Source organism: Desulfurellaceae bacterium (genome assembly GCA_021296095.1).
Lineage (GTDB): Bacteria > Desulfobacterota > Binatia > Bin18 > Bin18 > JAAXHF01.
The window spans coordinates 4,238-50,179 of the sequence record JAGWBB010000035.1 but is presented as its reverse complement, the minus strand read 5'-3'; the positions used below and the strand labels follow the sequence as shown (position 1 = coordinate 50,179).

Genomic DNA, 45,942 nt, shown 5'->3' with positions numbered 1-45,942 from the left:
TACCGGGTGGCCGACACCCCCCAGACCGCCCTCGAGCTGATCGAAACAGCCTGAGCAGTGGGTCCGTCTGCTGCGGAGGACGCTACGCGACTGTTCTGCCAGTTGATTCTTGCTCCGGCGATGTGCCTGCTGCTCACCCGCCCGGCCTTGGCCCAGACTCCGCCCGGGGAGTCCGCGCCGACCCGGGCGCATTTTGACCGCGGCCTGTTGTGGAAGATCGGCACCGGCAGTCCCCGGCCGAGCTATGTGTTTGGCACAATCCATTCCGCCGACCCGCGCGTTGTCCGGCTCCCGTCCGAAGTGCAGGCCGCCTTTGACGAGAGCGAGCATTTTTGTATGGAACTCGTGCTCGATGCGCGGGCGTCGTCCGTCCTGGCCCAGCGCATGGTCTTAGCCCAGGGACAAAGCCTGCGAGCCGTGCTTGGCGAGACGCTGTTCGACGCCACCGTGCCGGTGATGGCGGAACGCGGCGTGCCCGAACCGGCTCTGCTGCGCCTCAAACCCTGGGCGGTGGTCATGCTGTTGAGCGGTCCACGGCAAACGACGGGCCAGGTCCTGGACCTCCGCCTGCACGAACGCGCACGGCAACAGGGAAAGTCCACCTGTGGTCTGGAAACGGTCGAGGAGCAGGTGGCGGTTTTTGATACCGCGCCTGTTGCCGAGCAGGTGATCCTGCTGCGCGATAGCGTCACCCGCTATACTCAGCAGTCCGCCCTACTGCCCCGCCTGATTGAGCGCTACCTGGCCCGCGATCTGGCCGGGCTGGTCAGCCTCAGCCAGCAGAGCGGTCCGACCGATGCGGCGGTCAAGCGTGTCGTGGACGGGTTCATGCAGCGGCTGCTGGCCCAGCGCAATCCGCGCCTGCTGGAGCGCATGGACGCCCTCATCCGTGGCGGCGGGGCGTTCATCGCCGTTGGCGCCCTGCACCTGCCGGGCGAGCAGGGCGTGTTGCGGCTCCTGCACCAACACGGCTATACGCTCGAAGCCATATACTGAGGGGATACGGTCTAGCGGCCCTGGAACTGCGGCTTGCGCTTCTCCACAAACGCGCGGGTGGCCTCTTTGTGATCTTCGGTCGTCATGGTGATCATCTCATAGGCGAGCGAGGCATCGAGGATGAGGTTGACCTGATCTTTGAGCCACTTGTTCACCGAGAGTTTGCTCCAGCGGATAGCCCAGGTCGGCCCGTCGGCCAGTTCTTGGGCCAGGGCTCGCGCCTTTGGCATGACCTCCTCGGCCGGCACGGCATAGTTCACCAGGCCCATCTTGGCCGCCTCGCTGCCGTTGACCAGATGCCCGCGCATGAGGAACTCCTTGGCCCGCGCCGGACCGATCAGCAGCGGCCAGATCACCGCCCCGCCGTCACCGGCCACAATACCGACCCGGGCGTGCGGATCGCCAAAGCGGGCTTTCTCCGAGGCGACAATAACGTCACAGAACAGGGCGATGGTCGCCCCCAGTCCGACCGCATCGCCGTTGATGGCGCCAATAATCGGTTGTTCGACCTCCAGCAGGTTCTGGATCAGCCGTTTCCCGCCGGCCGGATTCAGGCGAAAGCGTTTCGCCTGCCCGCTCTGTCCGTCCGATCTGGAGGCCATGCCCTTGACATCGCCGCCGGCACAAAAGGCTCTGCCGGCACCGGTCAGCAGAATGGCGTTGACCTCCGGGTCGTCGGCCACATCGAGCCAGATGCGCTCAAGCTCGTTGTGGAGCTGGGGATTCACGGCGTTAAGCGAGTCCGGGCGGTTGAGGGTCAGGATGGCCAGCTTATCGGCCTTTTCGATCGTGATGCACTCATAGCGGCTGTAGTCTGTCATCGGGGTTCCCTCCTTATGTTCCTCGGCGTTCATTGTCGCCGGCATAGCAGGAGGACGTGTCCGAAACAAGGAAAAGCGAGGGCTGCGGGCGACACCTGGAGCCTCTTGAGATGCCATCAGCACAAGTGATACACCCCTGGCAATCTGACAGGAGCGGACTCTACGCCAATGGCGCAATCTCCACGCCCGACCACGCGTTCACTCCGATTCCTGGCCAGCCCAAAAGCGGGCCGGGTGTCTGCCGTGCTGGTTCGTCCGCCGGCCGCGCGGTGTCTGCTCGTATTCGCCCACGGGGCTGGAGCCGGGATGCACCACGCCTTCATGCAGGCCAGCGCCGCCCAACTCGCCCAGTGTGGCATTGCCAGCTTCCGCTATCAGTTTCCGTATATGGAGCAGGGCGGCAAGCGTCCGAACCCCGGTCCGGTTCGCTCGAAACGGTCCGCTCGGCCATCGCTGCGGCAAACAAGGCGGCCGGCGACCTGCCGCTGTTCGCCGGCGGAAAGTCGATGGGCGGCCGCATGACCTCGCTGGCCATGGCCCAGGAAGCGCTGCCCGGTGTCCGGGGACTGATCTTTTTCGGCTTTCCGCTCCACGCCGCCGGCCGGCCGGCGGCCGAGCGTGGCGAGCATCTGACCGACATCCATACCCCGATGCTCTTCCTGCAGGGCACGCGCGATACGCTGGCCGACCTGGCCCTGCTGCGCCCCCTGCTGCGTCGCCTGGGAAGACGGGCCAGCCTGCACGTCGTCGAGGGCGGCGACCACTCTTTCCACGTGCTCAAGCGCTCGGGCCGCACCGATGCGCAGGTGCTGGAAGAGCTGGGACACACAGTGCGGAGCTGGACAGCGCGGCGGCGCTGAGCTTTGAGCCCGACTACCCAAAAGCCGGGAACTGCTCTATGATTTTCGGTATGCCAAGCCCAATTCCTTCTTTTGCCTCACGGGCGTGTCAGACGGGTGGCCAGCTGCGCCGGACACGTATTGAGAGCGTGCAGATCAATGTGGGCAAGCTGTGCAATCAGGCCTGCCTGCACTGTCACGTTGACGCCGGTCCCAAGCGAACCGAGATCATGGATCGTTCAACAATCGACCTGGCGCTGGAGCTGGTTCGCGCGGCCGGTGCGCACACGGTCGATATTACGGGCGGCGCACCCGAGCTGAACCCGTCGTTTCGGTATGCGGTCAAAACCCTGCGCGACGTCGGACGCCGGGTCATTGACCGCTGTAACCTGACGGTCCTGTTCGAGCCCGGCCAGGAAGACCTGGCCGAGTTTCTGGCCCGGATGGGCGTCGAAATCATCGCCAGCCTGCCGTGCTACTCCGAAGAGAACGTGACCAAACAGCGCGGTCAGGGGGTGTACGACAAGTCGATTCAGGCCCTGCGGACGCTGAACGCCCTGGGCTACGGCCGGGACGACTCGGAGCTGAGGCTGACCCTCGTCTACAACCCGGTCGGACCCCATCTGCCTCCTCCGCAACACCAGCTGCAAGCAGACTACACGCGCGAGTTGGGCACGCGTTTCGGTCTGGTCTTCAACCAGCTGTACACCATCACCAATATGCCGATTGCCCGCTTTGCCCACAGTCTGGAGCGCGACGGCCAGCTCGAGGCCTATATGCAGCTGCTGGTCGAGGCGTTCAACCCGGCCACCCTGGACGACCTGATGTGCCGCTCTCAGGTCAGCGTGTCGTGGGACGGCTTTGTGTACGACTGCGACTTCAACCAGATGCTCGACCTGCGCCTCGGCCACGACACACCCCTGCGCCTGGGGGAGCAGTCGGCCGACGATCTCGTTCGGGCGCTGGAACACCGGGCCATTGTGGTCGGCTCGCATTGCTACGGCTGCACGGCCGGGGCGGGCAGTTCGTGCGGGGGAGCCTTATCCTAGAGACTATAGACGAAGGAGCCAACAATGGATTTCGGAGTGATTTTTCTCTCCCATGTTGAGAGCTACAAACATGTGGCGCTGGCCGAGAGCCAGGGCTTCAGCCACGCCTGGTTCGGTGATTCGCAGATGGTCTGGGCCGATGTCTACCAGTGCATGGCCTTGTGCGCGGCCAACACGACGACGATCAAGCTGGGCACCAACGTCACCAATCCCAGCTCGCGTATCGCCCCGGTCACGGCCGGCAACTTTGCGACCCTGAATGTGCTCGCCCCAGGCCGGCTCATTCTGGGCATCGGCACCGGCAACACCTCGCGACGGACGCTGGGCATGCCGGCGGCCAGGCTGGCCGAGATGCGGACCCATATCGACGTGTGCCGCGGCCTGCTGCGCGGGGAGACCGTCCCGTATCAGGAGGGTGAGCGGCAGCGCATGATCCGCTTCCTCAATCCCGACGAGGGCTTCATCAATCTGGTCGATCCCATCCCGGTGTATGTGGCCGGCAGCGGACCCAAGACGCTGGAGCTGGCCGGGGAAATCGGCGACGGGGTGATCCTGTTCGGGACGGTCGGCGACAGTCTGCTCAAGTACACCCTGAGCCATATCCGGCGCGGCGCCGAACGGGCCGGCAAACGCCTGGAGGACTTGTACATCCTGGTCCTCACCGCCCTGCACTTTACCAAGCCCGGCGAGAGCCTGGCCGACCTCCAGCGTGCGGTCGGGCCGCTGGTCGTCTCGGAGTGCAACATCTTTGCCCTGTCGGTGACCGACCCCTACCAGTTGCCGGGCGACATCCGGGATGAGCTGATGGGTTTTAAGGCCGCCTACCGGACGCCGACCGCTCCGGTCGAGACCCGCCATCTGGACCTGTACACCGGCTATTGCGCCGAGTTCAAACCCGAGCACGAGTCGCTGGTCACCGAACGGATGATCAAGGAGACGACCCTGACCGGCACGCCGGAGGAGATTCAGGAGCGCATCCGCAGCATGGAGGCGCTGGGGGTGAAGCAGGTGGCGATTGCGGCCAACGTCTCCGAAATGACCGATTTTGCTACCCAGGTCGTCCAGCATTCCGCCTGACCTGAGCCGGCTAATGCACAAAGACCGTTCTGGGGCGTGCCCACACTATCGGAGCGCCGCCCTGGAATTCAGACGCCAAGGAGGCCGGCCGCCTATGCAGACAACAAAATTTGTGTACTGGGAAGAAGATGGGGCGTGGCTTGGCTACCTGCAAGACTACCCCGATTATTGGACCCAGGGCGAAACCTTGGACGATCTCAAGGACCACCTGCGGGACTTGTATGCCGACCTGACAAGTAGAGAGCTGACCGGCATTCGTAAGGTAGACGAATTGGTGCTGGCGTGAAGCGCACCGCGCTGATTAGAACGCTCCAAGGATTCGGCTGCATCCTCGTGCGGCACGGTGGGAAGCACGACTGGTACCGCAACCCGAACACGGGGGTCTCTCAGCCCATTCCTCGCCATTGAGAAATCAAGGAAAGTCTTGCCAAGCATATTATGAAACAGCTGAGCAATCCCTCATGAATCCATTATTACGTCTTTGGGCTCTTCCTCATCATTCTGAGGGCCGCGCCCGCCGATAAAAGAACGCCAGCGTAAACACCACCGCCCCGAAGGTCAGGAGCGTCATCAGTCCGTCCGGCAGCCCGAGCGATAGGCGGGGAATGCCGATGCTGGCCAGCAGGGCCAGCCCGACTCCCATCAGGGCCTCACCGGCGATGGCCCCGGACGCCAGCAGGACGCCGGGCTGAACGGGTCGGGTCCGCTCGGTCGTCCCGGTGGTGAGCAGGAAGGCCACAATCCCGCCGACCAGAATCGGCACCGACAGCCCGAACGGCAGATACATGCCGACGGCGATCGGCATCAGGTGAGCCCGAAAGGTCGTACCCCGCAGCTGCAAAGCCCGGTCCACGATCAGAATACCGACGCCCAGGCCGGCTCCCAGGCCGACCAGCGGCCACGGCAGCTGGCCGTCACCGAAAAAGCCGCGGGCCAGGCTGGCAAACAGCTGGGCCTGGGGAGCGGCCAGCTCTTTGCCGCCGATACCGCCCGGGGTGTAGTCGTGCAACAGCTGCAAGACGGGAGCCATGACCAGCGCCGCGACCGCCACACCGGCAATCTGCATGAGCTGTTGGCGCCGCGGGCTGGCTCCCACCAGCTGACCCGTCTTGAGGTCATTACACACATCACCGGCTGTGCAGGCCGTACAACACACGATCGCCGCCACCCCCAGGGTCGCCAGCATGCCGGTCGTGCCGCTGAAGCCGAACACGAACAGCAGCCCGCCGGTAAACAGCACGGCGGTAATCGTCATGCCCGAAACCGGACTGTTGGAGTTGCCGACCAGCCCCACAATGTAGCTCGCCACTGCGGTGAAGAAGAAGGCCATGACCAGCATGATCAGTGTGGTCAGCAGGCTGACGCCGAGCTGGCCGGTAAGGACGGTGTACAGCCCGCCGATCAGCGCGACGCACACCAGGCCGAGCGCGAGGATAGCGCCGAAGGAGAGATCACGTTCGCTTGCCGCCTCCGGCTGATCGGTCTGCGACCGAGCGAGCCCGCCGGTCCCGAACAGCACCCGCAGAGCCTCGACCAGGCCGTGGCGCACCTGGGCGATGGCCGCGATGCCGCCGACCACCATGGCGCCAACCCCGACATACCGGACCTGACTCGACCAGACCGCATACGCGCCCTCAATCGGACTGTCGAGCAGCTGCGGAGAAGCGCCCAGAATTGGCAGGATGACCAGCCAGCCCAGGGCGCCGCCGATGAAGACGAGCAGGGCGATATTGAGCTGAACAATCATGCCCACTCCCAGCAGGGCGACCGAAATGTCCCCACCCACATAGAAGATGCGCTGGCCCAGCACGACCGCCCCCTCCAGGCTGCCCTTGAGTAGACCGACAAAGCTGATCAGCAGCTTGCCGACCAAGCCGAACACGGCGCCGTGGATGACCGCCCGGGCGTCGTCCGCGCCGCGCTGCCCGGCGCGCAGCACGGCCGCACAGGCCACGCCTTCGGGAAACTTCAGGGTTGGATTCTGGGGCACGACAAAGACACGCCGGAGCGGAATCATCAGCAGGACGCCCAGCAGTCCGCCGCTCAGGGCGATGAGCGTGGTGAGGACGACGTCGAAGCGTTGCCACACCCCGATCAGAACCAGGGCCGGCATGGTAAAGATAATCCCGGCGGCCAGCGACTCCCCGGCCGAGGCGGCCGTCTGGGCCTGGTTGGCTTCGAGAATCGTCCCGCCACGCAGCACGACCCGCAGGATCAGCATGGCCAGCACCGCAGCCGGGATAGAAGCCGAGACGGTCATGCCGACTCTCAGCCCCAGGTAGACGTTGGCCGCGCCCATGACGACCGACAAGACCAGACCGAGGAGGACGGTTCGCAGGGTCAGTTCAGATACGTCGGATGTTTGCATGCTCTCTCCGATCACAGGCGCGCGGCCCGTTTTTGCAGCACAAAGCGGGTCGTTTGAATGCGCACCTCGGCGTTTGCCCGCGCCCGCGCAGTCCGCAACACCACAGCCCGCCGGGACTCGGACAAGCCGGCCAGAAAATCCGGTGCCATAGCCGTAAAGTCCAGAAAAAAGCCGAGCGGCAGGCGGTCTGTGTCGGTCTGGGTGTGCAGCATGTCCAGGCCTGCCCGTTGGCCGGCCCGGCTGAAGCCGTGGCGGGTCCGTATGCGCGGTTGGCTTGGGGCGGGCAGGGCGGCCGCTTCCCCCAGCTCAGCCATGGCCTGTTCGAGCAGGGCGCGCCAGCGCGGGCCGGGGTCGATATGCGCCGTAGGCTCCCACGAGTGCCACCACAGGTTGAAAATAAACAGCCCGCCGGGTTTGAGCACCCGGGCAACGCTGGGAAAGACTTCCGTCTCGTCAACAAGATGGACGGCCGCGCTGCATAACACCGCCTCGGCTCGGATCGGCACCCGATCCAGTTCGGCGGCCGACACCCGGGCGTGACCGATGCTGCGGCGGCCGATGCGCCGGACGGCCAGCTCCAGCATGGCCTCGGCCGGCTCGACCAGATAGACCTGGGCCTGCGGGTGACGGTGCAGCAGACGGGCGCTCAGCAGCCCGGCTCCTGCGGCCAGGTCAATAAGCGGACCCTCAACCGGCGACGGCAACAGGTCGATCAGACGCTCGGCCAGCCGGCCAAAGATTGACCAGCGTTCGGTCAGCTCCTGGTAGGCGCGGGCGCGTTCCTGCCAGGAGTCAATAATCTGCTGCTCTCGGCTGTCCATCACGGCATGAAAACACAATCTATGCCGTCGAGGAGCATATGGATCAAGAGGCCGACTCCCACGATCCGTGAGGCCGGGATGAGCGCCAGGATGCAGTAGACGCCAATCGCCACGTCGGAGTGGAGCGGATGAAAGCCGATGCCACACCGGTCCGGGTCGTAGATCGGCGTGGCCAGCAGATGGTCGAGGTCAATGACCATGGTCAGCAGCATGATCAGCCAGGCCCGCAGCCAGCGGTCGGCAAAAGCCAGCCGGGCGACCGCGCCGGGAACGAGGACGTGGAGGATGAGGTGGAGGATGGGGCGGCTCATGCAAAGGTCCGCTCCAGGTAGTAGTTCATCACATGGTGTACGGCAATCTCATACTTGGACATAGGGCCCGGCTGGTAGGCGCGAGACTTGAAGCCTTTCTGGAGAGATTGCACCATGCTCCGGTCTTCTTCCAACACCAGAGTGACAAAATCCTCATAGACTTTCACCCGCTGTCTAAAGTCGGGCAGGCTGAAGTGCTGTTTTGGCAGCAGCATATGGAATGTGATCATGCTGCGTTCGACCCCCAGCGGCCATGTTGTCGTAAAATTTATATTGTCCTGTCGCAAACCGAAATTCATATTCGGACGCTGATGGCTCGTATAGCCGTATTCGAGGGCCTGCCCCGACAGCCACGGCATGTTGCCAAAGCGCGACTTGCCGTCGGGCGTCAGAGGGCTGTTTCCCTTGAAAAGACCGTTATAGCCCCCCGTTGTCAGTCGAAACTCGTACGCCTCAACCGGCTGGTGGGGACCCAGGGAAGAGCCGTGCAGCGCGGCAAGATGATAGATATCGACCAGATTTTCGGCGGTGGCTTTCCAGTTACACTCGTATTCCAGGACAAACTTGGTCGCCAGTCGCAATTCTTCGGGTCGGTAGGGGGCGAGTGTCTCGGTGAAGTCGCCTAAAAATTCCATCAAGTCGCAGCTGTCAGGGTCAAAGTTTATGAAAATGAACCCACCCCAGGTGTCCGCTTTCAGGGGAACTAAGCCGTAGTCGGACAGCTTGAAATTCTCGATTTCTTGCGTAAAAGGCGCACCTTTCAACCGGCCTTTAAGGTCGTAGGTCCACGCGTGATAGGGGCATTGGAAGCTTTTTGTGTTCCCCTGCCCGATGGCAACCTCCGTCCCCCGGTGACGGCAGACGTTGTAGAAGGCATTGATTGATCTCTCCTCATCCCGGCACACTATAATTGGTTCATCTCCTACTCGCAGCGTGAGATAGTCCCCGGACTGCGCTAACTCCTCAACCCTGCCAACACACAGCCAGTCGGCCTGAAAGATTCGCTCCTGTTCCAATTTATAGGTGTGAGGCGAAGTGTAAAAATCCCCAGGCAGATGATGCGCTTGCAGTAGGGGAGCCCTCGTCTTCGCAACGGCAGTGGCGAACAGGGCCTCGTTGTTGTGTGGGGGGTGTGATGCTGCCATGTTCACTTCCTTGGTGTCGGGTTTCAGCGGACACCTGCTGGGCGACCAGGGGGAGAGGTTCAGGAGTTCCTTTTCTTTGATCCAGTGCGGCCGTTTTATGTCCGTCATGCGATACGGTCAACTCCGCTTTGACAATCCACTCAAACCGGAGAGCTGTCTCTTCTCCTGCATCGTACGCTCACGATCTCTGGCGTGTGATATGCTCGGCCCATGACGTTGGCCCGCTCTCCGTTTGCCGATCCCAGGCGCTGGACAGGCTGTGGTGTGGCCTGGGCGCTGAGCTGTGGCCTGCTGCTCGCCCTGCCCGCACCGGACCCGGAAGCCGGCGTCGGCCAGTGGTACTCTGTCCTGCCGCCCCTGCTGGCCATCCTGCTGGCGATCTTTTTCCAGCACCTGTTTGTCTCGCTCGGCGCGGCCGTTGTGTTGGGCGCCTTTTTGGCCTACGGCCCGCTGCCGTGGATTGCCCTGCCGCGAGGCTTTGAGACGTTTATCTGGGCCAACCTGAGCAGCGGGTTCAATCTCTCCATCCTGGCCTTTACCCTGACCCTGATCGGCATGGTGCAGATCGTGAGCCGCAGCGGAGCAGCCCAGGCGCTGGTCCAGGCCCTGTTTGGAGCGGCCAGGAGTGGCCGGACGACCCGGCTCGGCACTGCCCTGGCGGGGGTGGTCTTTTTCTTCGATGACTATGCCAACTCGGTGGTGCTCGGCACGACCATGCGGCCGATGACCGACCGCTGGCGGATTTCGCGCGAGAAACTGGCCTATGTGGTTGACTCGACCAGCGCGCCGGTTGCCGGGCTGGCGTTGATCTCGACCTGGATCGCCTACGAGGTCGGGCTGCTCAACGATATTGCGGCCGACCTGAATCTGGGGCTGGACGGCTATGCCATCTTCCTGCTGCTGCTGCCGCTGCGTTTCTACTGCCTGACCACCCTCGTGTTCGTGGTGTGCAACGCGATCGTGGGCCGCGACTTTGGCCCGATGTATCGGGCCGAGGTGCGGGCGCTTCGGGACGGCAAAGTGCTGCGCGACGGCGCCCGGCTGCTCACCAGCCGGACGCTTGAGGACGCCCGGCCCGCCACACACAGGCTGCCGCCGTGGTCCCACGCGGTCTGGCCCGTGGCCGCCCTGGTTGTGGCCGCGGTGGGCGGGATGCTGTGGCTTGGGGCGGGGGCGATTGAGGCCGCCGGTGTGCCGTTTTCCGTTTTTGACCCCACGGTGTGGCGGCTCGCCTTTGGGGCGGTCGGCGGCTCGGCCGCCGGTTCGGGCCAGGTCCTGTTTATGGCCGCCCTGGTCGGGACGAGTCTGGCCCTCGGCCTTGCCGTGTCGCAGCGTTTCCTGACTCTGTCCGAGGGGCTCACGGCCTGGACCCGGGGCATCGCCCTGGTCTGGCCGGCGGTGCTGATTCTGATCCTGGCCTGGGCGATGAAGAGTATTGCCGACGTGTTGCACACCGACGTATTTCTGGCTGCCCTGCTCGGCGGGCGCGTCTCGCCCCTGTCCGTACCCCTGGTCACCTTCGGCCTGGCTGCGGGCATTGCCTTTGCCACCGGCACGAGTTGGGGGACGATGGGGATTGTGCTGCCGCTGGCCGTGCCGCTGGCCTACAGCCTGAGCGATGGACAGACGGCAGGACCGATTGTGTGGCTGACCGCAGCCGCGGTGCTTGACGGCGCGATTTTTGGCGATCACTGCTCGCCGATCAGCGATACCACGATCCTGTCGGCCACCGCCTCGGGCTGCGATCCGCTGGACCACGTCTGGACCCAGGCTCCATACGCGCTGACCTGTATGCTGCTGGCCGGCCTGGCCGGATACTGCGGGGTGGCCTGGGGACTCCCGGTCTGGGCCGCCTACGCGCTGCTGATGGGCGGAACGCTGGCCGTCCTGTTTGTGGCCGGCCGGCCCCTGCCCAGCCCGCCCAGCCACCTCAGTCGTCGCTCAGAGCCATGATGATACGTGGCACGGAAAGGCGCGTCCTGCTAGGCTCTCCTGCATCAGTCAGGAGCATACGATGATACGGTCCCTAACCATCGACTGCGGCGATGAGGTGCTGTTGGCACTCGGCCTGTCGCTGGAACAGTTCCGCGGAGAGACAAAGATTCTCATTGCGGTCAAGCTCTATGAGATGGGCCGACTATCCACCGGCGCAGCAGCACAGCTTGCCGGCGTACCCAAGCCGTTATTTCTGATGAAGCTAGCGGACTATAGTGTCGATACCTTCGACCTGTCGGACGAGGAGCTTCGACGGGGTATGACCAATGCCTGCCGTCATCTGTAATACGTCCGTGCTGCAATACCTGCACCAGATTGACCTGCTGGACCTGCTCCCTGCCCTCTTCGGGAAGGTGCAAATCCCCCATGCTGTCGTAGCGGATTGGTGAAGAACAATGTCCAATTTAGAAGACTACCTACGGATGTTCGATAATCTCAATGTTAAAGCTGGCAGAAAGCCGCACCAGCCCTGCCTACTTTTGACGGTGGTTGACCTTGTGGAGTCCAGCACCATCACGGATGGCATCGTTCAACTCAACCCCGCATTGAGAGAGACCTTTAGTGATTATTTTGTAATCGTAAAAGGGCCAGATGATAAAGACAGACCAGACAACCCCTTCCGCTATCTCGATAGTACGCCCTTCTGGACGCTCCAAGGCGAGGGTTATACGAAAGCTGAGATTGACTCCGAGCTTTTCAGATATATGCAAAGTTCTTCGGATCGCAAAACAATGAGAGAACGACTTATCCGCAAATGGTTCCCCGATCATCAACCGGTACTCAGCAAGAAAATCACCTTCCATCGCGAATCGAATAGCTACGAACGTGGGCTCCGAGAGACGGTTGCCGGCGTGCCTGCCGTCCACGAGGCGCCGCCCGCAGCTAAGGCGCGGGATCGGGCTTTTCGTCGCCTCGTTCTGGAAACCTACGACTATCGGTGTGCGGCTTCGGGCTGGCGCTTGATCATTCCAGAGAGTCATAAGAGTCGCATTCTCGTGGAAGCCGCCCACTTGATTCCGTACGCAGAGTCGCAGGACGACGACCCACGCAATGGTATCGCTCTGACACCGGATTTCCACTGGGCGCTGGACCAAGACGTTATCGCACCTGGACCAGATATGAAGTGGCACGTATCAGAGGTAGTTGATGGACGGATTGCGGACCATAAGCCTTTGCTTGATCTGAGAGGCCAGGATGTTATCACCCCGAATAAACAGAGTATGCGGCCTCGAAAAGATGCACTGGAGTACCGTCTGGAGCGTCTTCTTCGTAGGGCAGAGAACACTCGTTGAGAACGACGAAAGTTTGGAGCGAATTCCCCTTCAGTTTTGGCCGTTTCACGACCGACGAAGAAGTCGAGCGAGCGGCTGCTCTCGTTGTGGAGACGCTTGAATCTCTCGCCGGGGTATCGGCAGCGTGAGGGAGCCGGGCAGACCAAGCCTGTCTGCCCGGGCACGGATAGGCCGGAAGTGACGCTCGCCTCAGTCGTCGCCCAGGGCCATGAAGATCCGCAGGACATACCAGAACAACAGCGCCACCCCGGCAAACAGGGCCAGTGAGGCGGCCACGTGTTGATCCGGCCGGTAGTGGTGGATGATGTTTGAGGTGGTGTACAGGATCGAGCCGGCGGCGTAGGCGACCATGATGGTCGAGAAAAACAGGCCCAGGCTGAAGCCGAACAGGATGCTGACCAGAATGACGCCCAGGGCGATGAACCCCCCGATGGCCAGAATCCCGCGCAGGAAGGAAAAATCCTTGCGGGTGGTAAAGGCGACAAAGGTCAGCCCGCCAAACAGCACCAGCGTCATCAGGCCGGCCTTGGACAGCACCTCGGGCGAGCTGAAATTGACCGCCATATACAGCAGGGGCAGGAACAGCACCGCTTCGGCGACCACAAACAGCCCCAGGCCCAGATATTGCAGCTGTGGCGAGGCGTCCGACTGGGCCCAGCGGTCGGCCAGCCACGACACGCCCATGAAGGCGGCCAGGACGACCAGCCAGCCGTAGCCGCCGACCATCAGACCGACCAGGGCCGGCGCTCCGGACCACGACAGCAGGACGTTCTCGACGGCCAGAAAGCCCAGAACGGCAAACGCCAGATGGGTATAGGTACGGCGAATGAATTCCGAGCGGACCGTGGCCTCGGCGTAGGCGGCCGGGCGGGCGTAAGCGCGGGCAGTACTCATCGGCGGAACCCTCCTGTTACGAAGGTCTGAGCGGTCGGGGTAGGCCCCGACCCCGACCTCCTAGTTGGCAAACGCGGCCTTGAGCGCACCGCCGGCTTCGTCAATTGCCTTGCGGCAGGCATCGAAGGCAAACATGCTGAAAAAGCCGTGAATCATGCCGTCATAGCGCGAGGTGGTCACCTGCCCGCCGGCCTGTTTGAGCTTGTCGGCATACGCCTCGCCCTCGTCCCGCAGCGGATCGAATTCGGCCGTAATCACCAGCGCCGGCGGCGGGCTGTTGACGTATTTGGCCTGGAGCGGAGACGCGTACGGGCTGTTGCCGTCCGCTTCGCTGGCCAGATAGTGGTTCCAGAACCACTCCATGGACTCGACCGTCAGCAGATAGTCCTTGCCGTTCTGTTTGCACGACTCGGTATCAAAGGCATGGTTGGTGACCGGATAGATCAGGAGTTGGAAGGCCAGGGACGGCGCCCCGCGGTCGCCGGACATCAGGGCCACCGCTGCGGCCAGATTGCCGCCGGCGCTGTCCCCCCCAACGGCGACCCGGGTGGGGTCACCGCCATAGGCGGCGATGTTGAGGATCGTCCACTTGGTGGCCTCATAACAGTCGTCCGCGGCGGCCGGAAATTTATGTTCCGGCGCCAGGCGATAATCGACCGATACGGTGATGCAGTTGGCCGCGTTGCTCAGCGCCCGGCAGGTCGGATCGTGCGTCTCCAGGTCGCCGATGACCCAGCCGCCGCCGTGAAAGAAGACCAGGACCGGGAAGGGGCCCTGCCCCTCGGGCACATAGATGCGGATCGGCACGGGTCCGTTCGGAGTCGAGACGGTCCGATCTTCAACCCTGGAGACCGACTCGGGGGTTTCGGTCGCAAACAGCCCTTTGATGGCCTGTCGCGCTTCGGCAACGGGCAGTTCGTTCAGGCCCGGGGCGCCAGCGGCGGCCAGTTGATCGAGAAATGCTTTGGCTTGTGGGTCTAACGGCATAGTGTTCCTCCTTGCTGAGTGGCGTATGTGAACTCGCTCATGATTTTCTAGCCTGCCGATGCCCCTGGAGGCAAGTGGGGCGGGCGCGTCAGCGCTGTCCCGGCGTTTTGCGTAGTTTCGAGACCGGGCTCGGGTCGGCCGTGCCGAGCGGGTTGGTTCGGGTCGGCAGCGTCCCCAACCACGGGTAGAGCTGTTGCTGACACACCTCAAAGATGCGGCGCAGCTCGGGGACCGGCTGGCGGTGCTCGTCCACCCGCAGGCTGTGCGACGGATATGCCTCGGTGTCATACACCAGCAGGGCGGCCGACTGGCGACCGCGGTAGTCCCCGCCGGTGGCATCGCCGGCTTCCAGGGCTCTCAGCAGGCGTTCCGGCAGGGCCTCGTCACGGCTGGCTTCAAACGCCTCGACCATGGCCTCGACGGTGGTCGCATCGACCATCATATTGGCCGCCACCACATAGCCCGGGCCGACATGGTCGCCGTGCCAGGGAATGCAGTCCTGGCCGGTAAAGGCTGCGGCATTGCCGGTCCCGTCCACCACGCTCAGCTGCCGTCGCGCCCGACCCGGGTCGGCGGCGATCAGCTGGTCAAGCGCGCTGTGGGCCGTGTGGCCCTGTTCGAGCAGGGCCAGACCGTCAATTCCCAGATACGGGTTGGCGAAGGACTGCGAAGCAATCGCGCCCAGCCTGGGTTTGACAAAAGGACAGATGGCGCCTACCGCAGGAATGGCCGTGCACACCCCGACGCCCAGCATGCCGGTCCGTGGACAGCGGGCGGTAATGGAGAAGGTCGTCAGCACGAGGCGGTGTGCGGCAAGACCGTGCCTGTCGAAGCGTTGCATGGTGTCTCCTGTGGCAGAACGGTAGCCCTCAGCCTATAATACGTCAAGCTATGGACACCATCGATCCGATCTCTTTAGAGATTCTGTGGAACCGCCTGATCTCGATTGTCAACGAGCAGGCCACGGCTCTCCAGAACGCCTCGTTTACCACCGTGGTCCGTGAGGCCGGCGACCTGTCGGCCGGGGTGTTTGACACCCGGGGCAATATGATCGCCCAGGCTGTCACCGGCACGCCGGGCCATATCAACACCATGGCCCTGGCCGTGCGTCACTTTTTAAGCCACTACCCGTGGCAGCAACTCGAAGACGGCGACAGCCTGATCAGCAACGATCCGTGGCTGACCTCCGGCCACCTCAACGACTTCACCGTGGTGACCCCGATTTTTCGCCGCGGCCAGCCGGTCGCCCTGTTTGCCAACACCTGCCATGCGGTCGATGTGGGTGGCCGGATGCTGGGCGCCGACGCCCGCCAGGTGTTTGAAGAGGGCATTTATGTCCCGATCATGAAGCTCTTCCGCGCCGGGCAACCGAATGACGATCTGTTCCGTCTGGTCAAACAGAATGTGCGGGCGCCCGACCTGGTCGAGGGCGATCTGATGGCCCAGGTCGGCAGCAACGAGGTCGGCGGAGCCAAGCTCCTGGAGTTCATGGACGAGGCCGACCTGAGCGGGTTGGACGCCCTGTCGGACGCCATTCTGAATACCTCGGAAACGGCTATGCGGGAGGCGATTGGCGAGCTGCCGGACGGGACGTATTCACACGAGATTCGGATGGACGGCTTTGACGAGCCGATCGTTGTCAAGATTGCGGTGTGTATCGACGGCGCAGACCTGTCGGTCGATTTCAGCGGCACCTCGGCCCAGTGCGAGCGGGGGATCAACGTCCCGTTTGCCTACTGCGTGGCCTATACGACCTATCCCCTCAAATGCGCCATCTCGCCCGCCGTGCCGAACAACGAGGGCAGCTTTCGGCCGATTCATATCAGCGCCCCGCCGGGCTGCATCCTGAACTGTGAGTTTCCGGCCCCGGTCGGCGGGCGGCATATTATCGGCCACTTTCTTTCCACCGCCGTGTTTGGCGCGCTGTCACAGGCGGTGCCTGATCGCGTCCTGGCCGACGGCGCGGCCAATATCTGGATTACCCAGTTCACCGGCAAGGACGCGGCCGGCAAGAGCTTTACCTACGTCTTCTTCTCGTCCGGCGGCATGGGCGCGCGGCCGGATAAAGACGGCATCTCGGCCACCGCCTTTCCCAGCGGCATCCAGGGCGTACCGGCTGAAATCATCGAAAATGTCTCCCCGCTGCTCATGGAACAGCGCGCTCTGGTGCCGGATTCCGGCGGACCGGGCAGATACCGGGGCGGCCTGGGCCAGGAGATGGTCTTGTCGGTCCGCACGTCCGAGCCGGTCATTCACTCGGCCATGTATGACCGCACCAAATTTCCGGCCCTGGGCTATGGGGGCGGCAAGAACGGCGAGCTGGGCGATTTCCACCTATCGGACGGCAGCCGTCCCCATCCCAAGGCTCAGTACCGTCTGCTGCCCGACCAGAAAGTCACCCTGCGCTTGCCGGGCGGGGGCGGTTTCTACTCGCCCCTGGAACGCGACCCCGAACTGGTCCGCCAGGACGTGCGCGACGGCTATGTGTCCGTAGAGGCCGCCCGAGCAGAGTACGGCGTGGTGCTGGACGCCGAGGACGAGATCGACTGGCCACACACCCGGCGTTTGCGGGCCGAGCGATCGTGAAACAGGAAAACGCCGTGACTCAGGGCTCGGCCGCGACCTCGACCGACATCACCCATAACACCCCCGCCCCCGGCCGCAGCCAGCCCTCAAGCACGATGGCGCGCTCGCGCATGTCCGGCTGCTGCAAGACGCTCAGCAGGCGCTCTTCGGCCACGAAGCGCAGCCCCAGCGGGGACACCCGGCGCAGCTTCTCCTCGGCCCGGTAGGCCGGAATGACGGGTTCCACCCGGCTCACCCGAAACCGCCAGCGTTTGTCCGCGATCCGTACTCTGAGGACCGGAAATCCGGCGCCGCCGGCTTGATCGCCGGCCTCAAGCACCCCGGTCAGACGCACCAGCGGGGCGGGCGAAATGCCGGGGAACAGGGCTGAGCTGACTTGGGCCAGACCGGGTGTGGTCAGGAGGATGAGCCCCAGCACGACGAGACTGGTTTGACGCGGCATGGGTCTCATTCTCTGCCCAGCGTCACGGCCGGTCAATCTCGACAGGCCGGCCCCGCTCTCTTGACCCCCGTGTCCGGCCACGCTAAGCCAGAAGAGGAGGTGGGAGGTGGCGCAGGATATCCAAGATCTCAACCGACTCGTCCTGAGTATGGGGGAAAAATTCCAGGCCGAGATCGTCCGGCCGATCGGACCCAGCCCCAGCCGTCTGCCGGTCAAGCAGTCTTTTTCACTGGCGGTGACGGACGCCTTCTGGCGTTTTCCGCGTCTGGTGGGCGAGCGCAGGCCTAGCCCCGAGGCCATCGCCCGGCGGGGCCAGCGGCTGGGCGACACCGTTTCTCCTCTTTCGATTTGGATGCTGGGCTACTTCTTTCTGGTCGGGCGGGAGGTCGTTCTCGATGTGGCGGCTGAGGCTGCGTTCGCCCGCGAGGACGACAGCGCCGAAATCCTGGCCTTCTGGCGGCGCTTGAGCGCCGCGCACCGGGGCGACGGCCATCTCGACAATAGTGACGCGGGGCTGACTAACCGTTTTCTACCCAAGGCGCTGGTCGAGCAGCTGTATCAGGGCCTGGTACCGGTCGACCTGGAAATGCGTCGGCTGGCAGAGCAGTTTTGCGCGACCCTGGAGGCTTACCTGTTCGGCTTGAACGCGGAGGCGCAGCTGGGCATTGCCGACTCCGGCCCCTACCCGCTGAGCACCGACCGGCTGCTGATTGTACGGGACTTTTTCGACCTCAAGGGCCGTTTCTATCCGTGGCGGGAGACGGTGGCCGAGCTGCCATACGCCAGCTGCTCCCTGGCCTTTACCCTGGACCCCGGCGATTTTCAGAGCATCGGCATCCGTGACCGGGCGGCGCTGCTGACCTCGCCACGCGATTATCTCCAACGGCTGCGCGAGATTGCCCTGGTGACGCATGACAGCGGCCGGCCGCGCTTTTTGCCGTTTACCGAAATGGCGCGGTTGGTCCGCAGCATCAAAAAGCTCCAGCCGCGTCTGGACGGCTGGTTTGCCCGCTTGTCGCGCCACGACGCCATCATACAGGGGGCGAGACCCTGGGCCGTGCGGCCCTTGTCGGTGATTGGCCGGGCTGAAGACTGTTTTGACTGGCAGCCCGAGCCCGCGGCGCTGGGTTTGCTCCCGCTGTACGCCGACGACGATGCGCAGGCGGTGCGCTGGGCCAGCCACCGCTGCCTGGCCCCGGACCGACCGTCCTTCGTGCCGCTCGGCGGACAGATGTTTCAGCCTTCGTATGCGGTGGCCGGCAAGCGTGGATAAAAGTAGAGACGGGCCGGAATCCGGTCCCGTTCTTCGCTGAGCGTGTAGTAGCCCGTTCCGTCGGCCTTCCAGCCCAGGGCCTCGCCCTGGGGTTCGGGCTGGTAGGGGAGCGGAATGGGGCGGGCGGCCAGCGCCTCATGGACCGTCTGTCCGGGAGCCCGCGCCCAGTAGTACACCGCGCGATAGCTCTTGAGCAGGATCTCGGCCCCGGACGGGGCAATATCTCCGCCAACCAGCCAGTCCTCCGTCGAGGGCTGCTCCTCAAGGACTACAGTGGCGACCCGCTCAAGCGTTATTGGTGCACTGGTCGATTGGGGATAGGCGGCGCGGTAGACCCCCACCCCGGCTTCGCGTTTGGAGATGACGTACAGGTCTTTGGTGAGCGGGTCGACCAGCAGGGTCTCGGCGTCGCGCCGGCCGTCCGGGTAGCGGAAGGACAGCGTCTCAATAGTGGACAGGTGGTGGACGGCGGCCGGTCCGGCCTTGAGCTGGGGTTCGGGCAGGCGGTGGATATATTTCAGATCCCGGCGCGCCCGGTTATCGCCAATATCGCCGATGTACAGGTAGGACTGGCCGTCCTGCGGGCCCGGCCCGATGGCGATATCTTCCCAGTCGCGGTTGGTGACGCCGTCCAGCACATAGGTGCCGAGATGGCTGCCCCGGGAGCCGACGGCGAACACCTGGTTTGGCTGCCCGGAGTCATTATGCACCCACAGCACGTCCGGGTTTTTGCGGCTGGCCACAAGGCCCGAGGCTTCGCGGATAGGCGCGTGTTCGACCACGCCTCTGTCCACCCGGTGGCCGAACCGCGGGCTGTCGCCGGCCGCCCCGGCCGCCCACACGGCCAGGCTGAAAACAGATACCCCGATCAAAAAGGCACGTAGCGACGGCTGTCTGGGAGTGTACACGGTTAGCATACGTGTTTTATAGCGACGGTATTGGAATCCGGCTACTCTGGGCGATGCACGACGCCGGCCTAGCCCCGCCCGCTGGGTCTGGTAGGATCGGGACAGCCGTCGATGCGCTGTTTTCGTGCCTGCGAGAAGCTATGTTGCCCGCAGTTTTTACGCCCCAATTTCTGGCTCGACTGGAAACCCTCCAGCTTCGGTCGCGGCGCAAATTTGTCGGCAGTCGTCCGGGCCGGCATGCGTCGCCCCGGCGCGGGGCTGGCCTCGAATTTGCCGACTACCGTCCCTATACCCCGGGTGACGATCTGCGCTCCATTGACTGGAAGCTGTACTGCCGCACCGACCGCCACTACATCAAGCTCTTTCAGGAAGAAGAAGACCTGTACACCTCCCTGTTCCTCGACCTGAGCGCCTCAATGGCCCATCCGGCCGGCGATGCCAAGTATGCTGCGGCGCGTGATCTGACGCTGGCCCTAGCCTATATCGTGCTGGCCGGGGATGACGCGGTCAAACTGCACGCCCTGAGCAGCGCTGAGACCGAGCCGGCCACGCCGTTTTTTCGCGGTCGGCGGCGGTTTGTCCAGCTCCACGATTTTTTAGCCGACCTCCAGCCCCAGGGCCGGCTGCACCCCCCGACCGCCCTGGCGCGGCATTTGCACGCCCTGCACCGACCGGGCAAAGCCGTCTGGGTGTCGGATTTCCTCTTTCCCATGGACGTGTTCCACACCTCGCTCACCCTGCTGCGGGCGGCCAACTTCGACCTGGCGGTCGTCCAGGTGTTGGGCCGCACCGAGATTGACCCGCCACTGCGGCCGACCGGCGCGCGCTTTGTGGACAGCGAGGACGGCGGCTCGGCCCTGATCCGTTTTGATGCTCAGGCCAAACGGGCCTATGTCGAGCGCCTGGCGCGTCACAACCGGGAGCTGCGCAGTTCGTGCCATCAGGCCGGGGTGCGCTATGCGCAGTGTGTGGCCGGAGCGGAGGCGTCAGGCGCGGTGCAGGATTTCGTCCTGCGTGAACTGCCGGCCCTGGGCGTGCTGAGCTGAGGGCCTTCGTCACATGGACTTTGCCCTGCTGTCCGCATCGTCCGCAGCCCCCCTGTTGCTGGCCCTGCCCGCGTTGTTGGTGCCCTACCTCTTTCGTCGGCGGGCCAGACGGGTCGTTGTTCCCAGCCTGTTTCTGTACGAGGGGTTGGCCTCCTCGGCCAGGCAGGGCATGTGGGGCCGGCTCCGGCTCTCGCCCCTGTTTTTCCTCCACCTGCTGATCCTCCTGCTCTTGATTCTGATCGCGGCACGGCCGGTCGTGCGTAGCCCTGGCGGCTCGGTCGCCTTCGTGCTCGACACCTCTGCCAGCATGCAGGCGCGTAGCCCGGACGCCGCACGCGTGTTCGATCTGGCCAAACACGCGCTGGAGTCCAGCCTGGCAACGATCCCTGAGGGAGAACGCATCGGGCTGTTCACCTCGGCTCCCTCTCCCAAAAAGATTGCGGATAGCAGCCTAGCTGGAGATTGGTCGGACCCGTCCCTAGGCCGACTGCTGGCGGGAGTCGAGGTCACCGATACGCCTGCCCCGAGTGACGCGGTCTTGTCTGTTTTTTTCGCCCAACTGCTGGCCGAGGACGGCTTTCAGCGCCTGGTCTTCTTCACCGACAGACCCCTGGCCTCGTCCGTCCCGCCGCAGGTCTCGGTGGTCCGGCTGGGTGAGGCCGGTCCGAACCTTGGGATCAGCGGCTTTCGCCTGCACCGCAGCCCCTTTTTCCCCGGTGCGGTCGAAGCCACGCTGCGGGTCGTGGGCGGCTGGCGGGTCAGCCTTGAAGATGCCGAGACCGGCCAGGAACTCCAATCGCTCCTCCCGGCTGCCGGTCGGGACCAGACCTTTTCTTTGTCTGACCTGCCGGTGGCCCGCACCTACCGGGCTCGGCTGCTGATCGAAGACGGGCTTGAGCTGGATAATGAGGCCTACGCCGTCCTGCCCGGGCGGGGGTCGGTCTCGGGCCTGCTGGTCAGCCCGCTGCCCGAAGGTGCTGCCGGCCTGTCCCGGATTCCGGCTCTCAGGCTTGAGCAGGTCAGTCCCCAGGACTACCGCCCGGACATGGCCGCCCGTTTTCCGTTCGTCATCTTTCACCTGACCGCGCCCGACAGCTTGCCGCCGAGCAATGCCGCCTTCGTGCTGCCGCCCGAGGGCAACGCGGTCTTTCCCCTGGATCGGGCGGCCACTGGACCTGACATCACCCGCTGGACGGTCGGCCACCCGCTGGTGCGGTATGTGCATTTCCCGCTTCTGAAGCCGGCCTTCGGTCAAGCCTTCTCGCCGCCGGCCTGGAGCACGACGGTCGTACACGCCACGCCCGGACCGCTGATATTGGCCGGTGAGCGCCGCGGCTATCGCTACGCCGCTGTCGGCTTTGACCTGTTGCCGTATCTGGGCCGGCGGAATCTGCCGGCTTCGATCCTGACCCTGAACCTGCTGGACTGGCTGGCCGGTCGGGTCGGCCAGGCGTCAAGTCTGAAAACCGGGGTGAGCCTCAGCCTGACTGGCCAGGCACCCCAGGTCTCCGGTCCGGACGGCCAGCCCATTCCCGTCGCCGGCCGGAGTCTGAGCCTGCTCCAGCAGGGGGTTTATCGGGTCACCGAGCACGGACACCAGCGCCGCCTGGCCGTCAATATCAGCAGTGCCGAGGAGTCCCGTCTGGGGCGACCCCTGCGGCTGGACGTTCCCACCCCCACGCAGTCGGAGCACACGGCTCAGCGTCCGATCTGGCCGTGGCTCGTTGTCGGCGTGTTGCTGCTGCTGGGCCTGGAACGCTGGCTTGTCAGCAGGAAGGAAGAAGCATGAAGGGGGCGTGACCGACAGCCGTCGCTCCCTGTTCCTGGGCTTTCTGATGGACACCGTTTTTTCCCTCGCGGCCTGGCTGCCGCCCCTGGCCTTTGAGCGGCCCGTATTCTTGTGGCTGTTTGCCGGCCTGCCCCTGCTGTGGCTGGTGCAGTGGCGTTCGCTGCGGTCCGGGCTGGGGCGCCTCAGCCTGGGCCTGCACTCCCTGCTGGTCGGGGTGTTGATCCTGATTGCCGCCGGCTGTCACAGCCTCCAGCCGGGAACGGTTCGCGGCCCGCTGCTGGCCTTTGACGTGTCGCACAGCCTGACGCCCGACCAGCGCCGCTGGATGCGGGACACCACTGTCCGACGCCTGGCGCCAGGGCCCGACACGCCGAGCCTGCTGTTTGCCGGCACCCGCCAGTGGCTGCCGTGGAGCGAGGCTGAGCCGCTGCTGCTTGACCCGCCTCTGCGCTTGCAGCTTGAGCACAGCAACCTGGCCGGCGCCCTGACCGACATTCTGGCCGCGCAACCGGGTCGGACGACCTATGTGCTGAGCGACGGCTGGGAGACGGTCGGCTCGGCCGCCCCGCTCCTGCCCCTGCTGGCCGAACGCCGCCAGCGCCTGTATCCCTTGGCGCCACCGGGTGCCGAGCGATTGCCGAACCTCGCCGTCCAGCGCATTGGTGCCCCGCAGGTGGTGCAAAAAGGCGACGACCTGACCCTGCGTCTGGTCCTCGACAATACCCACCCCGGTCCTGTTGCGGCCGAGCTGGTGCTCCACCAGCGCAATGAGCCGGTGTGGCAGGGCGTCGTCAGCCTGTCGCCGGGTGTTTCCGTGTTGACCCGTTCGGTCAGCCTGTCCGGCGACGGTCTGATTCCGCTCCGGGCCACGCTGACCCCGGCCTCGGACGTGCAGGACGCTCGCCCGGACGATAACCAGGCGGTGGCCTGGGTCCGGGTCAGCCGGCCCGACACGGTCTTATTGCTCAGCGGCCGGGACCGCGACAGCCGCTATTTGCGCCAGGCGCTTAGCAGCCGCGGATTTGAGGTCCGGGCTCCACGTGTCTCTTCCTCCTCGACGATACCGGCCCCGGAGTCGTTTGGCACGGTCATCCTGAACAACGTGGATAAGCACAGTCTGCCGTCGGCCCTGCCGAGCCGTCTGCGGACCTATGTGCGCGACGGGGGAGGCTTGATTATGGTCGGTGGCGAATCGAGCCTGGGGCTGGGCGGCTACGTTGGCACACCGGTCGAACAAGCCCTGCCGGTGGTGCTGACGCCACCCCAGAAAGAGGAAAAGCGTACGGCCGTGATGCTGGTGATCGACAAATCGGGCAGCATGCGCCGCGAACAGCGGCTGTTGTTCGCCCTGGCCGGCGTGCGTGGCGTGGCCCGCAACCTGAAGGACAGCGACCTGTTTGGCGTTATCGGCTTTGATAGGGAACCCTTTCCCGTCATTCCGCTGAGCTATATGGGCAAGATCCGCCATGAGGTGGAGGCGCGGATCGACAGACTCAGGGCGGCCGGCGGGACGTATCTGTTGCCCGCCCTGGAAGAGGCCAAACGCCAGCTGGAGCGTCAACACGCCACCCGCAAGCATGTGGTGATCCTGACCGATGGCGAGACCGGCGGCAGCGGCAGCGCGTATCTGGATCTGGTATCGGTCATGCGCCAGGAACTTGGCATGACCATCTCGACGATTGCGGTCGGACGCCGGCCCAACCTGCGCCTGCTGTCGCGTCTGGCCGACTATGGCGGCGGGGCGTTCCACCATACCACCGACCCCTCTACCCTGCCCGAGCTGTTCATCGGTGAGCTTGAGGACAACGCCGAAGAAAAGACCATGGTGGAGCAGGAGTTCACCCCCATCCCCAACCCGCGCTCGCCCCTGCTCACGGGGCTGGCCGCGCGTCGGCTGCCGCAGGTCACGGGCTATGTGGAGGCACGCCTCAAGCCCGGCGCCCGTAGCGATGCATCACTCCAAGTGAATGACACAGCGCCGCCGCTGCTCGCCTCGTGGGCCTACGGACAGGGCCGGGCCGTGGCCTTTACCTCGGACGCCAACGGCCGTTGGTCGGCGGCGTGGATCGGCTGGGACGGGTTCAGCAGCTTTTGGGAACAGGTCGTCCGCTGGAGCGGGCACACCAGACGGGAGAAGCAGACCGACTTTGCGGTCGAGTTGGGTCACACCAAGCAGGGGCTGGTCATCGATCTCTTCTCACACGCCAGCCAGGAACACGGTCGGTCGGCCTCTGCCGATCTCCACCTGCCGGGCGGTACGAGCCACTCTCTGTCCTTGGACCGTCTGGCGCCGGGTCACTACCAGGCGGTGTATGCCAACCCCCAGCCGGGCGACTATCGGGTCGAACTGGACCTGCCGTCCGGCGACACGCTGGGTCCGCTGGGCTATACCCTGCCGGCTCCGAACCCGGCGGGAGAAGCGCCACAGCCCGAGCCGAATCTGGCCCTGCTGGAAAGCCTGGCTCACACCACCGGCGGGAGTCTGAACCCCGACCCCGACAGCGTTGTCCACGCCCCCGGTCCGCCGCAGGCTCGGCCGCTTTTGCCGTATCTGCTTCCGCTGGCCGTGGGGCTGTATCTACTGGAACTGGTCATCAGACGGCTGGCCGAGGAGCCGTCCGAGCAAGAGGCTTAGGGCTTGAGCAGACTCGGCTCGTACTCCTCGGGTGGCTGATAGCCGAGCAGCTCCAGCAGGGTCGCGGCGACATTGGCTAGGCCGGCTCCGGGCAGGTCGTCCCGCAGCGAAAAGACCCGCCCGTCGCCCTCGACCACGAAAAAGGGAACCGGGTTCAGCGAGTGCGAGGTCCGGGGCTGCGGCTTGCCGTCCACGCCCAGCAGGGGGTGCTGGGACGGGTCGCGCTGGACCATGTCTTCGGCGTTGCCGTGGTCGGCGGTGACGACCAGACAGCCCTTGCTGGCCAACACCTCGGGCAGGATGCGGCCCAGCGCCCGGTCAACCTCTTCAACCGCAGTAATCGAAGCGTCAATCTTGCCGGTATGGCCGACCATGTCCCCGGCGGCAAAATTGACCCGGATGAAGGGAAAGTCGCCGGTGTGGATGGCCTGAATGACCGTCTGCGCGGTCTCGGCCGACTTCATCCACGGGGCTTCATCAAACGGCACCTGATCGGACGGAATCTCGATATACTCCTCGCTGTCCGCATCGAATTTGCCCGAGCGATTGCCGTTCCAGAAATAGGTCACATGGCCGAATTTCTGGGTTTCCGAGCAGGCCAGCTGCCGCACCCCGGTGTGGGCCAGGTACTCGCTGACCGGCCGCTCGACCTCGGGCGAGGAGACGAGATAGCGCCGGGGGATGTGGAGATCTCCATCGTATAACATCATGCCCGCGTACATGACCTGGGGCACACGGCCGCGGTCGAATTTGTCAAACTCCGGGCCAGCCTCAAACGCCTGGGAGATTTCCAGCCCGCGGTCGCCCCGAAAGTTGAAGAAGATCACCGCGTCCCCGTCCTGAACCGGACCGCGCGGCCTGCCGTCGGAACCGCTCACCACGAACTCGGGCAGAAACTGGTCGGCAATGCCGGGGGTTTCCTGGCGGTAGGTCTCAATCGCGCTGCGGGCGCTGGGAAAGGCCCGGCCGATGCCGTGTACCTGAGCCTTCCAGCCGCGCTCGACCATGGCCCAGTCGGCCTCGTAGCGGTCCATCGTCGTCGTCATCCGCCCGCCGCCGGACGCAATCCAGTAGTCTTTCCCTGTCTCTCTCGCGCCGGCCAGCACGTCTTCCAGCCGGTCGATATACACCAGCGCCGAGGTCTCGGGCACGTCGCGGCCGTCCTGCAGGGCGTGGACATACAGCTGCGGCAGAGCCTCGTCGGCGGCCCGCCGGATCAGGGCGAACAGCTGCTTTTCGTGGGAGTGGACATTGCCGTCCGACACCAGACCGATCAGGTGCAGGGCGCCGCCCGTTTCCCGGAGGTGGCGCACGATGGTCTGCCAGGTGCCGGTCCAGATCGTGCCGTGTTCGATCGCCGCGTCAACCAGCTTGGCGCCCTGATCGAAAATGCGGCCCGCGCCCAGGATATTGTGGCCGACCTCGGAATTGCCCATGTCGGCGTCCGAGGGCAGGCCGACCGCAGTGCCGTGGGCGCGCAGCTGGCGTGCCAGGCCGCCCTCGCCCAGCGCGTCCAGGGTCGGGGTTGCGGCGCAGGCCACGGCGTCGAACTCGTCGGCCTGGCCGATGCCGACGCCGTCGAGGATGAGCAGAACAAGCGGGCCGTGGGGAGCGGGCAGGTTGGGGTGCGGGGTGAGTTTCATCGGCTGCCTTTCGTCGCGGGTTTGGTCTCCTTGAGCTGTCCGGTCACAAACTTGTGCAAGGTACTGGCAATGAGGGTCTGATAGGGCATCCCTTCTGCCACTGCCCGTTTTTGGAGCTGTTCCAGGTCTCGGGCTGAGATGCGGATATTGATGCGCTTTCTCTTCTGGAGAGTCTCTTTTGCCGCAGCCTCCAGCTGTCGCTTCTCGTGTCTGAAGTTTTTGAGGCTTTCAAACTCTCCGCGCTCGAAGTCTTGCAGGAGTTGTCGCTCCTCCTCGTCCAGTTGAAGTCGCTTCTGCTTCATCTTTTATCGTCCTGTCACCCGCGATTCTGCGTTTTTCTCATTGGCTTTTTCCGGATAATTCGCCGTATAAACGATGTATATCGTGCGTATGTTCGCATTCCTTCGCATTCTCCAGTTCCCATACTAATTTTATTCCAATCTCGAACACCAAAGCTCTGTGGAACCGACTTGCGACAATGAATGCCCCGTAATATTCGTTTTCTGCTGCTTCTTCTAGCGTTGCGAGCGGCACGTTATTTCTCGGCTTCATTGGAAGCGGTGGCCGAGAATCCAGATAATCGGCAGTTTTCAAGAAAGATTTTGCCGTACGGGTTCTTTCTCGTACCCGCTTCTTCTCATCACCGTTCATGATCCCTCTTCGTCTTTCTTTGTCTCTCTGTTCTGCCGCAGGTGGCTCAGACAACATTCAACATCTTATTGGCGTAGTCTTTCCCACAAGTCGGAGGGGGAAGCGGCTTGCCATCCTGCCGATAGAGGGCAATCGTTTCTTCAACAATCTCACATAATTCGGCAAAGACGGCCTTTTCATCTTCTCCGTGGCACCCGCCGTAGAACAAGCCCGGGCAGCTTCCGACAAAACACTGGTCTTCGTCTGACCATTCGACAATCTTCACGTATCGGTCGCTCATTCTCATCGTTCAGGTCTCTGATCAATGCTCTGATTTTTCGCGGCATTCGGATTGTAACGATTCATTAGCAAGAATCCGCTTGTCGGCAATAGCCCCGCCAGGACCGAATTCGTACACCACCGGAACTGCGGTGGCCAGTTCAAGCTCCAGCAGTTGGGCTGGCGCCAATTTCTCCAGCTGCATGATGATCGCCCGCAGCGGATGCTCGTGGGCCACGATCAGGACATTCTTGCCCGCGCCGAGCTGAGGCGCAATCTCGGCCTCGAAGTAGGGCAGCAGCCGGGCGGCCACATCCTTGAGACTCTCGCCGCCGGGCGGGCCGTCGGCATAACTCCGCCGCCAGCTATGGACCTGGCTGGCACCGTAGAGGCGGGCTGCCTCGGCCTTGTCCATGCCTTGCAGCCGGCCGTAGTCGCGCTCGTTGAGCAGCGGTGTGCGGTGTGGCTGAAGGTGCTCTTGTCCAAGGACAGACAGGACAATGTCGAGGCTGTCGGCGGCGCGCTGGAGTACGGATGAGAACGCGTGGTCGATACTGAGCCGATGGCGTCGGAGCAGACGGCCGGCGCGTTGCGCCTCGGCCCGCCCGGTGTCGGTCAGGGGAACATCGACGCTCCCGGTGAAGCGATTGTCAAAATTCCACACCGACTCCCCGTGTCGCATCAAGACCAGGAATGACATGGGCGGTCTCCCGCGCTTCCCCCTGCATCAGGGATTGAGGGGGCGGGAGGCTTGCTCCCGCTCGGCGAGCGCTCCAGGCGTGTTTTCAGCCCGGCCAGGAACGACGGGCACGGCGCTTATTCGGCCAGCTGACGATATTTGCCCTTGTAGAACAGCAGGGGTTCGGCATCGGCGGTGGCGATAGTCTGGACCTCGCCGGTGTAAATCGTGTGGTCGCCGCCCTCGTAGCCGGCGGCCACCCTGCATTCGAGGTGGGCCAGGGCGCCGTCAAGCAGCGGTACGCCGAGCCCGCCCAGGGTGTAGGACACCCCTTCAAACTTCTCAATGCCTTTGGTGGCAAAGCGGGTCGAGAGTTCTTCCTGGGCAAGCGACAGGAAGTTGACCGCAAAGACTTTGGAGTCCTCAAAACAGTCGTAGCAGTCGACGGTTTTATCAATGCAGACCAGCAGCAGCGGGGGGTCGAGCGACAGCGAGCTAAACGCGTTAGCGGTCAGGCCGAAGGGTTTGTCGGTTTTATCCTTGGTGGTAATGACGGTGACGCCGGTGGCAAAGTGCCCCATGACGTTGCGCAGCTCGCGTGGATCAATAGCCATGCCGCCCTCCTGGGTGTGTGGTCTTGTCCCCTGACTGCTACCAGAGGCGCTAGGGTGCGTCAATTGTGGCCGGATCGGTCAGAGACGGGCTGAGGATCGTATGAGCGAGGTCTTTATCGCAGCCCGGCGCCTGACCGAAAACCTTCTCCCAGACCGGCGCGGTTTCCATGCACATATACACGGGTACGCTGGGGGCGGCGCGTCTGAGCCAGCGGCTGAGGGTCCGGTACATCTTGACCCGCCGGGGCTGGAAGGTCCGCCATTTGCCGTCGGCGCAGCGCACCTGCTCGCCGGACAGCAGACGGGTGTGTGGGAAGCGGCGGCGCATGGTCGCGCGCAGGGCGGGGGTGAGACGTAGGCTGCCCAGGCTGAGCCAGGCGACGTGGCGCGGATCGATAGCGGAGAAGAGACGCTCGATGGTCCGGCCATAGCCGGCCTGCCAGTCGGGATACTCGATCAGCGGATCGAAATGAAAACCGAGCCGATAGCCGGCCCGCTCGACTTGGCGGGCTGCGTCGAGGCGTTCGGCAAACGAGGCGGTGCCGTGTTCTTCGGCCTCCGTAATCTCGGCCGGCGTGATCGTCCACGACACCACGGTGCGTCCCTGGGGGTCGAGTTCGAGCAGACCCTCGACGCAGTCGGTCTTGGTTTTGAGTTCGAGCAGGACATTGTCGCGCTGAGCAAAAAACGGCACCAGCTCGGCCGAAAAACCGAGGAGCGGGTCGAGGGCCAGGCTGTCGGACAGTTCTCCGGTCCCGATGCGGAACTGCTTCCAGGGCTGACGGTCAACCACAGCCGCCAGCTCGCCCAGCAAGTCGTCCACATTGGTATAGACGGTCAGCAGCGGGTTGTTGGCCAGATAGTCCTGGAGAAAGCAGTAGCTACAGTCCATCGGGCAGTTCGAGATCAGGCTGACGACCAGATAGTTGCAGCACACCAGACCGGGTGTGCCGGCCGGACAGTGTTCGAGGAAGCGGGAGCGGTTGCGGGTGAACAGGAGCGTTTTTTTGCCGGCGCCGAAGGGGTCCACCAGACTTTCCGTAGAAGGCCGGGAGCCCCGGTCTACGAGTCGGACCGGCAGCTGGGGCAGGCGTTGCAGGACGCGTCGGACAACCGGCGCGTTTTCTTCTCCCCGTTCGATCAGAATGTCCTGCGGCTGATAGTGGTGCATGGCGGAGGCGCAGCATAAAACGTCGGACCGGAAACGTCAAACGCCTCAGGCTTCGTCGAGCAGCTCGAACAGACGCTGAAATGTCCCGTCGGTGAGGCGCTGCCGGATGCGAGACACGACGGCGTCGAGGTCTTTCGCGCTCTTGACCCGGACTTCGAGCGTTACCTCGTCACCCTCAAAGGCGGGCGGAAAGGCGACCCGGACCTGAGGGCCGAGGGCGAGCGCTTTGACGCAGGTCTGCAACTCGTGTTCCAGGCGGGCGATCTCCGGGTAGCGCAGCCTGCGCAGCGCGTCCTTGACCGCCTTCAGCTTATCGTTTCGGGAGCGCCCGAGCTTGAGGGCGCGTCGGACGGCCGGCTGCTGCAAGACTGCGGCAATACTCCCCCCGTCACGCAGCACGATCTCTTCCAGCCAGTCCAGAAAGTCTCGCAGATGATTCTCGCCCAGCCGGAGTTCCTGCGCCACCGTCAGCAGGGCCTGTTGATCGGTCGTCGGCCAGGATCGCCAGCGGGCCAGCGTGGCCTGGCTCAGGCGTTTTTGCTCGGCGTAGAGGCCAACAGCGGGAAGCGTGCTTGGCATGCCTAGCGGGACTCCTGTTCGGCGTCTGCTGACGCGCCGTCCGCATAATGTGCGGCCAGCCGCAGGTACGCGGCTCCGGTCCGGCCGCGTTTTCTGGCGCCACGGGCCAGGACCGTACACTTTTTGTGTAACACCGCGACCGTCAGCCGCCGCTGTTCCGGTGACAGGACGCCGGAGTCGAGCAGTTTTTGCAAGGACCGCACCCGGAACCGGTCCATGCCCCAGAAACGTCGGGAGAGCTGGTCCGGGTGCCCGCCGCGCTTGATGACCAGGGCCGTGTCGAGCAGATGGATGGGCTCGGTCGCTCCAATCCGCAGCCACAGGTCGTAGTCCTCACACGCCGGCAGCTGCGGATCGAAGCCGCCGACCCGGTCAAACAGCGCGCGGCGCAGCATCACGGCCGAGGGGCTGACCAGACACCGCTCCAGGCTGCGGGCGAAAATATCGCCGCCCGTCTTGCGGTGCTTGGCGTGTGGATTGACCCGGACGCTGCGGCGCAGCCAGATTTCCTCGGTCTGGCAGATGGACGCCTGGGGATGGGCCTCAAAGAAGGCCAGCTGGCGCGCCAGCTTGGACGGTTGCCACACGTCGTCCGAATCCAGGAAGGCCAGGTAGGGGCCGCTGCTGAGGGTGACGCCGGCGTTGCGCGCGACCGACACGCCCCGGTTGGCCTGATAGACGTAGCGCAGACGCGGACACACCGGCGAGAATTCGTCTACCAGCACCCCGGTCCCGTCATCCGAGCCGTCATCGACCACGATCAACTCAAAGTCCCGGCAGGTTTGGGCCGCGACCGAGGCGATGGCCTCCCGCACCCAGTCCCGCCGGTTATGGGTGGGAATGATGACCGACACGCTGGGCATGGCGATACTTCTCAGCGGCCCGTGGACGCTGGTCTCTTCTTGATGAGGCGGTCATCAGCATCCCCAGTGTCGGCAAACGCCTCCAGGGCGGCCCACAGCTCGTCTTTGCCGGTGCCGTCCTGGGCCGAAAACAGGAGCGGCGGATAGCCCTTGAGCCGTTTGCCCAGGGCCTGACGCTGGCGCTCACGCTGGGAGCGTTTGAGTTTGTCACACTTGGTCGCCACGACTACAAAGGGCCGACCGTGATGGGCCAGGAACTCACACAGGGCGTACTCTTCGTCCTCCGGGCCGCGCCGCACGTCGACGATGATGACCACCCCGCACAGATTGGCGGCATGGGCCAGATAGTCCTCAATCAGCAGCTGCCATGCGCGGCGGTCTTTCTTGGATACCCTGGCATAGCCATAGCCGGGCAGATCGACAAAGGTCAGGGCGCGGTTGACGACAAAGAAGTTCAGCTGCTGGGTCCGGCCCGGGGTACTGCTGGTGCGGGCAATCTTGTGGTTGAGCAGGCGGTTGATCAGCGAGGATTTACCGACGTTGGAGCGACCGGCAAACGCAATCTCGGGGTAGGGCAGCACCGGACTCTGGCCCGGTCTGGCCGCCGCCCCGGCGAATTCAACGCCTGAGACTTTCATGTGGTGTTGGGCTTAGCCGGCTTGACCGGCCCGTGCAAGTCCGGCCGGGTTTCACCAGCGGCGCTGCGCTTCCCCCTTCCTTCCCCTCCGCTTTTGCGCTACTGAGGAGCACAATGCCACAGGATGAGTGTCTGCCATGAATCAATTCTCCGGACTGTTGGTCACCGCCGTGTCCGTTCTCGCCGCCGCGGTTGTTTCGGGGCTGCGCCTCAAACCGTATATCGACGCCGGGGCGGCACGCACGCCGGCCTCGTTCATGCTGTATCCGGTCCTTGTTACGCTGGCCATCACCATACCGGTCGTCTTCCTGCTGCGCAAAGTCCAGGGCAAGAAAGATATCGACATCGGTCCGATCCAGTTTAACGACCGGATGCCGTTTATTGCTCTCGGGTGTCTCGTCTACGCGGTGATTTCGCTGGCTTTTTTCCACGACCCGGCCCCGGTTCCGAGCGGTGTTCCGTCCCCCCAGCAGCAGCGGCAGCTTGAACCGCAGCCCGAGCCGGCGGAGCAGCCGTTCAAGATCACATTTCCGGCGTCCCGTTCACGGTGAGGGGGCCCGGGAATGGAGGCCCCGCAGCTGACCGATCCTTTTGCCATCCTGCTTGGATTGCGGATAGACGAGGTCCGCCCCGACTTTTGTCGCATGTGTCTGCCGTTCCGGCCCGCCGTGCGGACGGCGGGAGAGACGGTCCACGGCGGCGCCCTTGCGACCCTGATCGACAGCGCCGGGGTGGTCGCCGCCTGGTCAAACGTCACCGACGCGCCGAGCCGGGGGGCAACGGCCAATCTGAGCGTCAGCTTCATGGCTGCGGCCCAGGCCGTTGACGTGTTTGCCGAGGCGCGGGTCATCCGTCGAGGCCGCAGCCTGGTGTTTGTCGATATTGATGTCACCGACGCGCGCGGCCAGCCGGTCGCCAAGGGCCTGCTGACGTATAAGCTGGGCTATGGCTAAGCCCCTGAGTCCCGCTCTTTCCAAGCTGCGGGCTTTGGGTTAGATATACGCGATGGCACTACCGCTTCCGGGCAACTGGCGCCCTCAGCCTCCGCTCGCGGAACCGCTGCCGCTTCCAGCCCAGCCCATTCCCCAGCAACGGCTGCCGCTCCTGCCCCTCCTGCTGTTTGTCACAACCCTGGCCACCACGACCTTTGCCGGCGCCTTTCAGCGCGGCATGGACCCGCTTGTTGACCCCTGGGCCATTGTGCTGGGCCTGCCCTTTGCCCTGACCCTGATGTCCATTCTGCTGTGTCACGAGATGGGTCATTACTGCTTTGCCCGTTTCCACGGCGTGTGGGCGAGCCTGCCGTATTTTTTGCCGGCGCCGCCGTATCTGTTTCCAATCGGCACCTTTGGCGCCTTTATTCGCATGAAATCCCCCCCACTTGATCGACGGGCGCTGTTCGATGTGGGGGCGGCCGGTCCGTGGGCCGGGGTGTGTGTGGCGATTCCGGCGGTCGTGATCGGCCTGTCGTTGTCCGAGGTGCGTCCCCTGTCTCCCTTTGAGGGTGGGGTGATTCTGGGCGATTCGCTGCTGTTCTCGGCCCTGACCCACCTCGTCCTCGGCGGCGAGGCCGAGCGGATGAGCGTGATTCTGCATCCGGTGGCCTTGGCCGGCTGGTTTGGTCTGTTCGTCACCTGTCTCAATCTGCTACCGGTTGGTCAGCTGGACGGCGGCCATGTCATGTACTCGCTGTTCGGTCACGGCCATCGCTGGATTGCGCGGGCCTTCCTGGTCGTCATTTTTGTGCTGGGCTACCAGTACTGGTTTGGCTGGTTTGTGTGGCTGGTGTTGCTTTTTTTCCTGGGCATCAACCATCCTCCGACCCGCGATGTGTTGTCGTCACTCGATGTACGCCGCAAAATCTATGCCTGGTGTACGGTCGGTCTGTTCGGGCTGACCTTCATGCCGGTGCCGCTGCGTATTGTCGAACCGGAGCCGCTTCCCAGCGGAGAGGTGACGCCGATTGCCTACCAGGTGGCGCAGCCCGGCACGCTGACCAATCACGACTCCTCCATCACGGCCGCTGTGGCTGAGCCGGACGGTGCCGTCCGGCCCCGACCCGCCGGGCTACGGTTCGTGTACCGACCATGAGCGAACGGCTGTCGTGGGATCATTATTTTCTCAATATCACCCGCCAGGTTGCGGAACGCTCGACGTGTAGCCGGGCCAAGGTCGGGGCGGTGATCGTCCGCGAACGCAGCATTCTGGCCTCCGGCTATAACGGCGCACCGTCGGGTTTGCCCCACTGCACAGAGGTCGGCTGTCTGATCTATGAGTCGCGCACTCCGGACGGACGGGTCGAAGAGAACTGCTACCGGACGATTCATGCCGAGATCAACGCCATCGCCCAGGCGGCCAAGAACGGGGTCAGCATTCGGGACGCGGATATGTATGTCACCCATACCCCGTGCATCCACTGTCTCAAGGTCTTGATCAACACCGGCATCAGGCGGGTGTTCTACGACCGGGCCTACAAATTGGAGACGGTCCGCCAGCTGCTCGCAGGCTCGGACATTCAGCTTCTCCAGATCGGGTCCGTGCCCGCCGAGAAACACTAGCGCGTTTTACGTTAGGCTGTAGCCGGGCCGTTCCGCTCTCGTCATGCCGGATGTAATCCGGCCTCCCTGCTTCGACTCCGCCCTGCCGGGCGACGCTCAGCATGAACGGCCTCCCGTTCGCCCTGAGCGTAGTGAAGCGAAGTCGAAGGGCTTGTCCGGGGCTGCGGGCCTAGCTTCCTGCTTGCGCAGGAATGACAGGCGGCGACACAGGATCGTAATTTGCTCTAAGCCGGTTACTGCTCGGCCGCAGTCGGGTCGGCGGATTGCTCGGAGGCGGCTGGGGCGGCCGCCTGTTCGTAGCGGCCGAACTGGTTGGCGGCGGCTAACAGCACGACGGTCAGGACCAGTACGGCGAGGAGGACGTCCAGGACGCTGATTCCCCGGGCACATGCGCCGAGCGGCGCCAGAGAACGACGGAACACGCGACGGAGTATTGACATGGTGACAATCCTTATCATCAGCCCAGCCCGCCTGGTCAAGAGTAGAGCGACGCTTCGCCCGGCGGTCGGCGTTTCCAGCGCTTATGGATCCACAGCCAGTGGTCGGGGTGCTGTTCGACGATACGTTGAAACACGGCGGTAAATTTTGCCGTGGTGGCCTCCAGGTCGGCCGCCTGGTCGCCGGTACGGATGGGCTCGACCGGCGGCAGGATGACGACCCGATGTCGCCAGGAGCCCTGCTCGCGGATCAGAAAGGCCGGGATGACCGGCACGTTGGTGGCCAGGGCCAGACCGGCCAGGCCGGTCGAGGTCGAAGCCTGATGGCCGAAAAAGGGCACGAAGACGCCCATCCGTCCGGAGGCGTTCTGATCGACGGCCGCCACCACGACCCCTTTGTTACGAATGGCGCGAAAGACTTCCATCCCGGCGGTTGTTTTCCGAATGACGGCATTGCCGCTGAGGCGACGCTGGGCCACGATCAGATCATCCACCAACGGGTTGCGCAGCCGCCGATGGATAATGTGCACCGGGAAGCCGTAACAGGCGTGGGCATGGGCCAGGAGTTCCCAGTTGCCGAAATGCCCGGTCAGGATGAGTGCGCCGGTGTGGCGGTATTTTTCGACCAGACCGTGCCACTGGTCGCGGTCGGCAAAGCGAACGCGCTCGGCGATATTATCCGGGGTGAGGGTGTGGAGGTGGCAGAATTCCGCGATCAAGCGCCCGAGGTTGAGCCAGCTGTCGCGCAGAATCCGGGTCCGCTCAGCCGTCTTCTTGTCGGGGAAGGCCAGGGCCAGGTTGGTCAGCCCGATCCGTCGGTGGGGCTGGTCCAGCCAGTACAGCAGCCGCCCGATGTTCTCGCCTAGGCGGAAGGCGAGGGGGAACGGCAGCTTTTGAAAAAAGAAGAAGACGGCCCGGAACAGGCCGTGCTCGCAGCGCGCCAGCAGCCGGTTCTTTTGACGGGCGGGGCGGATGATCTTTTTCTTGCGTTCAGGGGCGTGGGCGTGGGGCATCGGAGGGGGCATCAATGGGGTTCATCCTACCCGTTTGGATCAGGGGAGAGGATGAGCCACATTGTCGGAGAAAGAAAAGCCGAAGGCTTCGCGCTCTTTGGCCTCGAGGTCGGCAAACACCTCACGGTCGATGGCCCGGTAGCGCTCGAGGGTGGCCAGCGCCTTTTCCGGTCCGCCGTTGGCCGCCGCCAGTTCGTTGAGCTTGCCCTTGATCCAGCCGATATGCCACTTCTCGTCCTTGGTCACTTCGTGGAGGATGTGCAGGGTTTGCGGATCGACATCCGGCCGCTGGGCATGTTTGATATAGCGCTGTTGCGCCCGCTCTTCCACGACAACCGTGAGGGCAAACAGGTCAACCAGGCTCTTGGGAATACCGACCGACCGGCCGATCCGTGTCTGATAGCCGTCGTCAATCGGCACCGGGGTACACCCCAGGTCGGCAATATGCTTGGTCCACAGCCACACGTGGCGCGTTTCGTCGGCCAGGTGCAGGGACAGCTTGGTCTGGGTCTCGGGATCGTCAACGCGCATGATTAGCTTGAGCAGCAGGCTCGCACCGCGCAGCTCGGCGTCACGGTAATAGCTGAACAGATGAATCATTCGCGGATCCACTGGCGTCACTCTTGTATCCTCCGCTACGTGCAGCCTGGCATCTAGAGTCTATGCTCCAGCCAGGGGTGTTCTTCGGTATAGAGCAAGCGTCAGACAAAAGCAATGACCTCGGCTCTTGACTCATGCGTCTAAACATTGGCAAATACTGCTGTTTTTTCTTTGCCATGCAGACACCGCACGATATCAGGCTGTGGTCGGGGGCTGCAAGCTCGGCCGACACCTGGAAAATGGGGCCGTGGACGACGTGAGGCCGAGACGCACGGGCAAGAGTTGGTGGCTGGTGGTCGGGCTGATGGTCGGGCTGCTCGGCTGCGAGCGGCAGGACGCCCGGGTGCTGGTCGGCCAACCCGCCCGCCCCTACCATCTGGAGCTGACGCTTGAGCCGGCTGCGCCGCGCGCCGGTCAGGAGACGCAGCTGCGTTTTCGCCTGTTGGACGCGGCCGGAGGGCAGGCGCTCAGCCCGCTGCAAATCCTGCATGAGCGAGCCCTGCATACGTTTATCGTCAGCCACGATCTGCGCGTGTTCGCCCACACCCACCACGAAGATTTTTTTCCCCTGACCGACCAGGACCTGCGCGCGGCCAGCTTCCACTTCCCGCACGTATTTCCCACAGCCGGGGAGTACATGATCGTGAGCGAATTCACCCATAAGGACAGGAGTTGGCTGAAGCAGTTTCGTGTTCCGGTGAGCGGCGCCGGCGCCCCTGAAGACGCAGCGGGCGACGAGCCGGACCTGAGCCGGGACAAAGCCTTTGGCCCGTATCGGGTCAGCCTGCGCAGCTCGCCCGATCCACCGGTTGCCGGCCACGAGGTGGAGTTGGTGTGTGTCTTCAGCCGCGACGGGACACCGGTGACCGACCTGGGGCTGTATCTGGGAACCGAGGTGCATATGGCCAGCTGGCGGCAGGACGGGGAGCACTTCGGCCATCAACATACCTATACGCCCCGGATGGCAGCCCTGATGAACAGCATGAGAACGATGGCAGACGACCCCGGCCACACCGCCGAGATGGCCGCCCGCATGAATCGGATGATGGTCGAGCTGATGAGCGGACCGGCCAGCCAAGTGTACACCGGGCCCGAACTTCCGGTCCACCACGTCTTTCCGACTGCGGGCTTGTACAAGCTCTTTTTTGAGACCGCGCCCGGCGGAGAACGTCTGGTGGCGGATTTCATCGTCCGGGTGGTGGACTACGCCGAGGGCCGAGATACCCGCATCGAGTCCATTGTTGCGCTGGACGGAGCCGATTCGTGAAGCATAGGGGGGGCGTCAAACGGCGGCCAACCCGCCTGTGGCTGACAGGTGGGCTGTGGCTGATGGCGGCCGCAGCCTGGGCCGGCCACGGCTTCATGAGCAGCTTTGGCAATATCGAATGGCTGCCTGAGCCCGGTGAGACACCCGACAGCGCGTGGTACACGTTTGACAGCTGGGAAGAGGAGAGCCAGCTGTGGCGGGCCGGGGACGCCGCCGGCCAGACCCCGCTGTACCTGAGCTTTGCCCGGGAAAAGCTGGCCGAGGTCGAGGCGATGGTCGAGGCCGAAAATGCGGCTGCAGCAAAAGTCGCGGCCGACCGCTACCAGGACTATATGGACCGCGCCGGCAGGCTGATTGCCGGTCTCGATCCCCAAGCCCCAGACACGCAGGAACTGGCCGCAACAGCGGCGACCGCGCTGCTGGAGCACCAGTATATCCTGGCCATCATCTATGAGGAGTTGCCCGCTGGCTCACGCGGTGTGGTGCCGTTCCTGCTTAAGACGGCGCAAACCCAGTATACAGACCTCAGCCGCGTGTTGTCGCGTAAGACCAAAGGCTCGCTGTTCTTCAAGGAAGAAGAGGTCCGCTGGAATGTCCAAATGGTGCTCCGGGCCGAGGAAGAGGGGCGACAGGACGCGCCGAGCGAGGCCGAACGGTGATCAAAACCCTCCGCCGGGTCTGGCGGGCGCTGCGTAGTCCCGCGCCACGCGCAGAGCCCGCCGCTGCGTCGGCTGAGGACGAGCAAGAGCCGGCCTGGTCTGAGCCGGACGAGCCGCTCGTCGTGCCGCTCGAAGACGTGATTGATCTGCACCCGTTTGCGCCCCAGGAGATACGCAGCGTTGTCGAGGAATACCTGCTGGCCTGTTGTCAGGCCGGGCTCAGCCCGGTGCGGCTCATTCATGGCAAGGGCAAAGGCGTGCAGCGCAACAGTATTCGGGCGCTGTTGGCGCGCCTGCCGTATGTCGAGGAGTTTCACGACGCCCCGCCCCAGGCCGGGGGCTGGGGCGCGACCGTGGTCCGGCTCAAACCCACAGACCAGCATCGGACCTGACGGGTTTCCCCTTGCCTTTGTGACGCCTGCCAGGCTAGATACGGGGAAAAGCGCAAGGAGGGAGCGCCATGGAAACGACCGAAGTTTTTGTCAGCAATCTCCGTTCGTATATTCAACACGAGGACCAGAAGCCGCTGCTGGGTCCCAGCTTTTATCAGGGGCTGATCGACGGGAAGCTGTCCCGACACCAGCTCAAGAGCTGGGCCCTGAATCTGTTCTACGTCACCGGCCAGCACATCCGGGCTTTTGGCGGGATTTTCATGAATACCGGCCTGGGTCCGATGGACCAGCGCATCCGACGCCATATTGTCGAGAACCTGATCGACGAAGAAACGGTCATGGGCCGGGGGGAGGACGCGCACTGGATGCTGTCCATGCGGCTGGCCAAAGCCCTGGGCGCCAGCGATGAGGAGCTGATGCACCCGACCGTGGCCAAAGAAGCGGTCGAGTATGTGGACTGGGTGATTGAGCTGGGCCGCCAGGAGTACGGTCTGGTCACCCTGGCCGCGATGTCGATCGGCGGTGAGACGCGCAGCGACAGCTCAATGAAGGGGCTGGTCAGAGCCCTGCGCGAAAAGTACGGCCTGACAAAGGACGACCTGGGGTTTTTCTACGCCCATATCGGCGAGGCCGAAGCCCACGGCGAGCCGGTCTTTGAGATGGTCAGCGAGTATGCCGACAGCGAGGACAAACAGCGCAAGATCCGGGACAGCATTCGCACCTGGTGTGAGAAGTTCACCGCCGCCCAGGAGGGCGGCTATCGGGTTGCCATGGGACTCGATGCGGGTGTACAAGTTGACCTCGGCCACTGAGCTAATACGACACATCTTTGGGTGGGCAGGTGAGCGCCCGCCAAGAAACAGGAGGCTTCATGTACGATCTCATTATTGACAACGCCCGGATTGTTGACGGAACGGGCCGGCCGAGTTTTCACGGCAGCGTGGCGGTCAAAGACGGCCTGATCGCTGCGGTGGGCAAGAGCACGGGCGAGGCTGCCCACAAGAAAATCAACGCCGACGGCCTGGTGCTGTCGCCCGGTTTTATCGACCCCCATACCCACTACGACGCCCAGGTCGCCTGGGACCCGCTGCTGACCTGCACGTCCTGGCACGGCATTACCAGCGTGGTGATGGGCAACTGCGGGGTGGGCGTGGCCCCGGTGCGCCCCAAGTCGCGCGATATCGTCATGTGGGACTTGGTCAACGTGGAAGCCATCCCGTATGAAGTCATGGAAAAGGGCATTGACTGGCAGTGGGAATCCCACGCCGAGTACCTGGCCGCACTCCAAAAACGCGGCTTGGGCATCAACGTTGCCTCGCTGGCCGCGCTGACGCCGATCCGGCACTACGCGATCGGCGAAGAGTCGTTTGAGCGGGCGGCCACGGCCGACGAAATCGCCGACATGCAGCGGCTGTTCCGAGACGCTATGCAGGCCGGGGCGTTCGGGCTGACGACCACGATTCTGAACAATCATATCGGTTTTGAGGGCCGACCGCTGGCCTGCCGGAACGCCAGCCGCGACGAACTCAGCGCCCTGTGTCAGGTGATGCAGGAAGAGGGTCGGGGGACGATTGAAATTGCCCTGACCGGGACCAACGTCGGCCAGGTGTCTGACGACGAGTACGACCTGCTGAAGTTCCTGGTCGATGAGAGCCAACGGCCGGTGACCTTCCTGGCCCTGTTCAACAAGCCGGGTAAGCCCGAGTCCTACCTGAACGCGGTCGAAAAGGTCAAACCCATCCTGGCCTGGGACAAAGCCGTGCCCCAGGTGACCTGCCGTCCGCTGCGGGTCCAGTTCAACATGAAGAATCCATTTCTGTTCGCCATCTTCTCGTCCTGGCACCAGGTGTTCAACAAGAGCGTCGAGGAGCAGATGCGGATGTACGCCGACCCCGGCTTCCGCGACGCCTTCCGGGATGAGATGAACCGGCGGCGTATTTTTGCCGGCCAGTGGGGCCGGATGACGATTATCGACGCCAAGAGCGAGGCCGTGCAGGCGCATGTAGCCAGCAAAAAGACGGTGGCCGAGATCGCCCGCGATCAGGGCAAGGACCCGGTCGATGCCTTCCTGGATCTGACGGTCGCCGACGAGCTGGAACTCCTGTTTGACTTGCAGGCGTTCAATTTCGAGCCCGAAGGGGTCAAGAATCTGGTCAGCGATGATCGGTTCATGATCGGTCTGTCCGACGGCGGGGCGCACGTTGATATGTTGTGCGATGCCGGCTATGCGACCTATCTGCTCGGGACCTGGGTGCGCAAGCATCAGGTGCTGAGCCTGGAAGAGGGTGTGCGTAAGCTGACCTCGGTCCCGGCCGACCTGTTCGGGATTCCCAAACGGGGCCGGATTGCTCCGGGTATGGCGGCCGATCTGACCGTTTTTGATCTGGGTACGGTTGATGCGGTCGATCCTGAGTATGTGTGGGATCTGCCGGGCGGCGGCAAACGTTTCATCGCCAAGTCCAGAGGCATTAAGAACACGATCGTGGGCGGCCACATCCTGTACCAGGACAACGAGTATCAGGGTGGCATGCCGGGCCAGGTGCTGCGGAGCTACGATCGCTGATCGCCCACCAACCCGGGGGTCCTGCAAGGTGGACGATGATCTCTTCTCGTCGATTGGTCATCTACCTTGTTTAGCTCGGGCCCCCATACCCCCCCCTCTTTTCTGCCCGCCCACTCACCCCTGAAGGAGAAAAACGATGGCGATACGTCTACGTCAAATCTGTTTGGTGGCGGAGAAGCTGGCTCCGGTTGTCGATGACCTGAAGGCTATCTTTGGTCTTGAGGTGTGTTTTGTTGATCCGGCCGTAAAGGTCTTTGGGCTGGAGAACTCGCTGTTTCCGGTTGGCAACAACTTTTTGGAGGTGGTCGCCCCGACTCAGGACAATACCGCCGCCGGCCGCTATCTCAAGCGCCGCAACGGCGATGGGGGCTATATGGTCATTTGTCAGTGCGACAGCCATGAGACGCAGCTGGCCCGCAAGGCCCGAGCGGCTGAGCTGGGGGTACGCATCGCGCTCGAAGAAGAAGAGCCGGGCTTCCATATCATGCAACTCCACCCGGCCGACACGGGCGGGGCGTTTTTTGAAATCGACTGGGACGCCAAGATGGAGCCCGAGGGCCACTGGGCACCGGCCGGCGGCGACTGGCCGGCCCACAGGCGGACCGAGATCATCAGCGGCTATGCTGCGGTTGAACTCCAATCGCCCGACCCGCAGTCTTTGGCCGAACGCTGGAGCAGTATCGCCGAACTCCCCCTGCGCCAGGACGCCCAGGGACGAACCGAGATGTCGCTCGACAATGTCGGTGTCCGCTTTGTTGAGATGGGCGACGACCGTGGCGAGGGCTTGGCCGGACTCGACCTCCGGGTTGCCGACCGTGCCCGGCTGTTGCGGCTTGCCCGAGAGCGCGGCTGCCGCGTGTCCGATGAGCAGGTCGTGGTGTGTGGGGTGCGATTCAATCTGGTCTAGCAGTGAACGATGATGACCACCTGACCAGGAAGAGAGCATCGTTCGCTGTGCCGGCGTATCGGCTCGCAGCTGGGAGGGGGTTATGGGGATCGGCGCTTGGCTGACGGCCGCCGTGCTTGGCGTGTCGTGTACATTCGGGAGCCTGCAGCCCGAAGACGCCCGCTATCGGGTGGCCTTGATTGACGAGTTTTATCCAGGCGATCAGGTCTTTGCCAGCGCCGAGGAGAGAAAGACCGCACGCTGGCTACACGGCCAGATCGATCTGGACCGTGATTGGGTCCGAGAGCCCTACTATCACGGTGATATCGTGGGTATGATCCTGGCCCACCCCCAGGTCGCAATTGTTCCCTACACCATCCGGGATTACGCAAAGCCCAAGCAGGAAATTCTGACCAATCTGGGGCACCTATTCGTTCGCTGACGGGGTGGTTACGGTTGGGGCGGTTAAGGCGGACTTGGAGAGACTGGTGGCAAACAATGTGTTTGTTGACCGACACGACCGGGCCGCCTATCTCATTCGGCTGGTGTCTGACACGAGCGGCCGCCCGATTGGCTATGATGTGAACAACGACCAATGTGCGGATATCCCGATTGCCTGTCTGTCGGCCTATTCGCCGTCGCGCAGCGAGTATCCGGCTACCTCTTTCTGGGCCATTCGGGGCTATTCTTTTGCGGCTCCCACAGCCCTGCGCCGTCAGCTGACCGCTCAGTATCCGGTTGCCGCCTGTTCTGTTGGAGAAAATGGGCTGCCGCCGGCCGGGCTGGCACAGCAGCCCCAGGAATAGTGACGAACAGCCTGTAGGTCGGCTTAGCGGAGCGTAAGCCGACGAACGGGGGGAGGGACCTCTATCTGTACAGGTGGAATGGAGGAGATACTGCCATGGACGCTCTCACGTATACCCACGCTCGAAGTCATCTGGCTCAAACAATGGAGCAAGTTTGTGACGATCATGCCCCGATTATCATCACGCGGAAAAATAAGCGCTCAGTCGTGATGATCTCTCTCGAAGACTACCAGGCTCTTGAAGAAACGGCCTACCTGTTACGCAGCTCGAAGAATGCCCGCCGCCTCCTGGAAGCTGTCGCAGAACTTGAATCCGGCGGAGGCATGGAGCGAGAGCTGAGCGAGTGAAACTCATTTTCCCCTTGCCGGTATTGGCAAACCCGAGCCCTTCAAGCACGGCCTGTCTGGGTACTGGTCACGACGTATCACTGACGAGCATCGGATGGTCTATAAGCTTGAAGAAGACGCCCTGTTCCTTGCCCAACTCCGCTATCGCTATTGACTTTCTTACCCTGAGAAAAACTGCGATCCGCTCCCCTACAGAGTAAACCGAAATCCCTCGACCAAGGCGCCCGGTCCTCGAAAGCTGGCGACTGGTAGCGCCCAGCTGCCCGCCCCCTGGCGGATGGGCTGCCATCGCCCAGGCTCTCGCCTTGTTCACCCCGGCCGCGCGCCATAATGGCTGCGTGGCAGCAGACTCTGACCGTCAATGATCGGACGATGCTCTAAGGCCCCTCTGCGCGCCGGCGCAGCCATTCGACGGTGAGCATGAACAGCAGGGAGAACACGATGAGCAAGCTGGCCACGGCGAGAATCGCCGGGCTGATCTGCTCGCGGATGCCGGTCCACATCTGACGCGGAATCGTGCGCTGGTCCAGGCCGCCCATGAACAGCACCGTCACCACTTCGTCGAACGAGGTAGCGAACGCGAAAACGGCGCCGGAAATCACGCCCGGAGCGATCAGCGGAAGCACGACGCGTCGGAAAGTCCGCAGCGGCCCCGCACCCAGACTGGCCGCCGCGCGATACAGGATGGTGTCGAAACCGGACAGCGTGGCGGTTACCGTGATGACGACAAACGGCGTGCCCAGCGTGGCGTGGGCCAGGATGAGGCCCAGGTAGGTATAGCTGAGACCCAGGTTCGAGTAGAAGAAAAACATGCCCGCCGCCGAGATGATCACCGGGGTGACCATCGGGGAGATCAACACACCGGTGATCACGGCGCGACCCGGCAGGGCGGGACTCGTCAGTCCCAGTGCCGCAAGCGTGCCGAGGACAGTTGCCAGCGCTGTGGCGGACAGGCCGATGAACAAGCTGTTGAGCAGAGCTTGGAGCCACTCATGGTCGCCCACGACGGTCTGGTACCAGCGCAGCGAATAGGCGCCGGCGTCCAGGCGCAGCATCCCCTCGGTAAAGGTGAAATAGGGTTCTGCGTTGAAGCTGAGCGGCACAATCACCACAATCGGTGCGATCAGGAACACGAACACCCCGGTACACAATGTCAGGTAGGCGATCCGGCCGGCGCGCCCCCACGCTCCTCTCGGTGTCATCTCAGCCCAACCTCATTCGATCCAGACCGACGAGACGGTTGTAGAACAGATACAGGACGAACACGAAGGCCAGGAGGAGGCCGCCGATCGCTGCGGCCAGCCCCCAGTTCAGCGAACTCTGCATGTGATAGGCGATCATATTGGCGATGAGCTGGCCGCTGCGGCCGCCGACCAGCGCAGGCGTGATGTAGTAGCCGGTCGCCAGGATGAAGACGAGCAGTGAGCCTGCGCCAACGCCGGGCAGAGTCTGGGGCCAGTAGACACGCCGAAATGCCTGGACCGGGCTTGCGCCCAGCGAGGCGGCGGCGCTCATGTGCAAGCGCGGAATGGTGCGCATGACCGCGTACAGGGGGAGTACCATGAAGGGCAACAGGACGTGGGTCATGGCCACCATCGTGCCGGTCATGTTGTAGACCATGGCGAGGCGGCTGTCGTCAGCGATCAGGCCGAGCGCCACGAGCGTGCTGTTGAGCACCCCCTGGGTCTGGAGTAGCACGATCCAGGCGGTCGTGCGTACCAGCAAGGAGGTCCAGAACGGAACCAGCACCAGCAGCAGCAACAGATTCGCCCGGCGCGGCGGAGCGTGGGCGATCAGATAGGCGACCGGATAGCCGAGGAACAGGCACAGCCCGGTCAGGCTCAGGCTCACGACCAGGGTACGCCACAGGAGGGGCACATAGACGCGATACTCGGCCGGCCGCAGGGCGATGCGGCCGTCGCTTCGGCGTTCCAGGTCGAGAGCGTGCAGATAGTGGCGCGCGGTGAAGCGCTGACCGGCTTGGCGAATCGCGTGCCAGGTTTGCACATCGTCCCACGCGGCGTGGATGCCGATCAGCGTGTCAC

General features: G+C 63.7%; 53 protein-coding genes. 28 read left to right on the top strand and 25 right to left on the bottom strand.

Translation table 11 applies throughout. From position 1 onward, the window contains the following. Nucleotides 1-120: 120 nt before the first annotated feature. Nucleotides 121-996, top strand: coding sequence for a TraB/GumN family protein (locus J4F42_10430; protein ID MCE2485916.1), 876 nt, complete (start codon nt 121-123; stop codon nt 994-996). Between the two features lie 11 nt (nt 997-1,007). On the opposite strand, the gene J4F42_10425 is transcribed toward J4F42_10430, so the two are convergent. Then, entirely contained in the window at nt 1,008-1,817 is an 810-nt protein-coding gene (locus J4F42_10425; protein ID MCE2485915.1) for an enoyl-CoA hydratase/isomerase family protein, read from the bottom strand. Nucleotides 1,818-1,985: 168 nt separating this feature from the next. Here J4F42_10425 and J4F42_10420 point away from each other — a divergent pair, with 168 nt between their 5' ends. The 5 genes from J4F42_10420 to J4F42_10400 all read left to right on the top strand — a co-directional run bounded on the left by J4F42_10420 (nt 1,986) and on the right by J4F42_10400 (nt 5,068). Further along, a complete protein-coding gene (locus J4F42_10420) occupies nt 1,986-2,339 on the top strand; it encodes a hypothetical protein (protein ID MCE2485914.1) in 354 nt (117 codons plus the stop codon). Continuing rightward, nucleotides 2,324-2,677, top strand: a complete 354-nt coding sequence (locus tag J4F42_10415) for a dienelactone hydrolase family protein (GenBank protein ID MCE2485913.1) — start codon at nt 2,324-2,326, stop codon at nt 2,675-2,677. The genes J4F42_10420 and J4F42_10415 overlap by 16 nt, the downstream gene beginning before the upstream one ends. Nucleotides 2,678-2,727: 50 nt before the next feature. After that, on the top strand, nt 2,728-3,705 hold the full coding sequence (gene arsS, locus J4F42_10410; protein MCE2485912.1) for an arsenosugar biosynthesis radical SAM protein ArsS: 978 nt from the start codon (nt 2,728-2,730) through the stop codon (nt 3,703-3,705). Nucleotides 3,706-3,729: 24 nt separating this feature from the next. Further along, on the top strand, nt 3,730-4,782 hold the full coding sequence (locus J4F42_10405) for an LLM class flavin-dependent oxidoreductase (protein MCE2485911.1): 1,053 nt from the start codon (nt 3,730-3,732) through the stop codon (nt 4,780-4,782). Nucleotides 4,783-4,876: 94 nt separating this feature from the next. Continuing rightward, nucleotides 4,877-5,068: a type II toxin-antitoxin system HicB family antitoxin gene (locus J4F42_10400; protein MCE2485910.1), complete on the top strand. Its 192-nt coding sequence runs from the start codon at nt 4,877-4,879 to the stop codon at nt 5,066-5,068. 210 nt (nt 5,069-5,278) lie between these two features. Here the strand turns inward: J4F42_10400 and J4F42_10395 are convergent, their stop codons facing one another. Genes J4F42_10395 through J4F42_10380 form a run of 4 tightly spaced genes read right to left on the bottom strand, consistent with a single transcriptional unit; the run spans nt 5,279 to nt 9,427 of the window. After that, the gene (locus J4F42_10395; protein MCE2485909.1) at nt 5,279-7,150 is read right to left on the bottom strand and encodes an oligopeptide transporter, OPT family; all 1,872 of its coding nucleotides are present in this window, start codon (nt 7,148-7,150) and stop codon (nt 5,279-5,281) included. An 11-nt stretch (nt 7,151-7,161) separates the two neighbouring features. Next, the gene (locus J4F42_10390; GenBank protein ID MCE2485908.1) at nt 7,162-7,971 is read right to left on the bottom strand and encodes a class I SAM-dependent methyltransferase; all 810 of its coding nucleotides are present in this window, start codon (nt 7,969-7,971) and stop codon (nt 7,162-7,164) included. Next, nucleotides 7,971-8,282 (bottom strand): hypothetical protein, encoded by a 312-nt coding sequence (locus J4F42_10385; protein ID MCE2485907.1) that lies wholly within the window; start codon nt 8,280-8,282, stop codon nt 7,971-7,973. The genes J4F42_10390 and J4F42_10385 overlap by 1 nt, the downstream gene beginning before the upstream one ends. Further along, the gene (locus J4F42_10380; GenBank protein ID MCE2485906.1) at nt 8,279-9,427 is read right to left on the bottom strand and encodes an aromatic ring-hydroxylating dioxygenase subunit alpha; all 1,149 of its coding nucleotides are present in this window, start codon (nt 9,425-9,427) and stop codon (nt 8,279-8,281) included. The genes J4F42_10385 and J4F42_10380 overlap by 4 nt, the downstream gene beginning before the upstream one ends. A gap of 210 nt (nt 9,428-9,637) precedes the next feature. Between J4F42_10380 and J4F42_10375 the strand changes: the two genes are divergently transcribed. The 3 genes from J4F42_10375 (at nt 9,638) to J4F42_10365 (ending at nt 12,714) form a co-directional block, all read left to right on the top strand. Beyond that, a complete protein-coding gene (locus J4F42_10375; protein MCE2485905.1) occupies nt 9,638-11,380 on the top strand; it encodes a hypothetical protein in 1,743 nt (580 codons plus the stop codon). Nucleotides 11,381-11,441: 61 nt separating this feature from the next. After that, on the top strand, nt 11,442-11,708 hold the full coding sequence (locus J4F42_10370) for a UPF0175 family protein (protein ID MCE2485904.1): 267 nt from the start codon (nt 11,442-11,444) through the stop codon (nt 11,706-11,708). 109 nt (nt 11,709-11,817) lie between these two features. Next, nucleotides 11,818-12,714, top strand: coding sequence for an HNH endonuclease (locus tag J4F42_10365; protein ID MCE2485903.1), 897 nt, complete (start codon nt 11,818-11,820; stop codon nt 12,712-12,714). A gap of 189 nt (nt 12,715-12,903) precedes the next feature. Here J4F42_10365 and J4F42_10360 read toward each other — a convergent pair whose 3' ends face one another. From J4F42_10360 to J4F42_10350, 3 genes are all read right to left on the bottom strand, one after another. Then, nucleotides 12,904-13,608 (bottom strand): US12 family protein, encoded by a 705-nt coding sequence (locus J4F42_10360; protein ID MCE2485902.1) that lies wholly within the window; start codon nt 13,606-13,608, stop codon nt 12,904-12,906. 60 nt (nt 13,609-13,668) lie between these two features. Continuing rightward, nucleotides 13,669-14,595: an alpha/beta hydrolase gene (locus J4F42_10355; GenBank protein ID MCE2485901.1), complete on the bottom strand. Its 927-nt coding sequence runs from the start codon at nt 14,593-14,595 to the stop codon at nt 13,669-13,671. A gap of 88 nt (nt 14,596-14,683) precedes the next feature. Beyond that, entirely contained in the window at nt 14,684-15,436 is a 753-nt protein-coding gene (locus J4F42_10350; protein ID MCE2485900.1) for a DUF1028 domain-containing protein, read from the bottom strand. 50 nt (nt 15,437-15,486) lie between these two features. On the opposite strand from J4F42_10350, the gene J4F42_10345 reads away from it, so the two are divergent. Next, nucleotides 15,487-17,181, top strand: coding sequence for a hydantoinase B/oxoprolinase family protein (locus tag J4F42_10345; GenBank protein ID MCE2485899.1), 1,695 nt, complete (start codon nt 15,487-15,489; stop codon nt 17,179-17,181). A 19-nt stretch (nt 17,182-17,200) separates the two neighbouring features. Here the strand turns inward: J4F42_10345 and J4F42_10340 are convergent, their stop codons facing one another. Beyond that, entirely contained in the window at nt 17,201-17,623 is a 423-nt protein-coding gene (locus J4F42_10340; protein ID MCE2485898.1) for a hypothetical protein, read from the bottom strand. 106 nt (nt 17,624-17,729) lie between these two features. Here J4F42_10340 and J4F42_10335 point away from each other — a divergent pair, with 106 nt between their 5' ends. Then, complete coding sequence (locus J4F42_10335; GenBank protein ID MCE2485897.1) at nt 17,730-18,896, top strand: hypothetical protein; 1,167 nt, start codon at nt 17,730-17,732, stop codon at nt 18,894-18,896. Here J4F42_10335 and J4F42_10330 read toward each other — a convergent pair. Next, nucleotides 18,860-19,813 (bottom strand): hypothetical protein, encoded by a 954-nt coding sequence (locus tag J4F42_10330; protein MCE2485896.1) that lies wholly within the window; start codon nt 19,811-19,813, stop codon nt 18,860-18,862. The genes J4F42_10335 and J4F42_10330 overlap by 37 nt on opposite strands. 131 nt (nt 19,814-19,944) lie before the next feature. Between J4F42_10330 and J4F42_10325 the strand changes: the two genes are divergently transcribed. From J4F42_10325 to J4F42_10315, 3 genes are read left to right on the top strand one after another with little or no spacing between them, the layout of a single operon-like run. Continuing rightward, a complete protein-coding gene (locus tag J4F42_10325; protein ID MCE2485895.1) occupies nt 19,945-20,850 on the top strand; it encodes a DUF58 domain-containing protein in 906 nt (301 codons plus the stop codon). A 13-nt stretch (nt 20,851-20,863) separates the two neighbouring features. Then, a complete protein-coding gene (locus J4F42_10320; GenBank protein MCE2485894.1) occupies nt 20,864-22,639 on the top strand; it encodes a VWA domain-containing protein in 1,776 nt (591 codons plus the stop codon). A 7-nt stretch (nt 22,640-22,646) separates the two neighbouring features. Then, nucleotides 22,647-25,274 carry a VWA domain-containing protein gene (locus J4F42_10315; protein MCE2485893.1) on the top strand — a complete coding sequence of 876 codons (2,628 nt, stop codon included), beginning with the start codon at nt 22,647-22,649 and terminating at the stop codon, nt 25,272-25,274. Here J4F42_10315 and gpmI read toward each other — a convergent pair. The 10 genes from gpmI to J4F42_10265 form a co-directional block, all read right to left on the bottom strand. Further along, nucleotides 25,271-26,917 carry a 2,3-bisphosphoglycerate-independent phosphoglycerate mutase gene (gene gpmI, locus J4F42_10310; protein MCE2485892.1) on the bottom strand — a complete coding sequence of 549 codons (1,647 nt, stop codon included), beginning with the start codon at nt 26,915-26,917 and terminating at the stop codon, nt 25,271-25,273. The two genes, J4F42_10315 and gpmI, sit on opposite strands and share 4 nt — an antisense overlap. Next, a complete protein-coding gene (locus J4F42_10305; protein MCE2485891.1) occupies nt 26,914-27,219 on the bottom strand; it encodes a hypothetical protein in 306 nt (101 codons plus the stop codon). Before J4F42_10305 ends, gpmI begins: the two co-directional genes overlap by 4 nt. Before the next feature lie 37 nt (nt 27,220-27,256). Then, entirely contained in the window at nt 27,257-27,568 is a 312-nt protein-coding gene (locus J4F42_10300; GenBank protein ID MCE2485890.1) for a hypothetical protein, read from the bottom strand. 46 nt (nt 27,569-27,614) lie between these two features. Next, nucleotides 27,615-27,833: a hypothetical protein gene (locus J4F42_10295; protein MCE2485889.1), complete on the bottom strand. Its 219-nt coding sequence runs from the start codon at nt 27,831-27,833 to the stop codon at nt 27,615-27,617. A 36-nt stretch (nt 27,834-27,869) separates the two neighbouring features. Beyond that, nucleotides 27,870-28,526, bottom strand: coding sequence for a 2,3-diphosphoglycerate-dependent phosphoglycerate mutase (locus J4F42_10290; protein MCE2485888.1), 657 nt, complete (start codon nt 28,524-28,526; stop codon nt 27,870-27,872). A gap of 116 nt (nt 28,527-28,642) precedes the next feature. Continuing rightward, entirely contained in the window at nt 28,643-29,119 is a 477-nt protein-coding gene (locus tag J4F42_10285; GenBank protein ID MCE2485887.1) for a flavin reductase family protein, read from the bottom strand. 49 nt (nt 29,120-29,168) lie between these two features. Further along, a complete protein-coding gene (locus tag J4F42_10280) occupies nt 29,169-30,290 on the bottom strand; it encodes a hypothetical protein (protein MCE2485886.1) in 1,122 nt (373 codons plus the stop codon). 45 nt (nt 30,291-30,335) lie between these two features. Next, on the bottom strand, nt 30,336-30,869 hold the full coding sequence (locus J4F42_10275; protein ID MCE2485885.1) for a hypothetical protein: 534 nt from the start codon (nt 30,867-30,869) through the stop codon (nt 30,336-30,338). Between the two features lie 2 nt (nt 30,870-30,871). Beyond that, nucleotides 30,872-31,732, bottom strand: coding sequence for a glycosyltransferase family 2 protein (locus J4F42_10270; protein MCE2485884.1), 861 nt, complete (start codon nt 31,730-31,732; stop codon nt 30,872-30,874). 11 nt (nt 31,733-31,743) lie between these two features. Continuing rightward, a complete protein-coding gene (locus tag J4F42_10265; protein MCE2485883.1) occupies nt 31,744-32,370 on the bottom strand; it encodes a YihA family ribosome biogenesis GTP-binding protein in 627 nt (208 codons plus the stop codon). 136 nt (nt 32,371-32,506) lie between these two features. Between J4F42_10265 and J4F42_10260 the strand changes: the two genes are divergently transcribed. From J4F42_10260 to J4F42_10245, 4 genes are read left to right on the top strand one after another with little or no spacing between them, the layout of a single operon-like run. Beyond that, nucleotides 32,507-32,920, top strand: a complete 414-nt coding sequence (locus tag J4F42_10260) for a hypothetical protein (GenBank protein MCE2485882.1) — start codon at nt 32,507-32,509, stop codon at nt 32,918-32,920. A 12-nt stretch (nt 32,921-32,932) separates the two neighbouring features. Continuing rightward, the gene (locus J4F42_10255) at nt 32,933-33,322 is read left to right on the top strand and encodes a PaaI family thioesterase (GenBank protein ID MCE2485881.1); all 390 of its coding nucleotides are present in this window, start codon (nt 32,933-32,935) and stop codon (nt 33,320-33,322) included. Nucleotides 33,323-33,374: 52 nt separating this feature from the next. Continuing rightward, nucleotides 33,375-34,460, top strand: a complete 1,086-nt coding sequence (locus tag J4F42_10250; GenBank protein ID MCE2485880.1) for a site-2 protease family protein — start codon at nt 33,375-33,377, stop codon at nt 34,458-34,460. Next, nucleotides 34,457-34,927, top strand: a complete 471-nt coding sequence (locus J4F42_10245) for a dCMP deaminase family protein (protein ID MCE2485879.1) — start codon at nt 34,457-34,459, stop codon at nt 34,925-34,927. The genes J4F42_10250 and J4F42_10245 overlap by 4 nt, the downstream gene beginning before the upstream one ends. 233 nt (nt 34,928-35,160) lie before the next feature. On the opposite strand, the gene J4F42_10240 is transcribed toward J4F42_10245, so the two are convergent. From J4F42_10240 to J4F42_10230, 3 genes are read right to left on the bottom strand one after another with little or no spacing between them, the layout of a single operon-like run. After that, a complete protein-coding gene (locus tag J4F42_10240) occupies nt 35,161-35,367 on the bottom strand; it encodes a hypothetical protein (protein ID MCE2485878.1) in 207 nt (68 codons plus the stop codon). A gap of 35 nt (nt 35,368-35,402) precedes the next feature. Further along, nucleotides 35,403-36,389 carry a lysophospholipid acyltransferase family protein gene (locus J4F42_10235; GenBank protein ID MCE2485877.1) on the bottom strand — a complete coding sequence of 329 codons (987 nt, stop codon included), beginning with the start codon at nt 36,387-36,389 and terminating at the stop codon, nt 35,403-35,405. A gap of 27 nt (nt 36,390-36,416) precedes the next feature. Continuing rightward, on the bottom strand, nt 36,417-36,989 hold the full coding sequence (locus tag J4F42_10230) for a ferritin-like domain-containing protein (protein ID MCE2485876.1): 573 nt from the start codon (nt 36,987-36,989) through the stop codon (nt 36,417-36,419). Between the two features lie 235 nt (nt 36,990-37,224). Here J4F42_10230 and J4F42_10225 point away from each other — a divergent pair, with 235 nt between their 5' ends. From J4F42_10225 to J4F42_10180, 10 genes are all read left to right on the top strand, one after another. Then, nucleotides 37,225-38,244, top strand: coding sequence for a hypothetical protein (locus J4F42_10225; GenBank protein ID MCE2485875.1), 1,020 nt, complete (start codon nt 37,225-37,227; stop codon nt 38,242-38,244). Beyond that, a complete protein-coding gene (locus tag J4F42_10220) occupies nt 38,241-38,903 on the top strand; it encodes a hypothetical protein (protein MCE2485874.1) in 663 nt (220 codons plus the stop codon). Before J4F42_10225 ends, J4F42_10220 begins: the two co-directional genes overlap by 4 nt. After that, nucleotides 38,900-39,295: a Smr/MutS family protein gene (locus tag J4F42_10215; GenBank protein ID MCE2485873.1), complete on the top strand. Its 396-nt coding sequence runs from the start codon at nt 38,900-38,902 to the stop codon at nt 39,293-39,295. The genes J4F42_10220 and J4F42_10215 overlap by 4 nt, the downstream gene beginning before the upstream one ends. A gap of 68 nt (nt 39,296-39,363) precedes the next feature. Beyond that, entirely contained in the window at nt 39,364-40,107 is a 744-nt protein-coding gene (locus tag J4F42_10210; protein MCE2485872.1) for an iron-containing redox enzyme family protein, read from the top strand. A 59-nt stretch (nt 40,108-40,166) separates the two neighbouring features. Further along, a complete protein-coding gene (locus J4F42_10205) occupies nt 40,167-41,858 on the top strand; it encodes an amidohydrolase family protein (protein ID MCE2485871.1) in 1,692 nt (563 codons plus the stop codon). A 136-nt stretch (nt 41,859-41,994) separates the two neighbouring features. Further along, on the top strand, nt 41,995-42,765 hold the full coding sequence (locus tag J4F42_10200; protein ID MCE2485870.1) for a VOC family protein: 771 nt from the start codon (nt 41,995-41,997) through the stop codon (nt 42,763-42,765). 82 nt (nt 42,766-42,847) lie between these two features. Next, nucleotides 42,848-43,186, top strand: a complete 339-nt coding sequence (locus tag J4F42_10195) for a hypothetical protein (protein ID MCE2485869.1) — start codon at nt 42,848-42,850, stop codon at nt 43,184-43,186. A 46-nt stretch (nt 43,187-43,232) separates the two neighbouring features. Further along, nucleotides 43,233-43,550, top strand: coding sequence for a hypothetical protein (locus J4F42_10190; protein ID MCE2485868.1), 318 nt, complete (start codon nt 43,233-43,235; stop codon nt 43,548-43,550). Between the two features lie 95 nt (nt 43,551-43,645). Continuing rightward, nucleotides 43,646-43,897 (top strand): type II toxin-antitoxin system prevent-host-death family antitoxin, encoded by a 252-nt coding sequence (locus J4F42_10185; protein MCE2485867.1) that lies wholly within the window; start codon nt 43,646-43,648, stop codon nt 43,895-43,897. Between the two features lie 22 nt (nt 43,898-43,919). Continuing rightward, nucleotides 43,920-44,051 carry a Txe/YoeB family addiction module toxin gene (locus tag J4F42_10180; GenBank protein ID MCE2485866.1) on the top strand — a complete coding sequence of 44 codons (132 nt, stop codon included), beginning with the start codon at nt 43,920-43,922 and terminating at the stop codon, nt 44,049-44,051. 223 nt (nt 44,052-44,274) lie between these two features. Here J4F42_10180 and J4F42_10175 read toward each other — a convergent pair whose 3' ends face one another. Beyond that, nucleotides 44,275-45,099 carry an ABC transporter permease gene (locus J4F42_10175; protein ID MCE2485865.1) on the bottom strand — a complete coding sequence of 275 codons (825 nt, stop codon included), beginning with the start codon at nt 45,097-45,099 and terminating at the stop codon, nt 44,275-44,277. 1 nt (nt 45,100) lies between these two features. Beyond that, nucleotides 45,101-45,942 (bottom strand): ABC transporter permease (locus tag J4F42_10170; GenBank protein MCE2485864.1); only part of this gene is annotated, 842 nt, incomplete at its 5' end.

Bases quoted from the DNA above. Each gene is read 5' to 3' on its own strand.
- J4F42_10430 (MCE2485916.1), top strand. From the start codon at position 121: ATGTGCCTGCTGCTCACCCGCCCGGCCTTGGCCCAGACTCCGCCCGGG.
- J4F42_10425 (MCE2485915.1), bottom strand. From the start codon at position 1,817: ATGACAGACTACAGCCGCTATGAGTGCATCACGATCGAAAAGGCCGAT.
- J4F42_10420 (MCE2485914.1), top strand. From the start codon at position 1,986: ATGGCGCAATCTCCACGCCCGACCACGCGTTCACTCCGATTCCTGGCC.
- J4F42_10415 (MCE2485913.1), top strand. From the start codon at position 2,324: ATGGGCGGCCGCATGACCTCGCTGGCCATGGCCCAGGAAGCGCTGCCC.
- arsS (MCE2485912.1), top strand. From the start codon at position 2,728: ATGCCAAGCCCAATTCCTTCTTTTGCCTCACGGGCGTGTCAGACGGGT.
- J4F42_10405 (MCE2485911.1), top strand. From the start codon at position 3,730: ATGGATTTCGGAGTGATTTTTCTCTCCCATGTTGAGAGCTACAAACAT.
- J4F42_10400 (MCE2485910.1), top strand. From the start codon at position 4,877: ATGCAGACAACAAAATTTGTGTACTGGGAAGAAGATGGGGCGTGGCTT.
- J4F42_10395 (MCE2485909.1), bottom strand. From the start codon at position 7,150: ATGCAAACATCCGACGTATCTGAACTGACCCTGCGAACCGTCCTCCTC.
- J4F42_10390 (MCE2485908.1), bottom strand. From the start codon at position 7,971: ATGGACAGCCGAGAGCAGCAGATTATTGACTCCTGGCAGGAACGCGCC.
- J4F42_10385 (MCE2485907.1), bottom strand. From the start codon at position 8,282: ATGAGCCGCCCCATCCTCCACCTCATCCTCCACGTCCTCGTTCCCGGC.
- J4F42_10380 (MCE2485906.1), bottom strand. From the start codon at position 9,427: ATGGCAGCATCACACCCCCCACACAACAACGAGGCCCTGTTCGCCACT.
- J4F42_10375 (MCE2485905.1), top strand. From the start codon at position 9,638: ATGACGTTGGCCCGCTCTCCGTTTGCCGATCCCAGGCGCTGGACAGGC.
- J4F42_10370 (MCE2485904.1), top strand. From the start codon at position 11,442: ATGATACGGTCCCTAACCATCGACTGCGGCGATGAGGTGCTGTTGGCA.
- J4F42_10365 (MCE2485903.1), top strand. From the start codon at position 11,818: ATGTCCAATTTAGAAGACTACCTACGGATGTTCGATAATCTCAATGTT.
- J4F42_10360 (MCE2485902.1), bottom strand. From the start codon at position 13,608: ATGAGTACTGCCCGCGCTTACGCCCGCCCGGCCGCCTACGCCGAGGCC.
- J4F42_10355 (MCE2485901.1), bottom strand. From the start codon at position 14,595: ATGCCGTTAGACCCACAAGCCAAAGCATTTCTCGATCAACTGGCCGCC.
- J4F42_10350 (MCE2485900.1), bottom strand. From the start codon at position 15,436: ATGCAACGCTTCGACAGGCACGGTCTTGCCGCACACCGCCTCGTGCTG.
- J4F42_10345 (MCE2485899.1), top strand. From the start codon at position 15,487: ATGGACACCATCGATCCGATCTCTTTAGAGATTCTGTGGAACCGCCTG.
- J4F42_10340 (MCE2485898.1), bottom strand. From the start codon at position 17,623: ATGCCGCGTCAAACCAGTCTCGTCGTGCTGGGGCTCATCCTCCTGACC.
- J4F42_10330 (MCE2485896.1), bottom strand. From the start codon at position 19,813: ATGCTAACCGTGTACACTCCCAGACAGCCGTCGCTACGTGCCTTTTTG.
- J4F42_10325 (MCE2485895.1), top strand. From the start codon at position 19,945: ATGTTGCCCGCAGTTTTTACGCCCCAATTTCTGGCTCGACTGGAAACC.
- J4F42_10320 (MCE2485894.1), top strand. From the start codon at position 20,864: ATGGACTTTGCCCTGCTGTCCGCATCGTCCGCAGCCCCCCTGTTGCTG.
- gpmI (MCE2485892.1), bottom strand. From the start codon at position 26,917: ATGAAACTCACCCCGCACCCCAACCTGCCCGCTCCCCACGGCCCGCTT.
- J4F42_10305 (MCE2485891.1), bottom strand. From the start codon at position 27,219: ATGAAGCAGAAGCGACTTCAACTGGACGAGGAGGAGCGACAACTCCTG.
- J4F42_10300 (MCE2485890.1), bottom strand. From the start codon at position 27,568: ATGAACGGTGATGAGAAGAAGCGGGTACGAGAAAGAACCCGTACGGCA.
- J4F42_10290 (MCE2485888.1), bottom strand. From the start codon at position 28,526: ATGTCATTCCTGGTCTTGATGCGACACGGGGAGTCGGTGTGGAATTTT.
- J4F42_10285 (MCE2485887.1), bottom strand. From the start codon at position 29,119: ATGGCTATTGATCCACGCGAGCTGCGCAACGTCATGGGGCACTTTGCC.
- J4F42_10280 (MCE2485886.1), bottom strand. From the start codon at position 30,290: ATGCACCACTATCAGCCGCAGGACATTCTGATCGAACGGGGAGAAGAA.
- J4F42_10275 (MCE2485885.1), bottom strand. From the start codon at position 30,869: ATGCCAAGCACGCTTCCCGCTGTTGGCCTCTACGCCGAGCAAAAACGC.
- J4F42_10270 (MCE2485884.1), bottom strand. From the start codon at position 31,732: ATGCCCAGCGTGTCGGTCATCATTCCCACCCATAACCGGCGGGACTGG.
- J4F42_10265 (MCE2485883.1), bottom strand. From the start codon at position 32,370: ATGAAAGTCTCAGGCGTTGAATTCGCCGGGGCGGCGGCCAGACCGGGC.
- J4F42_10260 (MCE2485882.1), top strand. From the start codon at position 32,507: ATGAATCAATTCTCCGGACTGTTGGTCACCGCCGTGTCCGTTCTCGCC.
- J4F42_10255 (MCE2485881.1), top strand. From the start codon at position 32,933: ATGGAGGCCCCGCAGCTGACCGATCCTTTTGCCATCCTGCTTGGATTG.
- J4F42_10250 (MCE2485880.1), top strand. From the start codon at position 33,375: ATGGCACTACCGCTTCCGGGCAACTGGCGCCCTCAGCCTCCGCTCGCG.
- J4F42_10245 (MCE2485879.1), top strand. From the start codon at position 34,457: ATGAGCGAACGGCTGTCGTGGGATCATTATTTTCTCAATATCACCCGC.
- J4F42_10240 (MCE2485878.1), bottom strand. From the start codon at position 35,367: ATGTCAATACTCCGTCGCGTGTTCCGTCGTTCTCTGGCGCCGCTCGGC.
- J4F42_10235 (MCE2485877.1), bottom strand. From the start codon at position 36,389: ATGCCCCCTCCGATGCCCCACGCCCACGCCCCTGAACGCAAGAAAAAG.
- J4F42_10210 (MCE2485872.1), top strand. From the start codon at position 39,364: ATGGAAACGACCGAAGTTTTTGTCAGCAATCTCCGTTCGTATATTCAA.
- J4F42_10205 (MCE2485871.1), top strand. From the start codon at position 40,167: ATGTACGATCTCATTATTGACAACGCCCGGATTGTTGACGGAACGGGC.
- J4F42_10200 (MCE2485870.1), top strand. From the start codon at position 41,995: ATGGCGATACGTCTACGTCAAATCTGTTTGGTGGCGGAGAAGCTGGCT.
- J4F42_10195 (MCE2485869.1), top strand. From the start codon at position 42,848: ATGGGGATCGGCGCTTGGCTGACGGCCGCCGTGCTTGGCGTGTCGTGT.
- J4F42_10185 (MCE2485867.1), top strand. From the start codon at position 43,646: ATGGACGCTCTCACGTATACCCACGCTCGAAGTCATCTGGCTCAAACA.
- J4F42_10175 (MCE2485865.1), bottom strand. From the start codon at position 45,099: ATGACACCGAGAGGAGCGTGGGGGCGCGCCGGCCGGATCGCCTACCTG.